This is a genomic window from Algoriphagus pacificus (assembly GCF_017254845.1).
Taxonomy (GTDB): Bacteria; Bacteroidota; Bacteroidia; order Cytophagales; family Cyclobacteriaceae; genus Algoriphagus; species Algoriphagus pacificus.
Window position 1 is genome coordinate 1,159,298 of sequence record NZ_JAFKCU010000002.1, and the last position, 57,671, is coordinate 1,216,968.

A 57,671-nucleotide genomic window follows, 5' to 3' on the forward strand; every position below is an offset into this window, starting at 1 on the left:
ACCAAGTGAAGTACGGAATTGCTACTTGGGTCTACGGAGAAGAATTGGGACAAAACACAGCTATGTGGTGGTCTCCAGATAGCAAGAAGATTGCTTTCTACAGATTTGTAGAGAAGGACGTGAAGAAATACTACGTTTTGCTTGATCAACTTTCATTGTATGACTCATTGGAAATCGAAGCTTATCCTAAAGTTGGTGAGCCAAATCTACCTGTTGATTTGATGGTTTATGATTTGGAAACTAAAGAGATGAAAGAGCTGGATATTCGTGATGGCAAAGCCTATGATGACGGAGATCTTGGAACTTACATCTATGACATTTCTTGGACACCTGATGGAAAAGAATTGCTTTTTCACAGCACAAATAGAAGGCAGAACATCCTGGAGCTTCGAGCTGCAAATCCTGAAACAGGTAAAAGCAGAATTGTGATCAGAGAAGAATGGCTTCCAAGTTTCGTAGAGAACTCTCCTGAAATGGAAGTCTTGGCAGATGGCGAGCATTTTATCTGGGCCTCTGAAAGATCAGGGTTCAATAATTATTACCTGTACAATTTTGATGGCACTTTGGTTAATGCAATCACTAGCCATCCTTTTGAAGTGGCAAACATTGTCAAGGTGGATGAAAAAGCAAAGGAATTGTACTACATGGCTCGATCTGGTGAAAACCACATGTTGATGCAATTGCACCGTGTGAAACTGGATGGTACGAAGGACATTAGATTAACTGATCCTGCATTCAACCATTCAGTAGCTATTTCACCTGATGGAAAATATTTTGTAGATGTAGCTCAAAAACATGATGTTGCCCCATTTACTAATTTGATTGATTCCAAAGGTAAAGTGGTTGCTGAATTGGCAAAAAGCGACATGAGTAAGTTTGAAGAGCTGGGATTGAAGAAGGTGGAGGTATTTACTTTTACTTCCAAAGATGGCGTGACTGAGCTACATGGCATGATTCATTTTCCATCAGACTTTGATCCATCCAAAAAGTATCCTGTGATTCTAAGTAATTACGGTGGGCCGGCAACAAATGCATTTCGTGAGAATTTTACTTATCCAGATCCTTTGACAGAATATGGGTTTTTGGTATTGAATATTGATGGCCGAAACGTAAAAGGAAGAGGAAAGAAATTGTTGGATCAACTTTATGGAAATCTTGGTTTAGTCGAAATGGATGATTTCGCAGAAGGAATCAAGTCACTGCACAGCAGACCCTATTTTGACAAAGAGCGAGTTGGAGTTTATGGTACTTCCTACGGAGGAACCACAGCTGCTTCCATGCTTTTAAGATTCCCTGATTTGGTTCATGCTGCTGTTGCTAACTCCTCTGTGACTGATTGGAGATTATATGACAACATTTACACTGAGCGATTTATGAGCACTCTTGACAACAATGAAGAGGGATACAACAGATTTAGTTTGATGAATAAAGCCGATCAATTGCAAGGGGAATTGTTGATTTTCTTTGGAACAGCCGACAATAATGTGCATCCTTCCAATTCACTTCAGTTGATCAAAGCATTTCAGGATGCTGGAAAAAGCATAGAAGTTCAGATTGCTCCAGATGGAGGTCATACTGCGCTAAACCGCGATCGAATGATGGAGTTTTTCATCGAGCACTTGGTGACGGATTATCAAAAAGAAGTGAGGTAACCTCAAAGAAATAATTTAAAAGCCAGGTTAGGTAATTCTGATCTGGCTTTTATTTTTTCAGGCCTTCTATATTCTTACAGAAATTCAGTAAGAGTGAAATCTGACCTAAATGATAAATATCATGGTGTAAAACACCCAAGATGAGTTCGTAGTGATTGTATATTTTTTTACTGAATGGTTTTTGGAGTAGGGTTTTATCTGTTTCATTCAAAAAATCAAGCCAGTCTTCTTGTGAATCTTTCAATCGAACAAGAGTATGTTCCCATTCCAAATCGGTAGGTGATTCTATTGGGCAAATGAAATTGTGTTCGGGCGAAATATAGCCGTTTTGAGGGATGCCTTGAAGGACTGCTTCTCGCCAGCCAATAATATGATTCAGGATTTCCCAGATAGAATTGGTTTCTGGAGAAAATTTATATGCCGCTATTTCAGGGGTAATTTGGGAAAGTTTTGAAATGAAATTTACCCCAAGCCAGGGGTCACCATCGTACTGTTTTTCAAAAAGACTCCGGATTCTTAAGGTTTCTTTCATAAAGACATTGTATTCCTTTAAAATACTAAATGTCAATGGTTTTCCCATAGACTTTTGGGATAAAACCCTTCTAGTCGAAAATGGTTTTTGAAATGAAATTAATTCCCTCCGATTCTTTTAGGACTTCAATCTTGATGAATAACTAAAAAAAATCTACATCCAGCCTATTTGAAAGGCTTGATCAAAAGCGTGTAGTTTTTATCATTATCAAATTGGACAAACGGCATGTTGCTATAACCTTCCAGTTTTGCCATTGGCATAGGATCCATGAAACTTTGCTCTTGTGGATTAATGAAATGGATTTCTCTATTTAATGGAATCACTCGCCCATTTTTATCCTCCAGCGATCTTAATTGTGCGTAAGGTTTTAGATCTTCAATTGGGTTTATGGGATGGACTTTTAGGGAATCAGATAAAAATGGACTGATTTTTAAATCGAATTTTGGATCAATTTTTTCAAGCACTTCAGCTTCTTGTGCTGATACTTTGAAAGTGAAGGCTGCGAACAAAAGAACTGTAGCGTATAAAAATTTCATATGGAGGATTTGTTTAATACTTTCTTTTTGTACGGAATAAGTTAGGTTTAGTTAGTTGATTTTCAAGGTTAAAAAGACTTAAATGCTCTTTTTTAACAAAAAAAGCGTTGCCGATAGACAACGCTTTCAAAGTGAGGTATTTGATTTCTTATAAATCAACGGTTTTGAAAACCGATTCTATAAACCTTTCTGAGTTGATGAAACCCTTACCGAATTCTTCATCCCATTCCTTAGAAAGCCCCATTTTTTGAACTTCCTCTAGACTTTTTCCGGAAGACTTGGCGCTTTTCACTCGCTCTCTGACAGTATCAATCATATCTCTGTAAGATTTGAGAGTAGCTCGATCTGAAACTTTTCCATGGCCCGGGATAATTTTGGTTTGATCATTCACCAGGAAAAGAGCCCTGTTTAGGTTTGTGATTAAACCTTCTATATCTCCGTTGGAATTTATATCAATAAAGGGATAGCCACCATTTGGAAAATTATCTCCTAGATGAATCACATTCTTCTCAGGGAAATAAATGAATGAATCCCCATCAGTATGAGCGCTTTCCATATGGAAAATCATCATCGTATTATTTGGGTCCAAATGAATTGTCATTTCATCAGTAAAGGTGATTTCAGGCAAGGCTAAGTAAGGTGTTGTAGATGCAGTTTCACCATTACGGGGCATGCTCATTCTTTTTCTCACCGCATCATTTGCGACAAGGATCGCACCTTGTTTGGCCATGTTTTCGTTTCCTCCTGTGTGGTCACCATGCCAGTGAGTATTTACAACATACTTGAGTGGTTTGTCTGTGATTTTCCTTACCGCAGCCAATATTTTTTCTGAGAGTTGTCCAAATTGATCATCGATCATATATGCGTAATTCTCGCCTACAGCAAGACCGATATTACCTCCTGACCCAAAAAGCACATAAATATTGGGGGCTAGTTGTTCTGAGGTAATGGTGACATTCTCCATTCCAGATTGGGCTTTTGAAATGCCTGCGAATAGCAAGCATGACAAAAAAATAAAGGTTAATTTTTTCATAGGTTGGTTATTTGTGCCAAAATTTAAATTGAATTCTTTCTTGATACGGGTTGATTCTTCTGAAATTACTAAATAAAACCCAATAGATCTCTAGGGTTTTATTTTAGGAAAACTCCAATAAAATATAATTGTTCTGACTTATCTCTTCCAGTTCTAATTTGAAATTTATTGGAGAGCATTTTTTAGCCAAGTGTCATAAAAAAAGCGAAGTATCAAACTTCGCTTTTCCTTATTCTTTATTGAAATAACATTGGAGCAAAAATGCTCAAGTAATCTCTCCAGTTTGCCCAAGTATGGCCTCCGGCGCTTTCATAATATTCGTGTTCAAATCCGGTCTTATCTAAAACGCTTAATAGCCTTTTATTGGAATCCATGACGAAATCATCAACACCACAGCCTACCCAATATTTTTCTACACCAGAGTTTTCCAAAGCTGTGAACTTCTTTTCCATTTCAGCCATGTCAGCATTGGCATCAAAAATACCACTACTAAAAACGCCGATATATCCGAAAGTTCCAGGGTTTTCTATAGAAGCAGTAATGGTATGACCGCCACCCATTGATAAACCGGCAAGTGCTCTTCCGTCTTTGTTTTTGATGACTCTGTAATGCTTTTCGATGTAGGGTACTACGTCTTTTACTAAGCTTTCTTCAAATTTTCCCTGAAACTGAGCATAAGTCTCACGGGTTACAGCTTCTACACCTGGTCTGTTTCTCAGGGTGCTGGCTTGCCATGCATTTCCATTTGTCATTACGATCAACATTGGCTTTGCCTTTCCTTCAGCAATCAAGTTATCCAAAATATGATTTGCTCTACCTAAAGCTGTCCATGCATCTTCATCACCACCCGCTCCGTGAAGCAAGTATAAAACCGGATAGGTTTCATTCCCTGAGTCATAACCCGGAGGAGTATAGACATACATTCTTCTATTGCTTTCCAAAGTAGGAGAGGAATACCATACTTTAGATACATTTCCATGAGGCGTATCATTTAATTCGAAGACATCAGCTTCTTCTCCAGGAACCATCAATAAACTTGCATAACGTGTTCCGTCTCGTAAAGCATGTGGGTTTGTAGGATCAATCGCAGATACACCGTCGATGAAAAAGTTGTAATGGTACATGGAAGATGGAAGTGGATCTACAGTTACAGACCAAACGCCAGTTTCGTCTTTTTGTAATGGTAGAGTTTCCCGAAATCCCATCCAGCTCCCATTTAAGGTCACTGCATTTGCATTTGCAGAATATACTCGGAAAGTGACAGAATTATTGGCAGCAACCTCCGGAGAGACTACTCTTGGGGCTTGCATTGCAGAGATTTCCTGCGCAGCTACCTCGTTTCCTATTGTGATCAAAGCAGTTGCAATGATCAAATGATATAGTTTTTTTAGGTTCATTTTGGTAATTGATTAGTTGAATAATTGAGGAACAAACTGAGTCAAGTAAACTCTCCAGTTTCTCCAGATATGACCGCCTTCTGATTCTACGTATTCATAAGGCATCCCCATAGCATCCAGTTTATCACGGAATTCTTTATTGGCTGCATAAAGGAAATCGGTATTCCCGATAGCTATCCAATATAACTCATAGCCATTGTCCATCTGAGTTTTTAATGTCTCATCAAAATTGGAATAGACTTTTCCAGTAGCATCTTCTCTAGGCATGATTGCGGCTGAGAATAAGCCCATGTAATCAAAGGTGTTTTGGTAATGTCTGGAGATGTGTAAGGTATGGAATCCACCCATTGATAGACCAGCAATTGCCCGGTTAGCTTTATCCGCTTTTACTTGATAATTAGCTTCTACGAATTTGATGATATCCATAAAATTGGCTTCGTAGGTTCCATCCATAGTTTTTGGAACCATAAACTGTGGTTTATAAAAACCTTCACTGCCTTCACCTGGAGCTCCGTCTTGGATAACATTTCCATTTGGCATCACTACGATCATCGGTTTTGCTTTCCCCTCGGCAATTAAATTATCCATGATTTGTGCCGTACGTCCTAGAGAAATCCAAGCCTCTTCATCTCCACCTGCGCCATGTAAAAGGTATAAAACTGGATACTTTTCATTTGATTTTTCATATCCTGGAGGAGTATAAATAGTGATTCTCCTGTCCATTCCAAGTCCCGGAGAGTCGTACCATCTTTTGGAAACTGTACCATGCGGTACGTCATTGGTTCTGTAAAGAGCAGCTTGACCATCACCAACGATAAAAATATTGGTTATCGAAGCCACATCTCTGATTAGGAAAGGGTTGTTTGGATCAATTGATCTTAATCCATCCACCAAAAAAGAATAATTGTATAATTCTGGTGACAGAGAACTTGAGGTAAATGACCAAACTCCTTTATCATCTTTTACTAAATCTGCCTTTCCGGGAGCGTCCATCATACCTCGAGGTGTTTCCACTTTTACGGTTGGAAGAAAATCCCCTGTTACTTGAACCGATTCCGCAGTTGGAGCAAAGAATCGAAAGGTGACAGAACTGTCATCGTGGATTTCAGGGGAAGTGATTTGTTGAGCTCCAAAAAGGGCTTCCTGTGCATGGGATTTAGTTCCAATTAGAAAAGTAATTAGAACTGCTATCCATAAATTTTTTTTCATGGCTATAGATTATTTCTGGTTTTGTTAATAGGGTTGAAGCAAAAACTAATTCAACTTTTAAATCTATTGTTTCATAATGACAAATACTAAAAAAGGGTGATAATTTTACAGCAATGAACGCTTTATAATCAGTTGGGAGAGTGGTGACTTCAATCAATTTCACTTCTCTTGTCTTCTAAAAAACAAAATCGATCTTTTTAGGATCGATTTTTAATGAGCTTCGAGTTGAATTGGGAAATCAGGCTTGAATGACTTTTTTGGTTTTTTGTTCTCTTTTTGAAATAATCCAATAAGCTACCAACATGTTTGGAACCCAGCACAACCAAGCCACCACTCTATAAGCTGGAATAAATCCTCCCAAGACATTCTCTAAAATCGGTAGGTAGATTCGTAAAGTCACAGCAGCGAAACAAGCTGCGTAACTATAGGTCATCCAGTTTTCATGAGAATCAAAGTCTTTGTTTTTTGCAGTTTTCCAGCCCATACCAGTGGTGAAAAGCCAAACTAAACCTAAGAGGAAAAATCCTAAAGAACTGACAATTCCTCCGACTGTATAAATCGACACATACACTCCTGCAATTCCTGAGAAGAAAACAGCTGTGACATATGCCATTCCAATTCGCTTATGCAGCTTCCTATTCTTATCCCTTAGTTTTTGATGAAATTGAATCCAGCCTATAAGCAGGGAAAAACCTCCCAGAACGATATGTGTATAGAAAAAGCTGTTCCAGATCAAACTATTCAACTCTTCGGGACCATGCGAATTCAGAACCCCAAACTGACGGCCAAAGACAAAATAAAGGATCGGGTAGAGGCCTATAACTGTACCAAAGAATCCAAATAAAACCCAAGAGATTTTGTTCGATAAAGCGCTCATTGCTTCAATTCCAGTTTAGATTTACTCCTCAAGGTACTTTTCCAATTGACCAAAAGTTGCCGAAAAACCTTCTTCCATTTGCGAAATGCTATTTGAGAAAACGGCTTTCGATTCATCGCTAGCATTATGGGGAAAAGAGACCATGTCGATTCTGGTCTTTCCATCTTCCTCATAAAACTCCAGATCCAAAATCATTTCCAATGGCCAATCCGGACCAAAAGGGATTTCTGGAGCTTTTACTGTTTCACCAGCTTCATTCGAAAAACAATTGATTACCTGGATTTTATGAGGTTCTCTGATATTCTGGAAAACCCATTTTGCCCACATTTCAAAAGCATCATTTTTCAAAACAAAGTGGAAAATACCATCCGTATGAAACTCAAACTTTTTCGTTTCCATGGCAAAACCTGCCGGTCCCCACCACTTTTCAAGACTTTCTGAAGTAGTAAAAGCATTGAAAACAGTTTCAAGTGGAGACTGAAAATAGCGGATTATCTGAAGTTGCTTATACATTAGGAAAGTGTTGAAATTAATTTAGGCTGAATATCCTTCTGCATGGTCCACTACTTTTCCGTCAATTGTCAAATAGGATCCCATAGCATCTGCTGTCATACAAGAATGCACAGGAAGGATTCCCAGTAAATCCCCAACTTTCACCCTAGCCATTAATTCCTTTGAAGCTTTAATGATACCATGCTCTTGGGAGATGCTTTTTAAGTGCGAACGATCTTCTGGAATTTCCCAGCCATTTTCATCCAAATACACCACTTCACCGAAGTTTTTGTTGCCATCTGAATCAATAAGAACATCTTTCGCCAAATGGACTCCTCCACCATGAACAAGAATTTCATTTCTGTCTTTTTTGATGTCCACAACTGGTACTGCCAAGCAAACAGCAATATCTGATTTGTAACATCCTCCCAATTCGGCTTGCATCAGATCATAGAAGACAAAATTACCTGGACCCATTTCATCAATATCTCCAAAATCTTCCATCACAGCGCATCCTGGGGTGTCCCCAACTCGAGTCGCTAATTTTGGATATTCTGTGCTATACTTATTTTTCAGCATGCTGAGTGCATTTCTTGATTGTTCATAGATAGCAGGAATGTCAGACATATAATAAGTATGTCCCGGATGTAGATAGAATCCTTTGAAATTGAGCTTGTCTGATTTTTTAGCAATGAATAAGATGTCTTCAATCAATCCAAAATCGGTTACTTCCACACCTGTTCTACCGTATCCTGCATCTATTTCAATAAAAAAACCAACAGGAAATTCTAATTGGTCAACAAGCATTTGGGTAGTCGTGGTATTGATCAGCTGAACGGAAATAGACTGTTTTTCTGCTATTTGATTCAGTTTTGGGATTTCCAATGGATTGAAAGGAAAAGCGATATGTATGTTTACCCAACCTTCTCCACTTAGGTATTCAGCCATTTTAATGGAGGAAGCAGTTACTTCCGTGATTCCGTATTCTTTGGCCCAGTCACCGATTTCATGGGACTGTGCAGTTTTGAAATGGGGAACCAATTTCATGTTGTGGCGAGCAGCCTTGTCAGCCATGCGTTTGATGTTTGCGCGGCAGATATTTTCATCAAGAAGTAAAGTAGGAGAGGTAATGTGATCTAAATAGCTCATTATGATTTTTGAGTTTTAAAAGTTTATTGAAAGTAAGAAAGATTTATGAAGTTGGAAACTGGATTGGAATCAAAGGAAGTTCAAAATAGAAATTCCGTAAACAATGCAGGTAACACCATCAATTCTATTAATTTTGTCACCCGATAAAATTGGCTGGAGTTCAGCTGAAAAGAGTTAATAATTGCCTCAAAACCTTTCATGGAAGCAAAAGAAATCAGGAGCACCTTCATTGAGTTTTTCCAATCCAAAGAACATTATTACGTTCCGTCCTCACCAATTGTAGTCAAAAATGATCCCACGTTGATGTTTACCAATGCAGGGATGAATCAGTTCAAAGACGCTTTTTTGGGAAATGAAGTCGCCAAATATGCTCGTGTAGCCAACTCTCAAAAATGTCTTCGTGTCAGCGGCAAGCACAACGACTTGGAAGAAGTGGGCGTGGACACCTACCATCATACCATGTTTGAGATGCTTGGCAACTGGTCTTTTGGAGATTATTTCAAAGCAGAGGCAATCGAATGGGCATGGGAGCTATTGACTGAGGTTTATAAACTTCCAAAAGACAGACTTTACGTTTCGGTTTTTGAAGGCGATACAGGAGATAATCTTGCGATGGATTCCGAAGCTTTTGATTTTTGGAAAAAAATCGTTCCTGAGGACCGAATTATCATGGGTTCCAAGAAAGATAATTTCTGGGAAATGGGAGATACAGGACCTTGCGGACCTTGCTCTGAAATCCACATAGATTTAAGGCCAGATTCTGAAAGAGCAAATGTTGCTGGAAGAGATTTGGTCAATAATGACCATGAACAGGTTATCGAAATCTGGAATTTGGTTTTCATGCAATTCAACAGACTTGCTGATGGAAGCCTGAAAGAATTGCCAGCCAAACATGTGGATACAGGAATGGGATTCGAGCGATTAGTTCGTGCTATCCAGCAAAAATCCTCCAATTACGATACGGATTTGTTTGCACCTTTTTTAGCTGCTTTGGCAAAGAAATCAGGCAAAACCTATGGAAAAGACGAACAAACTGATATTGCATTCAGAGTAATTGTAGACCATATTAGAGCTATTTCATTTACGATTGCAGATGGACAGCTACCTTCCAATAATAAAGCGGGTTACGTAATCCGTAGAATTTTGAGAAGAGCGGTTCGTTATGGATATACCTTTTTGGGCTTTCATGAGCCGTTTTTGTATGAACTGACTTCTTTGATTGCTGAAAATTTTGGAGATGTTTTTCCAGAAGTAAGACAGCAGCAGGAGTTCATTTCCAAAGTCATATATGAAGAAGAAGCATCGTTCTTGCGTACTTTGGACAATGGCTTGAAAATATTAGACCAAATCAAAGCTGAGCTGAAGGAAAAAAATGAAACGGTAATTCCTGGCAAAACTGCTTTTGAATTATACGACACTTTCGGTTTCCCTTTGGATTTGACTTCTTTGATTGCCAGAGAAAATGGGCTTTCACTTGATGAGAAAGGCTTTGCCATTGAAATGGAAAAGCAAAAGACTAGATCTAGAGCTGCCTCTGAATCAGAAACCGGAGATTGGGTATTGGTTCATGAAGATTCTGGAGTGGAATTCATTGGATACGATTTTCTGGAATCTCATTCCCATATCATCAAATACAGAGTTATCACTGATAAAAAAGGAGACAAATACCAGATTGTATTAGATAAGACTCCATTTTATGCTGAAAGTGGAGGTCAAGTAGGAGACACAGGATGGTTGGTTTCTGACACGGAGAAAATCCGAGTGATCGATACCAAAAAAGAAAATGACCTGATCGTTCATTTTGTTGAAAAGCTGCCAAAAACTCCTGGTGTGAGGTTTTCTGCCGAGGTGGATCGTGAGAAAAGGAAATTAAGTATGAATAATCATACTGCTACCCATTTGCTTCAGTCTGCTTTGAAACAAGTTTTGGGAGATCACATCCAGCAAAGAGGTTCTTTGGTCAATGAGGAATTGCTTCGTTTCGATTTTTCTCATTTTGGAAAAGTAACAGACGAAGAGATTGCGCAAGTGGAGGAAATCGTCAATGCTAAAATCAGAGAAAATATTCCTTTAGTCGAACAACGAAATGTGCCGATTGAGGAAGCGAAAAAGATGGGTGCAACAGCGCTTTTCGGAGAAAAATATGGGGACTTTGTTCGCGTTATCACATTTGACCCGAATTATTCTGTAGAACTTTGCGGTGGAACTCACGTCCCTTCTACAAGCCAAATAGGACTGTTTAAGATTGTTTCTGAAGGATCAAGTGCTTCTGGAGTCCGAAGAATTGAAGCGATCACTGCAAAAGCGGCTGAAAGCTATTTAAGAGAACATGACATTTTGGTGAAAGAGATTCAAGAGCTTTTGAAAAATCCAAAGGATATAAAAAAGGCAGTTGAAGCTTTGATTCAGGAGCGAAATGAGCTCAAAAAAGAAATCGAAAGTCTGCATCAGGAAAAGGCTGGAGCTGTAAAAGGTCAGTTATTAAATCAATTCGTAGAAGCAGATGGCATCAACACTTTGATTGCCCAGGTAAGTCTCCCGAATGCTGATTCTCTGAAAAAATTGGCTTATGAATTAAAAAATGAAGTCGAGAATGCATTCGTGATTTTGGCAGCTGCCATCGATGGCAAGCCACAGATTGCGGTAATTATCGAAGATGCTTTGGTACAAAGTAAAAATCTGAATGCCGGTCAAATCGTAAGGGATTTGGCAAAAGAGATTCAAGGCGGCGGCGGAGGTCAACCGTTTTTTGCCACTGCTGGCGGAAAAGATCTTGCTGGTCTAGAAAGAGTAGTGGCAAAGGCCAGAGAATTGTACCTTTAAAAAATTGAAAAAACGCTGTAATGGTTAGCGAAGAAATAAAAGACAAGTATCAACTGGTCATTGGACTTGAAGTTCATGCCCAGTTGCATACGAAGAGTAAAATTTTTGCTTCAGACTCAACAGAATACGGTAATTCTCCAAATACCCAGATTTCTGTCATTACCCTTGGCCATCCTGGTACTTTACCGAAGGTGAATAAAAAGGCGATTGAATACGCAGTGAAAATGGGTTTGGCTTGTAATTCAGAAATCACAAGACATAATATTTTTTCAAGAAAGAATTATTTCTACCCTGACCTTCCAAAAGGCTATCAGATTACACAAGACAAAGGACCTGTGTGTGTCGGAGGTACTGTTCCTATTAAGTTAGAAGACGGGACCACGAAAGAGGTTCTACTCAACCGTGTGCATATGGAAGAAGATGCCGGTAAATCCATTCACCTAGCAGGAGAGCCGGATACCTTGGTAGATTTTAACAGAGCAGGTACACCTTTGATCGAAATCGTATCTGAACCGGATATGAAGTCTCCAGAAGAAGCCTATGCTTTTTTGGCGGAGATTAAAAAACTGGTGAAATACCTGGATATCTGTGATGGAAACATGGAGGAAGGATCACTGAGATGTGATGCCAACGTTTCTGTGATGTTGAAAGGAGCCAAAGAATTAGGAAAGAAAGTGGAAGTGAAGAACATGAACTCTTTCCGAAACGTTTTCCGGGCAATTGAACATGAGCACAATCGCATCATAGAATTATTGGAAGCAGGGAAAGAAGTGATTTCTGAAACGAGGACTTTTGATGCTGCTACTGGAACAACAGCTAGTATGCGAACCAAAGAGGACTTAAACGATTACAGGTATTTTCCTGAGCCCGATTTGAGTCCTGTAGTCATTTCAGAGGAGTGGTTGCATTCGATTCGCGAAACTATGCCGATTCTCCCAAGGGAGCTTCAGAAGAAATTTGTCGAAGAGTTCGGTTTACCAGAGTACGATGCTTCATTTTTGACTGAATCAAAGGAAATGGCTTTATGGTTCAATGAGCTTTGTACCAAAACAGGAAATTATAAAGCAGCATCCAATTGGATGATGGGACCTGTTAAATCGACTTTGAATGAATCAGGGGTGACAATTACGGATTTTCCAGTGAGTACCGATTCGTTGTCTGATTTGATCGCTTTGGTAGATGAGGGAAAAGTGAGCTTTTCAATTGCTTCTCAAAAGATATATCCAGAAATGGTTCAAGGTTCAAAAGCCTCGCCACTGGATATTGCTCATCAATTCAACCTGATACAGGAATCAGACGAATATTCCTTGAAGCCAATCATTGAATCTGTTTTAGAGGAAAATAAAACAAAAGTGGCTGAATATAAGTCTGGTAAAAAAGGTCTGATTGGCATGTTTATGGGACAGGTAATGAAAAAATCCCAAGGAAAGGCAGATCCAAAAGTTGCCACAAAACTATTAACTGAATTATTAGAAAAATAAACTTATGAAGTATTCATTGCTTTCATTCATCTTTCTACTTAGCCTATCGGTTTTTTCCTGCACCAGCGGGGAATCTGAAAATGATGGAGTGGTCAGTGTTTCTGGTCAAATAGAAAATGCGCCAGAAGGATTGGTTATCCTATCCAGATTTACGGAGAGCCGCCCTGTTGTTGTGGATACGCTTGAGTTGAAATCGGATGGCAAATTTGATTACAACCTTGATGTTGACGTTCCGACTTTCTACGAGCTCAATTTATTTGGTCAAAGATCCGTACGCTTGGCACTTTTCAAGGAAGATGTACAAATAGCCTATGATTTTTCTGATCCAGAGAGTTTGGCAATCACCGGTTCTAAAGACAGCCAGGAGATGCAAAAAATAGACGGTTTGATTTCCAGATACCAAGAGAAGGTTAACAATTTGAATGAGGCGTACTATGAAGCAATGAGTAGCAATGATACAGAAGCTATCAAGAAAATTCAGGCGGATGCACTTCTTTTGGAAGATGATCAGGCAAAGCAAGTGAAAGATGTGATCAATAGCATGGGAGATAGTTTTGCTTCCCTAGCAGCAATTGGTCTTTTGAATTCGAAGAATGAATTTCAGTTTTTGGATAGTTTGGTAACTGAATTGAATGAAAAATATCCTGAGACGAAGATGATCATTCAGCTGAAACAACAACTGGATGAGATGAGAGCTTTGTCAATGGGACAGGTTGCACCTGAAATTGAATTGCCAAATCCAGAAGGACAAATGGTAAAGCTTTCTGATTTTAGAGGAAAATACGTTATGATTGATTTTTGGGCTGGCTGGTGCAAGCCTTGCAGAGAAGAGAATCCAAACGTGGTAAGACTTTATAATCAATACAAAGATCAGGGTTTTGAAGTGTTTGGAGTGTCTTTAGACCGGACCCGTGAAGCTTGGGTAGATGCAATTTTCGAAGATGGATTGACTTGGACTCAAGTTTCAGATCTAAAATATTTCAATTCCGTGGCAGCAGAAACGTATCAGGTCAATGCAATTCCAGCAACTTATTTGATTGATCCGGATGGAAAAATCATCGGAAAGGATTTGAGAGGTCCTAGTCTTGAAAGTAAACTGAAAGAGATTTTTGAATAATTTTTAGAGTAGCCATATCAATTAAAAAAGCCTTCTGGATTTATTCAGAAGGCTTTTTTATGAGCAGTTTGGATTTAAAACAAAAGGAAGGAGGAAAAAATTACCAAACAGTCCTTCCTTGAAAAATCGAGTCTTTTAAAAAGGAATAGCAAAAGTTGTTTATCACCCGAGACAAAACTAGTAAAAAGATTCAAAAGAAAAACAAAAGTTAAATTATTCTTTTTTGAACAAATATAATTTTAGAGTGATATTAAATAACTATTCCTTGATTTTTAGATAATTTAGTTTCTGAACCTTATTTTTTTTCGATCTTTTCAAAACTGGCTATTACACCTCTTACCATTGCGGAACTAAATCCTTGGTGTTCCATCTCATTCAATCCTACAATCGTGCAACCTTTTGGAGTTGTCACTTTGTCAATGGCTTCTTCTGGATGTATGTTTTGCTGGATCATTAATTCCGCCGCGCCTTTGACTGTCTGGTTTACAATTCTACTTGCGGTTTTGGAATCAAATCCAATTTGAATTCCGCCTTGGATCATAGCACGCATAAATCTCAGTACATATGCGATTCCGCAAGCACCTAAAACTGTCGAAGCCTCCATCAAGGATTCATCGATATCAATGGTAATCCCAATCGAATTAAACAGCTCTTTAGCCAAAGCAATTTGTTCCAGATTTGCTCCACTTTGGCAGATACAGGTGATTGATTCTTGAATATCTGCAGCAATGTTTGGCATGGCTCTGAATGCAACTGTCTTTGGGTCAATGACAGCATACATTTCTTTGAGAGTGATACCTGTAGCCAAGGAAATGATCAATTGCTTCTTAGGATCCAATGCTGGTTTGATCTCTTCCAAAATAGGAGCAACATTGTAGGGCTTTACACCTAATAAAATGATGTCAGCATATTTGGCAGCAATTAAATTATCGGAATGAACATGAGCTCCTCTTGCCTCAAAACCAGAAAGACTTAATGTGTTTCTTTTTGTAAGGGTAAGGTTTTTAGGGTCAAAGCTGTCTTTTTCTAATAGGCCATTGGCTATTGAGGAACCAAGGTTGCCACAGCCAATAATTGCAATTTTTTGAGTTGAAAGCATGGGATTTCAAATAATTGAATGGAATTAATGCTTAAAGGTAAATAAAAGCCTTGTTTTATTGCGGAAAAGAGAATTTTCTACTTGAATCTGTTACTTCTTTTCTATTTCCAATTAAAAAATTGTGTAAGAATATCTTGACAATAAGTAAAGTTTGTTTTACATTTGGTAAAAATTACTTGACTTATGAAAGAGAAATCAATACTTCACGTTCCTTTACTTTCTCCTGTATGGAAGAAAGTGGCATTTCTATTTTTCCCTTTACCAGTTCTTTTGGTGATCGGGATGGCATTTTCAAGACTAGATATCAGCCCGGATGATTCGGCTCAGATCATCTATGGTTTTTGGGCTATTGGTTTTGGATTGCTGAATTTATCCAGAGAAAAGGAAGAAGATGAGATGATTAAATCATTTCGTTTACAGGCGTTTCAAACAGGATTTTATTGGTTGATCTGGGGATTAGCCGCAATTATGCTGATTAATTATGTGAGATATGGGAGTATCGTCTCTGAAATATTTTCAGCTTACCTGGTATTGTTTTTATTGAACGCCTACATCTATGGAGCTTTTCAGTATCAGAAGTATATCGCTTCAAAAGACTAACTCTAAAATTTGACCGATATGCTTACAAAAATCTTACTTCCGCATAGGTTTCAAAACCTGAGGTTGGATTCAATACTTTTTGCCTGTTATGGATATTTCACTCTTAATATCGTGGGAACTATTCTAATTGATGGTTCAAAAAAACTTTCATTTTTATTTTTCAACATGCTCTCAATTCCGGTTTTATTTATCCTTAAGTACAGTTGGATCATGTATTGTCAAAGCAAAAAACCTAGTATGGCTTTATGAAAAATACCATCAAAGTGGAAAGGGCGAGAAAAAACATGACTCAACAGGATCTAGCCGAAAAAGTGAATGTTTCCAGACAGACCATTAATAGCATCGAAGCGGGGAAATATGTTCCCTCAACGGTATTGGCATTAAAAATCGCCAGAGTTTTTGGGGTAGCGATGGAAGCTATTTTTGAATTGGAAGAAGGGGATTAAGTGAGAATTCATTTATTGGAATACCATTTGCACTTTTAGAGGCATAAAAGACGATAAAATCTTACCTTTGCGCCATATTCAAGCTTTTTCATGCCCAAATTAATTCGAATCACCACCGTTCCCATTTCTCTTAAACTTTTGCTTGCTGGGCAAATGAATTTTATGAAAAAAAATGGCTTTGAGGTAATCATGGTCAGTGCAGATGGGAGAGAAGTTTCGCAAGTAGTGAAATCAGAAGGGGTGAGGCATGAAGTAATTCCTTTTACAAGACAGATTACTCCAATAGAGGATATTAAGTGCCTTTATCAGCTCTATCAACTTTTCAAGCGAGAGCAACCCGATATAGTACATTCTCATACGCCCAAAGCTGGGATTTTGAGTATGATTGCTGCGAAATTGGCTGGGGTAAAAGTCAGAATCCATACTTTGGCAGGAATTCCTTACATGGCAGCAGAAGGAGGAAAGAAGGGACTTTTGGAGAAGGTTGAGAAATACACCTACCAGAATGCAACTGAAGTTTGGCCTAATTCGATGGGACTCAAAAAGTTTGTGCTCAAAGAAAATCTTTGTCCCGAGGATAAATTACACATCATAGGTAAAGGCTCCTCAAATGGGGTTGATCTAAGCAAATTCAATCGAAATGCACTCAAGGAAAATCATTTGGTAGCTGCAACTATGCGGATTCTTCCTGGAGAAGATGAATTTGTTTTGCTTTCTGTTGGCCGGTTAGTAAAAGATAAAGGAATTGAAGAGTTGGTGTCAGCTTTTGTCAATTCAAAAATTGTCAATAAATCCAAGTTGGTTTTGCTGGGAAGTTTTGAACAGGATTTGAATCCTTTATCCCCAGAAACAATCCAAACGATCACAGATCATCCTCGGATCATTCAAATCGATTGGTCTGATCATGTGGCTCATTACATGGCTTTGGCAGATGTATTGGTTCATCCATCCCATCGGGAAGGTTTTCCAAATGTGCTTTTGGAAGCTGGAGCGATGCAACTCCCAGTGATTTGCTCAGATATAATCGGGAATGTAGATATCATTACCCAACAAAAAACAGGATTGATTTTTCCGGTAAAAGATGCAGCAGTATTGAAAGAAGCAATTGAGTTTGCCTATGTGAAAAGAGATAGCATGGCAAAAATGGCAGCGGCTCTATTTCAGGAAGTTGTCGAGAATTATAGCCGTCCAGCTATCCATTCAGAAATTTTTGAACGATACCAACAGCTTTTGAAGGAGGTCAGTCCATCAGAATGACTTATATTTAGGGCCTGATCACGTAATACACTTTTATATGAAGTATCTGGTTACCGGAACCGCTGGATTTATTGGTTTTCATGTCGCCCGCAAATTGTTGGGAAGAGGAGAAGAGGTAGTTGGCTTAGATATTATCAATGATTATTACGATATCAATTTAAAATATGCCCGCTTGGCGTCCATGGGGATAGCCAAAGAAGAAATTTCCAAAAACCAACTTGTTCAATCCACTCAGCTTCCAGGGTATAGGTTCGTCCAAATGGAGCTTGCCGAAAAGGAAAGTTTACTGGATTTGTTTAAGGAGGAGAAATTTGATGTGGTCATCCATTTAGCTGCTCAAGCTGGGGTAAGATATTCATTAACACATCCAGAGGTTTATATTCAGAGTAATATTGTTGCCTTTTTGAATATTTTGGAGTGTTGCAGATTTCATCCTGTAAAGCATTTGGTTTATGCTTCTTCTAGCTCAGTTTATGGAGCAAATGAAAAACTTCCTTTTTCGACTTCAGATTCTGTAGATCATCCGATCAGTTTGTATGCAGCCTCAAAAAAATCCAATGAGTTGATGGCTCATACATACAGCCACTTGTTTGGAATACCTACAACAGGTTTGAGGTTCTTTACTGTTTATGGCCCATGGGGCAGACCTGACATGGCATTATTCCTTTTCACAGAAGCGATTTTAAAAGGAGAGCCAATTAAGGTTTTCAACTATGGTAAAATGAAGAGGGATTTTACATACATAGATGACATTGTGGAAGGAGTAATCCGAGTAGCAGATAGACCAGCTTCGGCAAACAAAGATTTTGATCCGCAAAACCCTGATCCAGGAAGTGGAAGAGCACCTTTCAAAGTTTATAATATCGGAAATTCCTCACCAGTCCTTTTGATGGATTACATCAAAGCAGTAGAAAAGGGACTTGGCAAAGAGGCTAAAATGGAACTGCTACCATTGCAGCCAGGTGATGTTCCCGCTTCGCATGCGGATGTGACTGATTTGGTAAGAGACACGGGATACAAGCCAGCTACTCATATCGAAGATGGAGTAGGAGCCTTTACCAAATGGTACTTGGATTACTATAAAAAATAGAACTGTAAACATGATAAAATCAATTTTGATCACTGGCGGAGCTGGATTCATTGGCAGCCATGTGGTGAAACTTTTTGTAGAGAAATACCCAGACTATCAGATTGTCAATTTGGACGCATTGACTTATGCAGGAAACCTGGAAAATCTGAAGGAAATTGAGGGAGCCTCCAACTATAGCTTCGAAAAAGCAGACATTCAGGATGCGGATAAGTTAAATGAGATTTTTGCGAAGCATCAGATTACAGATGTTATCCATTTGGCAGCAGAGTCACATGTGGATAGATCAATTTCAGACCCTTTGGCTTTTGTGAAAACCAATGTATTTGGAACAGTTAATTTGTTGAACGCAGCCAAAGAATATTGGAAAGAGGACCTTTCAAAGCATTTGTTTTATCATGTCTCTACAGATGAGGTTTACGGTTCTTTACATGACGGTGGATTCTTTTTAGAAACTACTCCATACGATCCTCAGTCTCCTTATTCTGCATCTAAGGCTTCTTCTGATCATTTTGTAAGAGCTTACGCAAATACTTATAAAATAAGAACAGTTGTTTCCAATTGTTCTAATAATTATGGACCGAATCACTTTCCTGAAAAGTTAATTCCACTTTGTATCCATAATATCAGAAACAATAAACCGCTTCCGGTTTATGGAAAAGGCGAGAATATTAGAGATTGGTTGTTTGTAAAGGATCATGCCAGAGCTATTGATACGGTTTTTCATAAAGGGAAAGCAGGAGAAACCTACAATATTGGTGGTTTCAATGAGTGGAAGAACATCGATATCGTAAGGCTGCTTTGTCAGAAAATGGATGAGAAATTAGGTCGTGAAAAAGGGACTTCTGAGAAGTTGATCACTTTTGTAACGGATCGGGCTGGCCATGATATGCGCTATGCGATTGATGCTACTAAAATCAAAGAAGAACTCGGATGGGAGCCAAGCTTGCAGTTCGAAGAAGGAATAGAAATCACAATTGATTGGTATTTGAATAACCAAGAATGGCTGGACCACGTGACTTCTGGAGCTTATCAGGATTACTATTCTGACCTCTATGGAAATAGATAAGCTGTAAATTTTGAAAAATTTAAGGCCTGTATTTGCAGGCCTTTTTTCGTAAAAGTTTAAATCAATATCTTAATGTATGAAACAAAAAAAGCACCTAAAGAATCTCTAGGTGCTTTTTGTTTTTATCCTGTTTGATTAGTTCTTCACATTTTCGAACAGGTCAATTTTAGTGTTTTTCACTTTTTCTTCGAATTCTTTCCAATCACCATTCATAAACTCATCCACTTTGGCAATGGCCTGATCTGCGGCTTGTTTTCCTTGATCATATAGCCTTTGCTCTGTTTCACCAGGGGCAGAATAAGAAGAGTTAACATAGCTTCTTGGGGCAAATACCTTGCTCATCGTAGTTGGATACAGGTTTCTTACGATTCCTTGACCTTCCATAGTTGGTCCAGAGAAAGCTTCGCGAGTAGTATCCAATTTTTTCTTGATGTCTTTTGCTGCCTTGGCCAATTCTTTGGCTTCATCTGTCTCTACATCTTTGGTCAAAGTCATCACTTTATCAATCACTTTTTGAGCTTCATCCAATTTCTTGGTAGACTCAGAAACCTCGCTGGAAAGAGCTTCTAATTTCTTCAGGAACTCATCTTTCGCTTTCAGATCCGCCATGTTTACCTGGATTCTTGGGTCAGAATAAACTTTAATGCTTGTTTCAGATTCTTCTTCTCCATAAGCAAATACTACTTTATAGGTTCCAGGTAAAGCATCACCTCCTGAAGGCTCGAAAAATCCTGATCTTCTTCCTCCGCCACCACGGCCACCAAATCCACCAGTTGATTCTACAGTGGATTTTCTATCAAGGTTCCAGCTTATTCTGTTTACTCCTTTAGAAGGAACAGTTTTCAAAGTTCTGATTTGCTCTCCAGCTTTATTGAAGATTTTAACTGTTACGGTATCCAATTTCTCTTTATCATCATTGATAATAAAGCTTAATCTTCCTCCTGTATCTCTGTTTTCTCCAGCGAAAATTCCATCTGCTGGGAATCTTTCACCTACTGGTTGCTGAATTTCTGCTTGGTAAGCATCTGGTGCTGGAACAGCAGTGATTTTTGCACTCGGTTTTGCTCCACCATTTGCTGCAAAAACGCGCAAAGGTCTGATATCATCTAATACATAGAATGCTCTTCCGAAAGTTCCGATTACCAAATCAGCTTCTCTTTCCTGAATAGTCATGTCATAAGTTGAAACAGCCTTTGGATAACCATGCTCCCATTTGTTCCATGTTTTAGCCTTATCAAAGCTGACATAGAGCCCGTATTCTGTTCCTAGAAATACCAAATTTGGCTCAACTGGATCTTGCTTAATAGATAAAGTATATCCCCAAACTTGAGAATCATTTACAATTCTTGTAAAACTAGAACCACCATTGGATGTATGATAAGCATAGGCAGTGAAGTCATTATTTCTGTAATTGTTAGCGATTATCCAAGCCTCGTTTGCATCATAGGTAGATGCTTGAATCTGAGGAATCCAAGAAGCCTTCGGTAAACCAGTCAATTTACCAACTACATTAGTCCAGGATTTTCCTCCATCTTTTGTTACCTGTACATTTCCATCATCTGTTCCTACCCAAATCACATTTGGATTAACTGGGCTAGGAGCGATAGCGATGATAGTTGTGTGGTTTTCAGCACCCGTAATATCATATGTCAAACCACCGGTTTTTTGCTGTCTCTGCTTAGTAGAGTCATTGGTAGTAAGATCCGGAGAAATGATCTCCCAGGTGTCACCGCTATCAGTGGATTTGTGAAGGAACTGTGATCCATAATAAAGCGTGTTTTCATCATGTGGATCTTGGGCTATAGCCGCGTTCCAGTTAAATCTCAAAAAGACATCACTATCAGGATGCGTAGGACGGATAGTTTTATTGTGACCAGTTGCCTTATCAAATCGGGAAACATTCCCAGCCTGAGACATGGTATAACCGAATCTTGAGTTTGCAGGATGTGAAACTACATCGAAGCCATCACCAAAAGAAACTTCTTGCCAATAGCTATTTCTAATTCCATCTCTTCTCCAAACGTATGCAGGTCCAGTCCAAGAACCATTGTCTTGCATTCCTCCATAGATATTATAAGGAATTTCATTGTCTACATTCACATGATAAAACTGTCCTACAGGCAAATTATCGGCAAAGAACCATGTTTTACCGCCATCTCGAGAGATGTTCAATCCACCGTCATTTCCATCAATCAGGATTTTTGGATCGTTAGGGTTGATGTACCAAGCATGATGATCTGGGTGGACACCTTGGTATTGTAGCAATTGGGTGAATGTATTTCCTCCATCTTCGGTAATTCCTACTCTTGAATAAAGTGTGTAAAGCCTGTTTTCATTTTTAGGGTCAGCGTGGATATCAAAATAATAAAAAGGTCGGTCTCCGATAGAACCATCAGAATTGATCATCTTAAAGTTATTTCCTCCATCTTCAGATACATACAATGCATTTTTAGAAGATTCGATCAATGCATAGATTTTATCGCTGTTAGCCGCTGAAATAGCCAATCCCATTCTTCCCAAATCACCTTTAGGAAGTCCGTTCTTTTCATCTAGTTCCTTCCAGGTATCTCCGCCATCATAGGTAACATACAAGCCAGAAGAAGGTCCTCCAGATTCGAAAAAGTATGGATATCTTCTATGCTGCCACATGTTGACGAAGATCTTGTTTGGATTATTCGGATCCATGATCATTTCACCAACACCCGTTTTGGTATCTATGTAAAGGATTTTTTCCCATGTTTTACCACCATCTGTAGTTCTGTATAATCCTCTGTCTTCTTGCTCTCCCCAAGGAGAACCGATTGCACCTACATAAACAGTGTTTGGATCATCAGGATGAACGATAATTCGATGGATAGCTCTTGTTTTTTCTAATCCCATCAATTCCCAGGTTTCTCCGGCATCTAAGGATCTATAAACCCCGTATCCCAAATTCAAGGAGTTTCTTGGGTTTCCTTCTCCAGTACCTACCCAAATGATGTTAGGGTTTTTTTGATAAATGGAAATTGAACCGATAGAATGTACTTTTTGCTCATCAAAAATTGGCTTCCAAGTAATCCCACCAGAAGTTGATTTCCATAAGCCTCCTGAAGCGGATCCGGCATAGATGATGGATGGATTATCATCTACCGCATCTATGGCAGTAATTCTTCCACTCATTGCAGCAGGTCCTATACTTCGAGCTTTCATAGATTTGAATAAATCCATGTCCACCTCTTGAGCATACGAACTCAAACTTAGCAACAAGGCAAAGGTTAGGATGTAAAGTTTTCTCATGCGTATTTAAGGTTGTTTTTTTTCTAAAATAAGACAATTCAACGAGCTTGCGGATGAATTTTTTTGAATGGCCATTGACCCACGTCAAAATCAATTTGATTTTTTATAGGTGGTTTGGGCTCGGCATGCATTTTGGTTTTATTTACAGTAAAAAAAATATTCCTATGTTTTATAATCTGAATAAGCCTCTCTTAGGGCTTTTTCTTTTTGTGGTTTCAGGAACTGCTGTTTTTTCCCAAACTGGAAGATTTCAGCAAGCTGCAGATTACAAAATGGAAGTAGATATGAATGTTACTTCCAATCAATACACTGGGACGCAGGTTCTAAAGTATACTAACAATTCACCAGACACCCTTTACAAAGTATTCTATCACCTTTATTTCAATGCTTTCCAGCCGGGAAGCATGATGGATGAGAGATCAAGATCAATTTCAGATCCAGATAGACGGGTAGGAGATCGAATCAACGCTCTGAAGCCGGATGAGATTGGATACCTTCATGTCAATGAGTTGACAATGGATGGGATGAAAGTTGACTATGAAGAAGTAGAAACCATTTTGGAAGTGACTCTTCCAAAGCCGATTTTGCCAAATTCTCAAGCAGAGTTCAAAATGTCTTTTGTAGGTCAGGTTCCAATACAAATCCGTCGTTCAGGTAGAGATAGCTCAGAAGGAGTTCGATACTCTATGTCTCAGTGGTATCCGAAAATGGCTGAATATGACGAGCAAGGCTGGCATTCCAACCCTTACATAGGACGTGAGTTTTATGGAATTTGGGGAGATTTTGATGTGAAAATCACTATAGATAAAACCTACACCCTCGGAGGAACTGGCTACCTGCAAAACCCTAACGAAATTGGTCATGGGTATGAAGATGCAGGTGTTAAGGTGCCCAAAGTGGATGGAAATACACTGACTTGGCATTTCAAAGCTCCAATGGTTCATGACTTTATGTGGGCTGCAGATCCTAAGTATCGTCATGAAAAGGTAGAAATGGAAAATGGAATTACTGTTCACCATTTATTCATCCCTGATCCAGAGACTACTGAAAACTGGGAAAAACTAAAGGAATATACTCCAAAAGCTATCCAGTTTATGTCTGAGCACTTTGGTCAGTACCCTTACAAACAATTCTCTGTTATTCAGGGTGGAGACGGTGGAATGGAATATCCGATGTCTACTTTGGTTACTGGAGGTAGAAACTTAAGAGGTTTAGTAGGCGTGATGGCTCATGAGTTGGCACATAGCTGGTACCAAGGAGTACTAGGTACAAATGAAGCTTTGTATCCTTGGATGGATGAAGGTTTTACTTCCTATGCTTCTAACTTGACAATGTCGGCGATTTATCAGCCTTCTGATAATCCTATGAGAGGTTCTTACATGGGTTATTACAGATTGGCGAAAAGTGGTTTGGAAGAGCCGATGAGTACTCATTCTGATCATTACCATACAAATTCTGCCTACAGCTCGGCTGCATATAGCAAAGGAGCTGTTTTCATGGCCCAGATGGGTTATATCATTGGAGAGGAAGCAAGGGATCGAGGACTTCATCGTTATTGGAACACTTGGAAATTCAAGCATCCAAACGCGAATGACGTGATCCGTGTGATGGAAAAAGAAGGCGGTCTGGAATTAGACTGGTACAAAGAATACTTTGTTTACACCACCAAAACCATTGATTATGGTATCAAGGCTGTTAACCAACAAGGAAACCAAACTGAAATCATCCTAGAAAGAATTGGCTTGATGCCAATGCCTATTGATTTGGTGATTACTTATAAGGATGGAACCCAAGAGATGGTGTATTTGCCACTTGCGATTATGAGAGGGGAGAAAGCTCCAGAAGAAGGTGCTCCAACAAGAATAATCAGCGAAGACTGGCCTTGGACTAATTTGACCAAATCAATCAGAATTGATAAAAATAAAGATATGATCAAGTCTATCGAAATCGATCCGAGTAAGAGATTGGCTGATGTAGAACAAGAAAATAATAAAGTGGAGTTTTAAGCTCCACTTTTATAAAATTCTTTAAATAAAAAAGGTGATCATTTGATCACCTTTTTTATTACTTACCTCATCCGGCGTTTTTCTTGTCTTGAACTTCTTTTCGAATGTCCTGTGCCAGATTCTTTAGGTCTTGCATTCCTTTTCTAACTCGGGTACCAGCAGCTTGGTTACCTTTATCATAGAATTTTTCAAAATCGGCTTCTAGGCCCATTACTAGATCTTTAACTTCACTAAATCTGCTCATAGTAAAAGTGATTATTTATTAGGTTGATGATAAGTTTATAGTGTTCAATATAGCCTAAATACTTGCTAAATCAATCAGGAGGCCGTTTTTTTTGAATTTTTTTTTATTCTCCGAAAGAAATAGCCAACTCAGAATTCTTATAAACTCCACTTGTCAGTTTTTCTTTGATTGCTGCAAAGGCCTGAATTGTTTCCTCTACATCTGCCAAGGTGTGAACCGCTGTTGGGATTAATCTCAAGATAATCATTCCTTTAGGTACAACAGGATAAATCACTACAGAACAGAAGATTCCGTAATTCTCTCTTAGGTCTTTTGAAAGGGCTGCAGCCTCTCCAACTGTACCATTCAAAACCACAGGAGTTACCGGTGAATTTGATTTCCCAGTGCTGAATCCATTCTTATGCAAGCCATCACGAAGAGCATGTACAATCTTCCATAGATTATCCTTCAATTCTGGCTGTGTTTTCAATAATTCCAATCTTTTCAATGCGCCTTCTACCAATAACATTGGAAGAGACTTTGCGAAAATCTGAGAACGCATGTTATATCGAAGGTAAAGGATCACCTCTGCGTCACCTGCAATGAATGCTCCAATACTTGCCATAGATTTGGCAAAAGTGGAGAAATATAAATCTACCTGATCTTGTACGCCTTGCTCTTCATCTGTTCCAGCTCCAGTTTTTCCCATGGTGCCAAAACCGTGCGCATCATCGATCAATAGTCTGAAATCAAATTTTTGCTTCAAAGCAACGATTTCCTTCAGCTTGCCTTGATCTCCTGTCATACCGAATACTCCTTCAGTGATTACAAGAATACCTCCGCCAGTTTCTTTTGCTAGCTTGGTAGCTCTTTCCAGTTGCTTTTCGCAGTTTTCAATGTCATTGTGAGGGAACACATATCGTTTGCCCATGTGCATTCTCAATGCATCAATAATACAAGCGTGGCATTCGGAATCATATACTACAACATCTTTTCTATCCAAAAGAGAATCGATCACAGACATGATGCCCTGATAGCCGTAGTTCAATAAGTATGCTTTTTCTTTTTTAACGAAACTTGCCAATTCATCTTCCAACTTCTCATGCATAGTAGTCTGACCTGACATCATACGTGCACCCATCGGATATGCAGCACCCCACTTTGCAGCGCTATCTGCATCTGCTTTGCGTACTTCAGGATGATTGGCCAAACCCAAATAGTTATTCAAACTCCAGGTAAGAACTTCTTTTCCTTGAAACATCATACGAGGTGCAATTTCACCTTCGAGTTTAGGAAATGAGAAGTAGCCGTCTGCAAACTCAGAGTGTTTGCCCAACGGGCCCATATTCGTTTTTAATTTTGCAAATAGATCCAAAGCGTTTTTTTATTTTAGGTGAGTTCTGTTACGATTAAGTTTAGGTGATCTTTTCATCAAAAATCCGTCAAAAATAAAACTTTAATGCCGTCTAAGCAAAAAACGATTTTCGAAACCACGCTTTCTTTACAATACTCAGATAATTTTCCTTAATTCGTCCCTGACCCAAATAAAACTTAGAAAATAAATAAGCATGCCCAAAATCAAGAAAATACTGGTTGCCAATCGAGGTGAAATAAGTCTTCGAATCATGCGCACAGCAAAAGAAATGGGAATAAAGACTGTAGCTGTTTACAGTGAAGCAGATAGGCTTTCGCCACATGTCAAGTTTGCTGATGAGGCAGTTTGCCTAGGGCCACCACCTTCCAATCAATCCTATCTTTTAGGAGAAAAAATCATAGAAGTTTGTAAGGAATTAAATGTTGATGCCATCCATCCTGGCTACGGATTTCTATCAGAAAATACTGATTTCGCCAGAAAAGTGAAAGATGCGGGATTAATTTTTATCGGTCCTTCACCAGAGTCTATTGAGGTGATGGGAAGTAAATTGGCTGCTAAACAGGCTGTTTCAGCTTATGACATTCCCTTGGTTCCTGGTACGGAAGAGGCTATTTCAGATATCTCTGAAGCTAAAAAAGTAGCAGCAGAAATAGGTTACCCAATCCTTATTAAAGCAAGTGCCGGAGGAGGAGGAAAGGGTATGAGGATAGTTGAAAATGAAGCTGAGTTTGAAGAGCAAATGGATCGTGCAATCAGTGAAGCAGTTTCTGCTTTTGGAGATGGAGCAGTATTTATTGAAAAATACATTACCTCTCCTCGACATATTGAAATTCAAGTCTTGGGAGACCAATTTGGTAATACAGTTTATTTATTCGAAAGAGAGTGCTCCGTTCAGCGGAGACATCAAAAAGTAATTGAGGAAGCTCCCTCAGCTGTGGTAACACCTGAAATGAGGAAGGCTATGGGAGAAGCGGCAGTAGGCGTTGCAAAAGCTTGTAATTATTACGGTGCAGGTACTGTCGAATTTATCGTGGATGACTCTTTGAATTTCTACTTTCTAGAAATGAATACCCGTTTGCAAGTGGAACATCCAGTGACGGAGATGATCACCGGAAAAGATCTGGTAAGGGAGCAAATTTGGGTTGCTGAAGGAAAAAAACTTTCATATAATCAGGAAGATCTAACCATTAATGGCCATGCAGTGGAAGTTAGAGTTTATGCTGAAGATCCCTGCAATAACTTCTTACCGGATATAGGGACTTTGGAAACCTATAAACGCCCCCAAGGACCAGGAATCAGGGTAGATGATGGTTTTGAGGAGGGAATGAAAATCCCGATTTATTACGATCCTATGATTGCCAAATTGATCACGCATTCAGAAAATAGAACTGCTGCGATTGAAAAAATGATCCGAGCTATTGAGGATTATAAGATTACAGGAATTCAGACCACTTTAGGTTTTTGCAAATTCACATTGGAGCATGAAGCATTCACCTCTGGGAATTTTGACACCAAATTTGTGGAGCGATATTTTAAACCTGAGGTTTTGGACCCGGTATTTTCAGTGGAAGAGAAGGAGCTACTAAGTGCATTGGCAGTGGAGTTTTTCGCAGCATCTAAAGGGAAAGCAAACAAAAAAGATGAGACAGTTGATGCGCCGAAAGTATCAGCTTGGAGAAAACGACTGGATCACTAATGGCTGAAATTTTACCCATCAAAGCCTGGAGATATAATCCCAACTATATTTCCCAGATTGAACAGTTGACCGCTCCTTTATTTGATGTAGTCTCATTAAAGCAAAGGCAGTTATTGTATGAAAATCCTCTGAATTCCATCCATTTGTCTGTGCCAAAAGGCCCAGATCCTGCAGAAAGTGCCAAGGAACTTTTAAATAAATGGAAGCAGGAACAGGTGATCTGCCAAGATGAAATACCAGGGATTTATGTTTACTACCAATATTTTCGATTGCCTGGAGAGCATGAAGAACGATGCAGAAAAGGATTTATCGCACAGATTAAAGCCTATGACTGGTCTGAGAAAATAATTCTGAGGCATGAAAATACCATCGTACATGCTGTAAATGATCGGATTGATTTGTTGAAAGCAACGGAGATTCAGGCTAGTCCGACTCATGGATTGTATGAAGATTCTGAAAATCAACTCGATGAATACATGGATGAGGCAATCTCAAATCCTTTGTATGAATTGGAAGATTATCAAGGAGTAAGGGAGGTATTGGGAGTCATCCAAAATCCGGAAATTATTCAAAAATTCCTTGCAGTCATGCAGGATAAACAAGTGATTTTAGCAGATGGTCATCATCGATTGGAAGGTGCTATAGCTTATCGTAAGATGTGCCAAGGCCAATTTCCTGAATCTAAATGGAAGGGATTTGAATATCATATGATGTACTTGACAAACACATCCGGAAACCATCTCAAAATACTACCTACCCATCGTTTATTCTCTGGTTTGAACCTAGGTCAATCAGAGTTTTTGGAGTTATTGAAAGAGTGGTTTGAAGTGAAGAAATTTCACGATCAAGAGGAATTAGGGGCTTATGCATTTCATAAACCATGGTCTTATGGTTTGGTAATTGGCGATGAGAGCTACTTGCTTCAATTAAAAAGTGAGAAGTTTTCAGCAATCGATTCTCATTTTCCGGAGGTCATCAAAAAGCTGGATTTGGCTGTTCTCCATGAGGTGGTTTTTGAGAAAATTCTGGGAATCCCACTGGAGCAGCAGCGGCATTCGGAGCAAATAAATTATGAAAGAAATTTTTCCAGATGTATTCATGAAGTCCAACAGGGAAAGGCTAGCTTTGCAATCATTACTCGCGAGTTGGAGATGAAACAAGTGCTTGAAGTATGTAGATCAGGACATGTGATGCCTCAAAAGTCTACCTACTTTTATCCAAAAGCCTTGGGAGGATTGCTTTTTGCGAGTATCAATCAAAAGGAATTTGAATTCGATTATGGGGCCTTTTTTAAGTAATCTTAAGGACAAAAAAATCATCCTGGCATCAAACTCTCCGAGGAGACAAGAGTTGCTGAAAGGGCTTGAAGTAGCATTTGAAGTAAGAGTAAACGAAGTAGATGAACGGATTCCGGCAGATATGAAACCGGAATTTGTGGCAGCGTATCTCAGTAAGTTGAAGGCAGATTCTTATCCAGAGTCCTTAAATGACGGTGAGATATTGATTACTTCTGATACTGTCGTAATCGAAAATGGGCATGTGCTTGGAAAACCAGAAACTGAGCAGGAGGCATTTGATATGCTGAAGAGCTTATCAGGTGCTACGCATAGTGTAATGACTGCAGTGACCTTTAAAAACAAGCAGAGACAGCTGACGGTAGAGGACGAGACGAAAGTCACTTTTCGCTTTTTGGAAGAAGATGAAATCTGGCATTATATAAAAACCTACAAACCGTTTGATAAAGCAGGAGCTTATGGCATCCAGGAATGGATAGGTTTTATTGGGGTGACAAAGATGGAAGGGTCTTATTTCAATGTGATGGGATTTCCACTGCACCTTATCTACGAGCAACTCAAAAAATGGTAAAAAAAAGACCTTCAGCGAATAAACACTGAAGGTCTTTTTTTGAATTATTTCTTATTAATTGGACGCTCCAGGAGCAGCAGGTTTAACGGATTCCATTTTTTTCACTAGATCACCTTCTTTCAATTGTTTGCTGACAACGAAGTAAGGACCTGAAATAATTTCTTCTCCTTCTGCAATTCCTTCTAGTACTTCGATATTTTCAAAATCGGAGATACCAGTTTTGATTTCTTTGATTTTAGCCACACCATTGTCGCTGATGAAAACCAATTCCTTAGACTTTGTTGTTCCACCGGCAAGGGTATCCAATTTGTTTTCTCTGGTAGTTACAGCAGAAAGTGGAATAGCCAAAGCATTGTTTTTAGAGGTGGTCAAAATTTCAACAGAAGCTGTCATACCAGGTCTGAAAGGATATTTTGTCCCTGCAGCTACCAAGTCTTGATAAGAACTGTTCAAAATTCTGATTTTCACTTTGAATTCAGTTACTGCATCAGCAGATGCTTTGGTATTTGCCGTGTTTGCAATGCTGGTTACAACTCCTTTGAATTTTTTACCTGTAGTAGAGTAAGAGTCTACATCGATGATGGTAGTATCTCCCATGCTTAGACGAATGATGTCGTTTTCGTTCACATCCACTCTAACTTCCATTTTGGATAGATCTGCAATGGTCAACATATCAGTTCCCGCCATTTGTTGAGTACCTACCACACGTTCGCCTTTTTCTACCAATAGGTTTGAAACAATACCGTCCACTGGAGAATAAACATTTGTCAAACGTAAATTTTCTGAAGCTTCATTTACAGTTGCCTGAGAACTTTTTACTACGTATTCAGAAGCAATCACGCTTTGTTTTGCAGCTTCTAAGTCTTTTTGAGCTGTGATGTAATTTGCTTGTGCAGTTTCAAAATCAGCCTGAGAGATAGCTTTTTGCTCATACAAAGTTTTCTGTCTGTTGAAGTTCAACTCAGCTTGCGTGAACTGCGCTTCAGATCTTTGAAGACTTGCTTTGGCTTGAGAAAGGTTTGCCATTTGCTGATTCAAATTCGCTTTAGACCTATCCAAAGCAGAAATGAAGTTGTCAGGACGGATTTTCACAAGTAATTTTCCTTCAGCTACTGAGTCACCTTCTACCACGTTCAATTCGATGATTTCACCTGCAACATCAGGAGAAAGCTTTACTTCTACTTCAGGCTGTATTTCACCGGAAGCACTTACCTTCTCAATAATTTGAGTTCTTTTTGCAGTTGCGAATTCTACCTCGATTTCCTTTGCACCTCCAACCCATCCCGCTGCGCGGCCGATGATCGCAAAAACAATAATTAATCCTACTGCCCCGAGTAGGTAATACAATAGCTTGTTCGACTTTTTATTAGCCATGATTTAGTTTAAGTTAATTGGATTGCCCAAGTAAAAATCAAGAACTTTTACTCTGAAAATGTATGTGTATTTAGCATTCAACAAGTCCGCTTGTGCATTGAACAAGTTGTTTTGTGCTACTTGGAAGTCAACAGAATTGATGGCTCCTAGATCAAATCGCTGTTGTGCAATTCTGAAGGATTCCTCTAGACTTTTTACTTGAATAAGGGAAGCTTCATAGGACTGCTCTGCTGCCAAAGCACTGTTGTATGCAGATTCGATGTCATTTCTCAATTGGTTTTCTGCTTCCAAGGCAGCTACTTCACTGATTTGTTTCTGCACACGTGCGCGTTGCACACTGGCTTTATTATTCAGTCTTGAGAAAATTGGAATGCTTAATTGCAAATTTAAAGATTGCGAAAGGTTGTTTTCAATCTGTTGACCAAATGAAGGTCTTTCTGTATTGAAAGCCTGATCAACATAGTTGGAGAAAATATTTGCTCCTAACCCTAAAGTTGGATAGTAACCTGCTTTAGCCAATTTCACACCATATTCCGCGCTTTCAATATTTGCCTGGGCAGCTTTGATTTCAGGCATAATGTCAAGAGCTGCATTGTAGATATCTCTTGGCGTTTCAGTAGCCATCAATGCCTCATTGATTTCAAATTCAGGTTCGATCACCGAAAATTCAGGAGTATAAGGGATTTGCAGTGCTTGAGCCAAGTTCAGTTTTGCAATGTTGTAATTGTTCTTTGCATTAATCAAGTTCACCTCATTCGTAGCATTTTGAGCCTGCACATCCAATTGATCTGAAAAAGGCAAAGATCCTGCATCGACCAATTTGGTTGTTCTCTCTAATTGATCCTTGGTTGTCGCCAATTGGTTTTCTGCAACATTGACTTGCTCTCTGTTAAAAACCACATTAATGAATAAGTTGATGATGTTTAGAGTAATGTCATTTTTGGTTGCTTCGATATTATACATCCCTGCTTCCAAGTTTACTTTCGCTTGCTTGATCGAATTGTTGATCTGATTCCCTGCGAAAATTGTGGCATTGGAAGAAGCCGAAACGTTGATATTACCGATTCTGGCAGTTTCAAAGAGGTTGGTTACCGGGTTAATTGATCTACCCCAACGATAACCACTACTTGCACCAGTCGAAAGGTTAGGCAATCGTTGTCCCTGATTTTGAAGCAAAGTCGCTTCATTTGATATTTGGTTCAGTTCGCTTCTCTTTAATGTCAGGTTATTTTCCAAAGCGATTGAAACAGCGGTTTCTAGGTCAAGAGGACCTGAGGGAATTGCTGTTTCTTGCGCAAAAGTGGAAAAATTTAAACCCGCTAATAAAGCGAATCCTAAAAAGCATTTTCTCATGTAGTTGTGTGTAGTTATAGGTCAATATCAGGTATATAAATTAATTCTTTAATCCAAGGCAAAGATTGGAGGTATTGTCTGGTGATTTCCTGAATTCCAGAGTCCATTTCTATGACGTGGCAAGCCTTGTCATTTTTTCCTTTTCTGGATACAGACATCGTGGCGATATTTGTTTTCTCCTGTGCAATAACACTGGATATAAACGCAATAGCACCAGAAACATCATCTGCCTTGATTATTAGGGTGTGGTCCTTAGCCGAGAAATTTGCCACAAATCCATCTACTTCAGCAATGTTGATCACACCACCTCCTAAGCTTTCACCGACCACCTCTACTGATCTATCACCTTTTGTGAGATTCAGCTTAATGGTATTTGGATGGTGTATGGATGAATTTCCAATAGATTTGAATTGATATTCAAATCCAATTTCCTCTGCAATTTCCAAAGCATTTTTTATGCGGGCATCGTCAGTTTTGAAATCCATTAATCCACCTATGATCGCACGGTCACTTCCATGTCCTTCATAGGTTCTGGCAAATGAATTATAGAAGGTAATCAAAGCTTTATCGGGCTTTCCCCCTAAAACGCGTATTGCAGCTCTCGCTATTCTAACTACTCCAGCTGTATGTGATGATGAAGGTCCAATCATGACAGGTCCGATCATATCAAAAACGCTACTCTTATTTGCCATGGCAATTTTTAACCAATATTGATGCTAAGCTATTTAATGCTTCGTTATTAAACTCAAAAATGTGATTTATCACTCAGAATTCCTCATAGAGGGCGATTTCTTTACTACTTTTAACGAGTTCAATGGAAGACACTTTTACAAACTGAACGATTTCGAACAGGTTTATGAGCGATTTTGAAACAAATTTCATTTTTAACCCCAAATCAAACGACTGGGGAGCTGAAGATTACATAAAATATCCCAACCGAGCAATGAATTTTGGAGATGGGGTTTTTGAATCTATGGTATTTTCCGATGGAAAGATTAGATTTTTAGAGAAGCATGACGCCAGATTAAGAGCAGGGTTAAAAGTATTAGGATTGTTGGAAGACAGGATCAATATCCAAAAATTGGAAGCATTTCTCCTTGAAAAGTATGGCTCCAAAAAATGTCGGGTACGATGGAATGTCTTTCGGGCGAAATCCGGAACATACACACCTCAAACTCAAGAAACTCTTCAAACAATCCATATTAAAGAGTATGCTACTCCTGTTGGAGTTAAAGAGCAGGCCTATATTTCCACAAGAATCAAATTGTTTCCAAATGCTTGGAGTCATGCCAAAACTTTGAATGCCTTACCTTATGTATTGGCCAATCAAGAAAGATTGGAAAAGGATATGGATGAAGTTATTTTAATGGATCATCGGGGATTTATTGCAGAGGCTGGTTCATCCAATATTTTTTGGAAAATCGGAGCAGACATTTTTACACCTTCTTTAAAGTGCTCCTGTATTGCTGGAGTAGGGAGGGCAGTTATTCTTGAATCTTTAAATACCATGGGGATAGAAATTCAACAAGGCTCTTTTTTACCTGAACATTTGGCAAAAGCCAGCACAGTTTGGGTGTCTAATGCAATGGGAATAAGCTATTTAAAAAAAATAGGTGAGGTAGAATATGCCATTGAACCACTTCCATTTTTAGAAAAGCTATTTAAATAGCATCAGAATCAGAATAATTTATTTTTAGACCTTTGAATGAAAGTCTTATATTTATCGCCTTGTCTTTTATTAAGGCAAGATGAAATAAATATTAAGCCCAAACATCAACCTATTCCCTTATGCTCTTAGAACCCTTAGACCTGATTGTTTTTGTAGGCTACTGTCTGCTCATCATCGGGATGGGCCTTTTTGTATCCCGTGAAAAGAAAGGCCACGTTAAAAACTCCTCAGATTATTTCTTGGCATCCAAAGCGCTCCCTTGGTGGGCAGTAGGTGCATCCTTAATTGCTTCCAATATTTCTGCGGAACAGTTCATCGGAATGTCTGGATCTGGCTTTGCCATGGGATTAGCGATCTCAACATATGAATGGATGGCTGCTGCTACTTTGCTGGTTGTAGCGATCTTTTTCTTGCCAGTTTATATCAAAAAAGGCATTTATACCATGCCAGGATTTTTGCTGGATAGATATGACACCCGTGTCAGAACTACCATGGCGATCTTCTGGCTTCTATTATATGTATTTGTGAACTTGACCTCAGTCCTTTATTTAGGAGCATTGAGTTTGAATACCATTCTGGATGTACCCATGGGTTATGGGATAGCTGGTTTGGCCATGTTTGCAATGATTTATTCCATCTATGGAGGTTTGAAAGCGGTAGCTTGGACAGATGTTGTTCAGGTTGTTTTCTTGGTCGCAGGTGGATTGGCCACAACTTACATTGCTCTTCAAATGGTAGGGTCTGGAAATGCTTGGGATGGATTAAGTCTACTAAGACAAGAAGTTCCTGGTCACTTTTCCATGATTTTCTCTAAAGGAGAGATGATGATTCCAGATGGAGCAGGTGGAGAAAGAGATGCCTATTTAGATCTTCCTGGTATTTCTGTGCTGGTAGGTGGTATGTGGATTACAAACTTGAGTTATTGGGGTTTCAACCAATACATCACGCAGAGAGCTTTAGCTGCCAAAAACCTTGACGAAGCTCAAAAAGGGATGATTTTCGCAGGCTTTTTAAAGTTATTGATGCCTTTGATCGTGGTGATTCCAGGTATTGCTGCATGGGTTATTGTGAAAAATGGTATTGATGTGAGTTTTATGGAGTCTATGAAAGACCCTGCAACTTCCTTGATCAAATCAGATAGAGCATATCCTACCTTACTTCAATTGTTGCCAGTAGGTCTGAAAGGTTTGGCTTTCGCAGCTTTGACCGCAGCCATTGTATCTTCTTTGGCATCTATGGCGAATAGTACTTCTACTATCTTTACCATGGATATTTATCAGAAATATTTCAGCAAAGGAGCTTCTGAAACAAAACAGGTGAGAGTTGGTAGAATCACAGCGATGGTCGCCTTTGTGGTGGCAGCAATCGTAGCACCAGCCTTGGGTCAATTAGATCAGGCATTCCAGTTTATTCAGGAATATACTGGCTTTATCAGTCCAGGGGTATTTGCAATTTTCTTCTTTGGTGTATTCTGGAAAAAAACTACCTCCAATGCAGCCCTTACAGCTGCGGCATTAAGTATTCCATTATCTGTGGTACTTAAAATCGGATTGCCAGACCTTCCATTTATTGATAGAATGGGTGTGGTATTCCTGATTTTGGCTGCATTGATGATTATCATCAGTTTGGTTGAAGGAAAAGGTAAAGACCATCCAAATAGTATTGAGATCAACAAAGATCTATTTAAGACCAGTACCGCATTTAAGATTGGTGCATTTTTGATTGCTGGAATCACAGCTGCACTTTACATCGTATTCTGGTAAAAAAACAGCGTAATGAGAAGATTATTATTAGGATTAGATATAGGAAGTTCTTCTATCAAAGCGTCTCTTTTGGATGCAGACACTGGAAAAGCCATAGTAGCCAAGGCATTTCCAGAAGAAGAGATGGAAATAAAATCTCCCCAGACTGGTTGGGCCGAGCAGGATCCGGAAACCTGGTGGAAATACATTAAACAAGCCAGTAAATTTGTACTTGGCAAGGCTGATGTAAAGAAGGGCGAACTCAAAGGAATCGGCATAGCCTATCAAATGCACGGTTTGGTTTTGGTCGATAAGGATCAAAATGTGTTGAGGCCATCAATTATCTGGTGTGATAGCCGGGCAGTTGGTATTGGTGAAAAAGCTTTTAAAGATCTTGGTCAAGATTATTGCTTGCCACATCTTCTTAACTCACCTGGAAATTTTACAGCCTCTAAGCTTCGATGGGTGATCGAAAATGAACCTGAAGTTGCTTCCAAGATTCACAAAATTATGCTTCCTGGGGATTTCATAGCAATGAAATTAACAGGAGAAATCTTGACATCTGAAACAGGACTTTCAGAAGGGATTTTCTGGGATTTCAAAGAAAATGGAGTCAGCAAAAAAGTGCTGGATAACTATAATATTCCTTTGGAATGGCTTCCAGAAGCAGTTCCTTCTTATTCTATCCAAGGAAAAGTAACTTCTCAATCTTCTGAAGTGACGGGAATAGAAGCTGGTGTACCTGTTTCATATCGAGCTGGTGATCAGCCAAATAATGCATTTTCACTTCAAGTATTGAAGCCAGGAGAATTGGCTACTACTGCTGGTACATCAGGAACTGTTTATGGTGTATGTGATACCCCATTGTATGATCCTCAATCCAGAGTCAATACCTTTGTGCACGTAAACCATACCAAAGAAAACCCATCTTATGGGGTTTTACTTTGCGTGAATGGAACCGGAATTCTCAATAGCTGGATTAAGAAAGTGATGGGAGCCGGTAAAATTGATTACGATGAAATGAATAACCTGGGAAGTGCTGCTCCTATTGGTTCGGATGGGTTGACATTTATCCCATTTGGAAACGGAGCAGAACGAATCATGCAAAATAAACCAGTTGGAGCGCATTTACTTGGCTTGGACTTATTGAAGCATGATAAAAAGCATATGATTCGTGCAGCCCAAGAAGGAATCGTTTCAGCGCTTACATTCGGTTTTAGAATCATGCAGGACATGGGAATGGATCTCAAGACTGTAAAAGCCGGAAAAGCAAATATGTTCTTAAGTCCAATCTTCAGAAAAACCTTTGTTCATATGAACAAGGTGGTTTTGGAACTCTATGATACCGATGGAGCACAAGGTGCTGCCAGAGGAGCTGGTATCGGTGTGGGTTTGTTTAAAACTGAAGGTGAGGCTTTCGAAGGTCTGGAATTATTGGAGACCCTAGAGCCAAACCAACATTTTTATGAACCTTACGAAGAAGTCTATTCCCATTGGAAAAACCAATTGGAGCAGATTCAAAAATTAAGAGTATAATCGCGGCATTAAACCTATTGTATTAACCTAAAATAAATTACCATGTCAAAATTATTTTTCCCTTCGATAGACAAAATTCCTTTTGAGGGAAAGGATAGCGATAATCCGATGGCATTCCGCTATTACGATGAAAACCGCATTATCGCGGGGAAGACTATGAAGGAACACTTCAAGTTTTCTATCGCTTACTGGCACTCTTTCTGTGGAACCGGTGGAGATCCGTTCGGTCCTGGAACGATCGTTCATCCTTGGGATGCATCTCCTGATCCAATCCAAAGAGCAAAAGATAAAATGGATGCTGCTTTCGAGTTTATCACTAAAATCGGAGCGCCGTACTATTGTTTCCACGATGTCGATTTGATCGACGAAGGAAAAGATATCGCAGAATACGAAGAGAGAATGAAAATCATCGTGGAGTATGCTAAGCAAAAGCAGGCAGAAACAGGTGTAAAATTACTTTGGGGTACTGCCAATGTCTTCAGTAATCCTCGCTACATGAATGGTGCATCTACCAACCCTGATTTTGATGTTTTGGCTTATGCTGCAACACAAGTGAAGAATTCAATTGATGCAACGATCGCTTTGGGCGGTGAAAATTATGTGTTCTGGGGAGGAAGAGAAGGTTACATGTCTTTGTTAAATACTGACATGAAGCGTGAGACAGAACACTTGGCCAAGTTCCTTACTATGGCTAGAGATTACGCTAGAAAAAATGGTTTCAAAGGTACTTTCTTCATCGAACCAAAACCAATGGAGCCAACCAAGCATCAATATGATTACGATGCAGCTACAGTAATCGGCTTCTTGAGACATTATGGTTTGGATAAGGATTTCAAATTGAACTTGGAAGTTAACCATGCAACCTTAGCGGGTCACACATTCCAGCATGAACTTCAAGTGGCTGCAGATGCAGGAATGCTTGGAAGTATTGATGCAAATAGAGGTGACTACCAAAACGGTTGGGATACTGACCAGTTTGCTATGAACCTTCAGGAAATGACAGAAGCAATGTTGGTTATTCTAAATTCTGACGGTCTGCAAGGTGGTGGAGTAAACTTCGATGCAAAAATCAGAAGAAACTCAACCGATCCTGAAGATTTGTTCTTGGCACATATCGGAAGTATGGATGCTTTTGCAAGAGGTATGCTGATAGCTCAGGATATTTTGGACAAATCTGATTACTTGGAAAGAAGAAAGAACAGATATGCAAGCTATGATTCCGGAAAAGGTAAAGCTTTTGAAGAAGGTTCTTTGACTTTAGAAGATCTTCGTAATTACGCTGCTGAAAATGGCGAGCCTGCAAAAACTAGCGGTAAGCAAGAATATTTCGAAAATCTATTGAATAGATTTATTTAATATCAACCGTATTTTAATGATTAACAGCCTGGTGAATTATTTCATCAGGCTGTTTTGTTATGGACATGTCATTATTTTTCAGCAATTTTCTGACAAATACCCAAAGCCTATGAAACGATACTTAATCCTAATTATCCTCCTGGCAACCTTTGCCTGCGATTCAGATAAGTTTGAATCAGAAGTAATTCTCCCTAAAATTTTTGAAGAGGGCATGGTGATCCAAAGAGATCAGAAAATCCACGTCTGGGGAAAGGGAATTCCATCTGAAAAAGTGAGAGTCTCCATCGATGGACTGATGGGAAGTACAGAGGTGGAACCAGATAGTACTTGGTCAATTATGTTGCCTAAATCGTCTGCTGGAGGGCCTTATACCTTGGAAGTCAATCAAAAGAAAATTGCAGATGTTTATGTCGGTGATGTTTGGCTGGCTGGTGGTCAATCCAACATGGAATGGGCATTAAAGTCTGCAGTTATTGGAGCTGAAAAAGAATTTGTGGAAGGTGGATTTCCTGAAATAAGATTCTTTAAAGTTCCGCAATCCTATAGTGCAGAACCACTTGATGATGTCGTAGGTGGAGAGTGGAAAGTGGCTAATCCAGAAAATATGCCCAATTTTTCTGCCGTAGCCTGGTTCTTCGCTAAAAGAAATCATATTGAAAAAGATGTCCCTGTTGGCATAATTGAATCTAACTGGGGAGGAACTCCAGCTGAAGGCTGGACTGAAGCTTCTGTACTTGCGGGAATGAAAGCGTCTTATTCCGAAGAGGCAAAGGATATCATGGAAAACGCAGCTAAATGGCAAAATGAAGTTGAGGAAAATGAAAAAAGAAAGGAGTTACGAAATAAACTAGTAACAGGTCCTGATTCCTTAACCGCGATCGAAGTGGCTGGAATAGAGTATAATGATTCGAATTGGAGGACTATTAACCTTCCTGAATCAAATCCATTACAACATATTGCTTGGTTGCGTAAAGAATTTACTGCTTCTGGAAATGAAGGAGCCATGCTTCATTTACCCAATATCGATCAAATGGCTTACTTATACTTGAATGGAAAGCCATTGTATTATAAAGATTGGGGTAAACCAATGGTCGACCTTGAAATTCCAGCATCAGCCTTAAATGAGGGTATGAATGTTTTGACTGTTCGTGTGATAAATACATGGAACAATCAACCAGTTTTAGGAGCAAAAGGCGAAATGTATTTGACTCAAGGAGCGAAAAAAATCTCCCTAGAAGGAACATGGAAGTATTCTAATGATATTATAGAACCCATGTTGCCAAATGTTGAAAGGTTAAATTGGAAGCCGGGGATGATGTTTAATGCCATGATCCAACCCATTACAGGATACCCGATCAAAGGAGCAATCTGGTATCAAGGAGAAAGTAATGCGGGAAGAGCAAATGAATATCAGGAGTTATTTTCTGCTATGATTACTAATTGGCGACAGCATTGGAATATTGGTGAGTTCCCATTCCTCTTTGTTCAGTTGGCCAATTTTATGGAAAGGAAATCTCCGCATCCTGATAGTGATTGGGCGTTTTTAAGAGACGCACAAACCCAGACCTTGACTGTTCCAAACACAGGGATGGCGGTAATTATTGATATTGGGGAGGCTGGAGATATCCATCCGAAAAACAAAAAAGATGTCGGAGAAAGACTTTGGCTACAAGCTAGAAAAGTAGCTTACCAAGAAGATCTTGTTGCCTCAGGGCCAGTAATTGAAAGTGCTAGTGCAGAAGAAGGAAAGATTGTAGTCACGTTTGGGTCTGTAGGAGAGGGGCTTGAATTATCCGATGGTGCGGGAGTTGTCAAGGGTTTCATTATTGCTGATTCCAGAGGAAATTTCCTGGACGTAGAAGGTAAAATTTCAGGAAAGAATGAAGTGGTTTTCGAAACTTCAATAAACAATCCGAGCGAAATACGGTATGCTTGGGCAGATAATCCAGAAGTGAATTTGATCAACAGTATTAAGCTTCCGGCAGCACCTTTTCGTTATAGTTTTGAAAATGAATAATAAAAAAGGCCTCTGATTCAGAAGCCTTTTTTATTTAGTTTCCATTTATAGAATTGAGCTCTTCTTCCATTTCGTTCAATTCATTCACTTTTTGTTGAAAGTCTGCCCTGGACGGTACTTTGGCCACATTTTCTAGAAAATCGATCGTTTTAAAAAGAACTCCTTCCCAATCTTTCGAAGTAATAGAACTCCCAATCACATGATCTCCGGCTTCTGGAAAAGCCTCTTTTCTCTTCAAGGCATCAGGTGTTCCTAATTCCTCATACATATTTAGCATTTCTGGAACGGACACTACAAAGTCTTGTTCTTCTTCACTTTTATAATAGTAGCCTAAAAATAAGGGTTGGTGGATTTTGGAATAAGTTTGCTTATTCATCATGCTATACATAAGCACTGCCAAACTTTCGTATCCGTTGATATGATAGTCTTCAGACCAATACAAAGCCTTTTCCCCGGTTCTATTTTGGTGAATTACCTTGTCATCCATCATAGTCCAAATCATAAGTTGCTGGGCCCAAGGAGTAAAGAATGCTTCCAGTTTATTTCCATTATCCCGTATCGCTGGAGAGTATACTACCACAGCTTTGATGGTAGGTTGCTGGCTGGCAAGAAGCAGCGTTAGAGCGCCTCCCATTGAAGTTCCTACAACGATAACTGAATCACCTAAACTTTGGCCCATTTGAAAAGCTTCTCCAGCTGCGTCGGCTAAAGCCTGAGCAGATAAATATTCCATTCCATTGGCTCTTTTAATCCCATGTTCTGGAAGCCTTGTTACAAATAAATTGGCCCCAAAATGTGCTGCCAGGAACCTGTGAACAGGATCTCCTTCCATTGGACTTGCCCCAAATCCATGAATGTATACTATCGAATAAGGCGTTTTTCTTTTGTTTGTACTGTCAGCCCAAACAATATAAGCTTCGTTATCAGGCTTCAAACCTACAACAGTGTCTTCCCTTTCATTCACATAGCTTTGGATTTCCTGAACTCTGGTTGGTACTTCCGGAAAATTGATAGTCAATTGTTTTTTTTTGACATTTGGTCCAAGCATATACAGAATCGCCAGAACCATGGCTCCAGTAAAGATTCCAAGAAATATTTTACGCAACATGTGGTTTAGTTAGTTTTTAAGTAGGGTGAACTTGAATCAACAGAAACATTGGTTCCATCTTTTAAGAAAAGAAAGGTTCGGGTTTTTAGCTGTTGGTAATTTTCAGGTACAATGTTAAGCGTTGCTCCTAAATAAATGGATAAGTTATCAAACTGCCTAAATCTGTTTAAAGTTGTCTCGGAGTTGACTTTTAGCAAATAGGAAATATCTGTTCCAACCGGCAAACCATTGAAAGGAGCCAATAGTGTGACAGCGATGTTGGAAATGTTTTTAAAATTATATGATTGAATACAGGTCAGTGCCATTGCGCGACCCGGAAGGTTTCCGATAAAGCCTTCGGTATTCAATTGAGGAACAAGCTCAAAATTGAAAGAAAAATCTTTCAGAGCAACGGTGTCCTGATCTGTAGCAAAGCTGGACCCTTTGTAAGGACTGTAAGTGATTTTGATATCAGTGGCGTTCACTGTTTTGGCTGCGGGACAGGAGTTGAAAGGGTCTGAATCCAGTTGATCCACACAGGAGCCAAAGACCAAAACCAACAAATAAATATGGGATAGGAATAAAGTTGCCAAAACTCCTTTTTTCATACCAGATAACTTATTTTTCATCTTTTCCACAAATAAAAATAGCAATCTTAATTTAAGTTCTAATTAAAATCAGATTTGATATTATTTTGAAAGACTTTATGTAGCATTGCACTTGATTGCTACGTAATTGTAATAACACAAGAAATTTAATGACCATGAAAAAAATCATTTTTATCGGCCTTCTGTTTTTTAGCCTTGGAACTCTATTCGCCCAGGAAAAACTGCCTACTAAATCTGTTTATTTAGAGCTCGGAGGTCCTGGATTGCCGTATAGTTTTAATTATGATTTTAGATTTAATCAGGAAAAAGTTGATTCTTGGGGAATGAGACTTGGCTTTGGAGGCTTTGCGATGGATGGAGAGTCATTTTTCTCTCTCCCAGTAATGGCAAACAGGCTTATGGGAAAAGGCCCTCATTATTTTGAAATCGGCTTAGGGGCTACCTTTTTTGCATTCAAGCAGAGACAATATGATTATGGATATTGTACCAATTGCGTGACTGATTATGATTACAATTTTATTTTAGATGTGGATGGCTCACCAAGTGTGATGGGAACTATGAATTTTGGATATAGAAAAGTTCCTGTCGATGGCGGGTTTATGTGGAAGATAAACATCAATCCAATCTTTAATAACAATGGTTTTTGGCCATTGTATGCAGGAGTAGGTTTTGGATATGCTTTTTAAACTTTCCCCTCTATAGTTCAAATCCATAATCCCTCTCCACAAGGCAGATCCTAGTTTTATAGGCAGAATACCATTTTTCCCTTCCTTTTTTTTGAGCAAGTAAGTGGTCAGATTGTTTTTTCCAGTTTTTAATGGATTCGAGATCTTTCCAATAGCTCACAGTAATCCCAATGCTTTCTCGGGCAGATTCATGCCCTAAATACCCGGGTTGGAGCTCTGCCAAACGCACCATTTCAGCCGCAGTTTCCTGGTATTTTTCTTCGATTTCTGTCCTTAAGCTGGTGAAAATAACTGCGTAATAAGGGGTTTGTGGAGTTGAAGCGATCATTTTTACAAATTTTAACTAGGGGTAAAACCGGTTTGAGTTGTCTAGATAGAAACGATGTAAAACTAAACCAAAAAACTGTTCTAAATGACTCCAAAGCAAGATTTTGTGTTTGAAATAATGATTTCAAAGCAAAGAGGGGATCTATCCCCACCCGCACTAAAGGTCTCAGATTCAATCAATAAGAATTGACCTAAATCAAGAAAATTTAATTTCTAAAACAGGCGCTGGAAAAACACCGTACATTTGTATGCATGCAGCGCTTTCTAAATTTATTATTAAAATAAAATTTTAAAATCTGCATAAAATGAAGTTCAAAAGGAATTTATTAAAAGTATTTGCTGTATTAGCAGTAGTATCTATTCAGGGCTTGTTTAGCTCATGTGATACTGAGTTGGAGGTAGTCCAAACAATTAATGAGGAATTCGCTGGAATAAACCAGATTGAAATTGAATCAGGTTTCTTGGATGTAATCTATCGAGGTGATGCTTCCATGACGACTGTTCAATTGGATGCTTTATTGGAATCGAATAGATCAGGAAGATATCAGATAGACTACCGAGAGGAACCAGGAAAACTCATTATTGAATTGGATCAAAGAAATCTAGGCGTTACAGGTAGAACGAGAGGTTACATTTATTTGACTGGACCTTTAGAAATGGAAATGGATGTCGAAGTTGGTTCTGGAAAAGGAACCGTTTCAAATGTATCCGGAGATCAAATGGATTTTTCTGCAGGTTCAGGAAGATTAGTCGTTCAAGATGTTTCAGGGAATTCTATTAAGATAAATGCTGGTTCAGGAGACTTGGATCTAGTAAACTTAGAGGGAAATACTACTATTGAAATTGGGTCTGGAAGAGTTTCTTTAAACAATTTATTAGGTGATATTTCAATAAATGGATCTTCAGGTAGCTATAAAATCCGAGGTGTAGAAGGAATGTTACATGCGAAGTTGAGCTCAGGAAATATGGATTTGTCAGAAATCGATCAACTGGGAAAACTTGAAGTTTCATCTGGTAGAATCAATGCAGTTAATTCTGGCCTTAGTGGATTATCTAAGTTTAATGCATCTTCCGGAAATATCAGAATTCAAACATTTTCATCACTTAATGGATTTAACTATAACCTTCAGGCCGGAAGTGGAAAAGTAAGCGTGGGAGACAGTTCTTCCAGCGGGAATTTAAAGATAGATAATGGTTCTCCTTATACCGTGTCTGGTGTTGTCTCTAGTGGCAACATTGAAATAAGGAATTAGTGAAAAGTTGTTCACAATCACCTTAGCCCCGATAGTTTCGGGGCTTTTTTTATGGTTGCCTACCGAAAGTCTACTTAATTTAAAAATGAAATAATCATATTTAATAATAGTTTTATATTATTCATTTATTTTTTGATTAGATATTTTCTTAAATATGTTTTTTAATGAACACAAATGCCTTATTTTTAAGGTCATAACTGTTTTGATATTTTACTTTACATATACCTAATTTTTAAACTTAAACTTTTATTATCATGGGAAGTCTTACCGTAACCCAATTAAAGTCCATCCAAAATGGCAACAGCTTAAAATCAAAAGTAACTGCGATGCAAGCCGCAAGGTTTGATCGAAAAAACATCGCACAAGTTCTAAAAGCTTCTGAAGAAACGAGTGAATCAGATCTGGTTTTAACTTCAAAAGCTATTCTTTTGAGAAGTCAAAATGGTGACTTTGAAGAAGGATTTGAACTAGCAACTTGGTCTGTCAAAGCAAAACCGGCCTCCAGAAAAGTAGTGGTAAAGAGTTTTTTGCAAAACAAACAAGCTCCTTTGTTAGTGCATCACATGGCTCGGATGAAGCGAGCGGATGCAAAGAATTTGATGAAAGATTATTTTTCTGAAGGAGGTAACATCAAGGATATTGCAGAATGGCTTAGTGTGGCGGGAAATATATTGAAAACAGGAGTTGTGCCCGATGAAACAGACGGATTATGGGGTTGGGTCAAAGATGCAGTGGGTACTGTGGTCGATGCGGTTGTTGGTGCAATTAATACTGTGGCGGATGCGATAAAAGAAGCTGGAAAGAATCTAGCAGAGGCAATTTCAGCTGTGGTTTCTTGGACCCAAAGTAAAATCAATGATTTTGTAGAGGCGATAATTCGGGCGGGCAAATCCGTCATTCAAATTATGAATGAAGCAGTGAAAAAGGGAACTGCGGCAATTCAAAAATTTATTCAGGCAGTCATAGAAGCTGGCAAAAAGGGAATTGAAATCCTTAATTGGGCCATTTCTCAAGCTGAAGCCATTTTAAAAACTGCTTTGACAAAATTAGAGCAATTGTTAGGCTCATTTACTTCTTTATTGTTTGAGATAGCTAAAATGGCTACTTCTAGAATTTTTGCAGTTGTAAAAGCTCTTTTGAGTGCAGGAAAGTCTGTTCTTGATTTCGTTTCAAGGCTGGATAGAATTTCTTACAGTATTGCAAAGCAAATTGTTCAGGAAATAAAGAGAGTGGGAAGATCGATTCGTGAAATCATGAATGCAGTCATTAACCGATCAAGATACATTGCTAGAGTGGTTTTGGATGCTTTGAAATCTTTGGGTAATTCTATCAGGACAATTTTGGCCGAAGTAGTTAATAAGACGATCAATCAGCTTTCTGTTATAATTGGCGCTTTAAAAGATCTAGCAATTTCACTTGCCCAGATTTTAGATGAGATAGCCAAGTTTACTTTGGCACAAGCTAAAAAGCTAATGATGGCATTAAGAATTATCTGGACTCAGGTAAAAGAGATTTTGGAGTTTATAGCAAGAAAGACTGAGTCTGTGATCAGAACATTAATGGCTGCATTTATTGGCACATTGATTCACATCAAAGAAGTGGTCAGAACAATTGTTGAAGATGTCAGAGCTGCATTTAGAGAAGGCCTGATCAAAGGTCTAATTCAAATTGGGAAATCAGCAGTAACCTTGATGGTAGAAGCTTTAAAAATAAGCGCTTCTGTAGCCGCTGTTTTATTTGCGATTTTGATGGATGTTTTTGGTTCTCATAGAGGCCTGAATGCCAAAGAGAGAGCAGAAGCAGAAAAAGTCTTCGGAATTTCAATTGATTTGGATCAGGTTCAACTGACTACTGCAAGTTTTCCTGCAGACTTTATCATGTGGCTAAATAAAAACCGTCCATTTACCACGATGTATGTGATCAATTATAAGTCAGGTACAACGCTGCCAATGGATACCTTGATCCATGAACTTGTTCATGTTTGGCAGGCTGTGAATTCTGGAGGAGTATATATGTTAGAAGCCTTGCATTCACAATTCTTTGGTAAAGGATATAATCTTTCGGAAGCAGATATCAGAAATGCCAATGGAAAGCTTTTGAATTTGGAAAGAGAACAACAGGCAGTTTTGGTGGAAGATTATTGGAAAGCTAAATTCAATGGCGAAAGAATTCCAATTGCTTTGGACCTAATTGAACCTCTTGCAAAACAAGTTTATAAGGCTAAGTTTAAGTTTGGAACGTTTACCTTGAAAGATTTGGAATTTGTCACAAGACCGACATTGGTATTAAGTAATTAATAAGTCTATATGAACTATGCGATCATCATCCCTGAATCATGGCTTGATGACTTAATGAAAAGTAAAGCTGGATGGATCAATTTTCCATCCAGCTGTTTTTTTATCTATCATCAAGAATTAGATCTTACTAGGCTTAAAGCGAACCCTTCCATCAAACTGCAGCTTTCAGAAAATAATATAGCAGCAGTTTTATGGATCTTGCCTAGAAAATTTTCTGACAAAAAACATCAAAAAAAGTGGCCTAAATTGATTCAGAAAAGTAAATCCCAGGTCTTTGTCAATTCTTTAATTTTTGCTGATTCATGGAATGATTGCTCTATACTATTTGAACAATATTTTAATTCAGTTGATAAATACTATAACCGGACCTCAGTAAGTTGCCAGTATGAACCAGCATATACTACGTTGCTAGGCGACTGGGATAAATCTGGAGCTTTATCCTTTCATCCGGGGGACTTTTTTAAAGAAGAGTTTTTAGAAGAAATAAAGAGAATGTCAGGTAACTGGGTTTATTTTGGTCATGGAGAAGGTGATCGCTTAAGGGGGTATGGACATTTGGAAAAACTTGAATTATTACAGAATGGACCATCGAAACCGCTTAACTCCACTCTGTGGTTTACCTGCTCAACCCTCCAAGAAAAAAAAGGATCTAGTCTTGCTTTTAGTTGGTTCAGCGAAAACAACACTTTTTGCTTATTAGCCAGTGCCCATAAAGTTAAAACTGTTGAAAATCAGGCAATTTCTAGTTCCTGGTTAGATGTGATTCTAAATGAGAAGGAATTGACAATTGCCGATATTCTTTTGAAAATTTACTCGAAAGCCCCAGACTTTTTCAGTCCAATTTTAAACCAATACCAACTATTGGGATTTCCATGGGTGAAAATGGGAATCTAAATTTTATTATCTAATCTCTATCACGGGCTCTGCTTTCAGATATCCTAAGGACTGTAAAAACTCATCTGATGCTTGAAGTGTCTTTTTATAATTTTCAAAATTGGAGTAATTAAAAAATCCATGTGGTTGATCTTCGTATAATTTTAGATCACATCTACTTCCCACTTTTTCCATTACCATTTGATAATATTCAGCAGTAATCACCGGGATAAGTCGATCCTTTGTTCCCAGCATAAAAAGAGTAGGAGGAGCTCCTACTCTGATGTTGTGTATAGGAGAAAATTTAGCGTATGCTTCACCGATTCTTTCAAAGCCATAGCCACCGGGACCGTTATCTATTACTGGGTTAAACAATATCAAAGCATTGGGAACAGCACTTACATCCAATGCATCGGTGCCTTCGTCAAAACCTTGACTCAAAGCAGTAGCTGCTGCCAAATGGCCTCCAGCAGAACCTCCAGCAGCAATAATTTTATGTGGGTCTATTTGAAAATCCGAGGCGTGGGTTCTTACATATCGAATGGCAGATTTAGCATCTTTAAGTGACTCAAAAGGAGATGTTTGGTGTATGTTTTTGACCCTATAATCAACCAAAAAACAGACAATTCCACGTTTAGCAAAATAAGCTGCCTGAGGAGCAAACTGTTGTCTACTTCCTCCAACCCATCCACCACCAAAGAAAAATACCAAAGCTGGATATTCTTTGTTATCCTCCAAGTTCTCAGGATAAATCACCTCCATAAACAATTGGGTGGTATCCACATCTTTATATAGAATCAACTCCTGAGCAAGACCAATTTTAAAAGCAGAACAAAAGCAGCAAAGAATCAGAAAAGTTTTGGAATTCATAAAGGGGCTTAATTATTAATGATGGTCTGAATTTGCATAATGCTCTTTGATCAGGTCTTTTCCAAAATCTCCATCAAAATCTCTCCAAACCGTATGGATGTGGTTTGAATTAGACTGGGTATTATCAAACTCAATCAAAAATGATTTTCCTTGAACCCTATAATAATGCCCTTGTCCTAATTGAGTTGCACCTGCCCAGCCAAAACGGATTTCCCCTAATTCTTCTTCTTGAATGTTTTTCATCCTTGCTTTTGCAAGCTCATCAGGCATGGTTGCTAAATATTCATCAATCAGGCTTAAGAATACCTCTTGTTGCGTTGCGTTCAATTCACTGTATTTGATTCCAACCGGTGCTAAAGGATCTACATCGATCGAGTTTCTTGTCACAATTTCATTGATCGAATTTTCCTGAAAAACCGCCAAGGCTTTCTGATCCTGATTTAATGAATTGATTAATTGAAATCCCAAATCTTCTTCTCTATCCAATGTTCTTTCTCCTTTTCTTGGACCTGATGGGATCATAGCAGGGTTGGCACCCAGAAACCTTGGAGCAATGGATTGGACACCATTCAATACAGTGAAATTTAATGAAATATGATGCCCTTCAAATGACCAAGACCAAAGACTATCGCTTTCAGGGTTGCCATAGAAAGCGACAGAATATTTTTCAGGGTCTCGCATGACCGAATCACCTGAAATTTCACGAAGTACATTTTCCAGATCAATGATTCTTTTTGCCTTTGAATAGCCGGTTTCGGAAAGGGAAGATTCGATCAACTCATGCAAGAGCTTTTGCTGATTCATATCCAATTCTGCCAAAGAAATACCCGCTCGGGGAAACATACTGCTTGGTACATAGTGCCATCGAGTTTTAGTCGAATCATTAAATGAAAACATTGCTTTTTCCTTCTGATCCTGTCGCAATGAATCCAAAAATTTAGTAGCTGGATTAGACTGGAAGAAAATAAATGCAAGAAAAATGCAGGAAAAAATCAGTAGACCTAGTAAAACAATTTTTTTCATGATGATCTATTTAAGTTTAGAAAAATGAATATTTCTGAAACAAAATAGGACTTTTTGAAATAGAAATTAGAATTATTACTAGGTAAGGTTCAGTTTATTTCTCAGAAATGATTAATAGAAGTGCTTGATTTCAAGGATATAATAATCGAATTGATTTATGAAGCGTTTCCTCTATTCAGATTAATTGTGATTAAAAAGTGAGCCTTTTAGAAATAAGTAAGGATTTCGGTAGCAATCAATTGATGACCTTTTTCATTAGGATGGTTGCCTTGAGACATGTAATCCTTAACACAATCACAGGTTTCCTGTATGTTTTGAAAAATTCTGTAGCTATCAACCAAGCCTACTTCATATTTTTTGGCTAATGCAATAATCTGGTGTCTATGAAGGTCAAGTTCATTCCCAGTCTCAGTAAGATTAACCTTCAAATCAGGGGATGGCGTCAGCAAAATCACTTTTATATTTTTCTTCAAAGCTTTAATAATCATCTTTTCCCAGGCCTTTTTTGAGGCTGCTAATCCAATTCTTCGATCATTCAATGCATAATCGATAAATAAGATATCTGGTTGATGGGAAAGCACTTCTTTTTTGAATCGTTTCTGCCCAGATTCTGAATCCTCACCTCCAATGGAAGTATTGATACTATTCACTACCGCAAATGGATAAATTTCTTTTAGGCCTTTTAAAACCAAAAGAGAGTAGGAGTCAAACGAATTGACAATAGGGGTTTTGAAATATCCGGCAGGAACACTGTGACCGTGATATGCCAAGTTTATGGTTCTGTTTTCGGGCCACTTGATTTGTAACTCCCTTTTAATGCCTTCCAGATAGGTTTCCTTATTGGAAATGTCTGTGGATTGAGAGAAAGAAAAGCTGGAAAGTAAAATAAAGAAGCAGACAAATAAGATAGGTTTCATTTATGGAGGCATTAATTGCTGTTATGATTTCGCGATTAGATTTCGAGAGTTTTCTACACGGGAAAATAAGTTTTGTCTGATGCTACAGTTTGATTACAATTTTTCCCTGATGCTTCCCTTCTCCAAAATACTGAATCAATCGAGGAACTTCCTCCAAAGAATAAGGTCCATCAATTTGGGTTTTCAATTGACCTGAAATAACCATTTCAGCCAACTCATCCAATCCTTCATTCGGTTTGAGAGCCAAGATCTGCAGTTTTTTACTTGTAAAAACCGAGAGTATTTTACCCCAGAAAAGCAAACTGATTAGTTTATTTACATGACCCCCAATTGAAATATAATTCCCGTTTTCTTTCAAAGCTTTTAAATAGGAAAATGCACTCGAGGAGGTTTTGCAATCCAGAATCAAATCGTAGGTTTCTCCTGTGCGCGTAAAATCTGTTTTTTTATAATCCAACACTTGATCATAACCTAATGCATGCATCATTTGTAATTTCGGACCGGAATCCACGCCGGTTACATGGCATTGATAAGTTTTGGCGATTTGCAATCCCAAAGTTCCAACTCCTCCGCCACCTCCATTGATCAGGATTTTTTGACCTTTTTGAATACCGCCGATTTTCTTTATTGCTTGATAGGCAAGTGTTGCTGCATGTGGGATGGCTGCAGCATCTTCAAAACCCAGCTTATCAGGTTTTGAGAGAAGTTCATTTTCAGGAACTGCGATATATTCTGCTAAAGTGCCAAAGCCAAAATTTGATATATCTCCAAAAACAGCCTCTCCAACTCTCTTTTGGGTTACTTTAGGGCCGATTTCTTCCACAATTCCTGACAATTCCATGCCGGGAATCCTGGATTTGGGTTTTGACAGTCCAAATAAAAAACGATATAAAAGAGGCTTACCTCTGACCATACTCCAATCATAATCATTAATTGCAGTTGCCACGATTTTGACTAGAACTTCATTATCCTTTGGAATAGGCTTTTCTTGTTCCACAAGGTGGAGAACTTGTTCAGGGTTGCCATATTTTTCAAAAACTTGGGCTTTCATAGAAAAAATAATGATTTAGAGTCTATAGTTATTTAAATCAGATTTGTCTCCTTTGGAATTTATTTCAACCGATATTTAACTTTTTTAAGCTCAAGAATTGAATTTCTATTTTCATTTAAGACTTTCTAAGACCAACCGAACCAATTCATTTTTATCTCCATTTGGAATCCATCTTGCAACGATGACCAGTTCATTTTCCTGATCCACATAGATCATGTTGGTGCCTGCACCTATATGAGCAAAAGCAGTTTTAGGAGCTGCAGGGATAAATTCCTGATCGTTATTTAGAAAATAATTCATAAAACCATAGCCCGGATTTGCAGGGGTTGGAGTTTTCGATTTTTCAATCCAAGACTTTGGAATCAGCTGCTCCCCATTCCAATTCCCATCATTTAATGTCAAATAACCGAACCTGGCCTGATCCCAGGCAGATAGCATCATGCCGCCTCCCCAATGTGAACCTCCGGATACAGATTGCACAATCTGCCCATCAATGATCACAAAGGAATTCTCATAGCCTGTCCATCTCCAAGTATCACTTGCTCCGATTGGATCCATGATTTTAGATTTTAAAACAACAGGCAGCGGTTTTCTCCAAACATTCATCAAAGCCAAAGCGAGCACATTCACTCGAGTATCATTGTATTCGTAAACAGAACCTGGAGCATTTTGAGGTCTGGCTCTTTTCTCTTTGGCACCTTCTCTTGGCCTGTCAGCCCAATCTGGCTTTCCCCATAGAGAACCTTCCCAGTCAGAAGTCTGTCTCAAGAGATGATTCCAAGTGATCGTGCGATTATGCTCTGTATCAAAAAGCTCAAAAGTATCCTCGTCTTCAAAATGATCAGCTTTGTTGATTATTAATTTTGCTGGCTCATAAGGATAAATAGGAGCCATGTATGGATAAACCAAATCCTTTTCTGAGTTGATTAAGCCTTCTTGAACAGCTAATCCCGCAGTGGTGGAAAGAAAACTTTTGGCTACAGAAAAAGTCAAATCAACCCGATTAGGATCTCCCCATTGTCCGACCACATATCCTTTGTAGATAATTAATCCTGTGGCGGCACCTCTGATTTTCATTGGGCCTATAGGGTATCCAAAGGGCTCTCTTCCAAAACCACCTTCGTAATGCGCAATTTTCAGGTTAGGATCCTCTTGACTTTCATGTGAGATAGCATAATCAATTGCTTCCTGGATTTTTGCTTGATTTAGTCCAAGAGACTCAGGGCTTTTGCTTTCCCATTTGTTCTTTTCAGGGAAATAAGTTTGCGCAGAGATTCCTTGAATTCCTGCCATTAGAAGGCAAAGACCTAGGTATATTTTTTTCATTTATTAGCTGTTTATTGCGAGTTTACTTAATTTTATTTTGCTCTTTTGACCGTCTATCAATTCAATTTGTGAAAATTTTCAAAAACACTTTACAAGGTAATAAGTTAAGACCCTAAGCAAGGTGATTTTTACAAGGAAGAGGCTGAAGAAATTGCTTTTTAAGAAGCCAAATATTTATGAATGATCAAAAAATATACATTATAGGGGCAGGATTAGCGGGATTAGTTGCTGCAATCGAATTGGAAAAGGCTGGATTTGCCCCCATAATATTAGAAAGTACCGGTGAGATAGGAGGAAGAGTTAAGACTGATGAGATAGATGGCTTTTTGATGGATCATGGATTTCAGGTTTTATTGACGGCTTATCCAGAGGTTAAACATTACTTGGATCTGTCTGCCCTCCATTTGAAAACATTTGAGCCTGGAGCAGTAATTTTTGGAGAGAAGGATTCTTATATTATTTCTGATCCGTTGAGAAATCCCTTGAAAGTAGTTGGAATGGCATTTTCCAGAGTTGGAACATTTCTGGATAAGGTGAAAATGTTCTCTTTGACGCAGGAATTAAAGAAAAAGCCTGTTGAGGAAATCTTTTCATCACCTTCGGTTCCTACTTTACAATACTTAAAGTCTTACGGATTTTCTAACCAGATTATCGATAATTTCTTTCGACCTTTTTTCAGGGGGATTTTCCTTGAAAAGCATCTGAATACCTCATCCCGCATGTTTGAATTTGTTTTCAAGATGTTTAGTCTGGGACATGCAGCAGTACCTGAAAAAGGAATGGGAGAGATCCCGAAAATGCTGCGGAATCAATTGAGTAATACCCAGATTTATTTTAATTCACCGGTCAAGAAAGTGGAGGGAAAAACTATTTTCATGAAAAATGGAGATGAATTGGAAGCAGATCGAATCATCATTTGTACCCAGCCAGATCGTATCATGGAACAGCTTCAGGGACAATTTCCTGCTGCAAAACCTGTCATTACGCTTTATTTTTCACTTCAGAAATCCTTTATGGCCAGGCCAATGCTTGGCTTAGTTCCTGGTGAGAGCCACCTGATCAATAACATGGTTTTTATGGATGATGTGTCTCCAGCATATTCCAAAAATGATCGATCAATTCTAACTGTAACTGTTTTAGAATCAGATTTAAATGAGAAAGATTTGGTTCAGGCAGTGCAGGGAGAGTTAGAGCATCTTTCAGGCATCAAAGCGGAATATTTTAAGTTCCATAAATCCTATTATATCACTCATGCTTTGCCAACGGTGGTGGATTTGAAGGCAAGTATTCCTGTCACTGAATGCAAAATCATGGACCATGTTTATCTGGGAGGTGACTATATGTTGAATGGATCTATCAATGCTGCCATGACCTCAGGTAGATTAGCTGCCGAGGCTGTGATGTTGAGTTATACTCCCACGCACTAAAATTCCAAGCATTAATTTTTTTACAAATAGGAAAAAAGAGCTGTTAACTTTGCGGCATGGAAAATATACCCCCTTGCCCTTCTTGCAAATCTCCCTATGCGTATGAAATGGATGACAAACTTGTTTGCCCGGAATGTGGCTTCGAGTGGATTGCTGAAGAGGAGAAAGTAGAAGTAGGTTTGATCGTCAAAGATGCAAATGGAAACATATTGTCTGACGGCGATTCCGTAGTCATAGTAAAAGACCTCCCTGTCAAAGGTGCTCCCAAACCCATTAAAGCAGGAACGAAAGTAAAAAGCATCAGATTAGTAGAAGGCGATCACAACATCGATTGTAAAATTGATGGTTTTGGCTCAATGGCTTTGAAAAGTGAGTTTGTCAAAAAAGCTTAGTGAAAGTGGAAACACGAAGTACAAATGATTTTATTTCGTACTTCGTACTTCCTACTTCTTATTTCTTACATCTTATTTCCCAATAGGAGTTTCATCGACTTTTACATCTCCCACTAGGTATTGCATTCCATCTAGGTAGAACTGAAGCAAATCAGGATTTTCGAAACTTTGGGCATTGTGAGAAGGCGCGCTATACAAAACTCTTCCTTTTCCGTCTTTTCTGATCCATGCAACATAAGTTACTCCTTCAGTCAATTCTTGACCTTTCTTTTGAGCTTCGATCTCCGCATTGTTGAAATAGAGTAGTGGTTTAAAATCTAATTCTGCATAGGCATTTTTGTAAAAATAGGGTTCGTCTGTATGAACAAATCCATCGGCAGGAAATGCCTGAACCAGAGGATGTTTTGGATCCGCTAAGCGAACATGAATGGGTTGCTGCTTCGGATGATAATCAAAGGATCCTCCCAACAATCTGGAAAATTCCATGGAATTATTCAATGTTGTGTTTCCACCGTGAATGACAAATAATCCGCCTCCTTTTTTAACATAGTCAATCACATTCTTTTCAAGCTCTGCGGCCTTTTTCCAAACAGCGACACTATCCATCCCTCCATTTTCGCTCAACTTATCTACAAACAGATTTCTATAATTCGGCTTTGAGTTTGTGTTGTTGAAAACAATCATATCATACTCTTTCAACTGATCTTTTTCCATCATTGCCAAATCAGTACTTGAGCTTACATCGAATGCTCCACTTTTCTCTCCCAAAATTTTAAACATCGCTTCGGTATGAGGATTCACCCAATGCCAGAAGCCAGTATGGAGTGAAAAGACCAATACTTTCTTTTTCTTTTTGAATGGGAAAGTAGCTTTTTCGGGAGCCAGACTTTCAATTTTTGCTTTCCATTCTTGAGTCAATTCCACTTCTGGCATGCTCTGCGCGCAGGCAGAACCTAGGATCGATATGAAAACGATTGCGTAGATAATACTCTTCTTCATGTTTTATTGGGGGTGTAGGTTTTAGGGTTTAGTTTAGATTTGAATATCTTTAAAAAACAGACCCAATAACCAGATTTTTCTATGATTATCAAAAGAGTATTATCCGGACTGATGCTGGCTATCTTAATTCCGATTGCTGGATTTTCTCAAAAAGTCACCCTCAAAGAAACTGCAACAGGAATTGATTTTATGCTTGGTAATCAGCGAGTTTTGACTTACCAAACTGCAGTAGAGCCGGTTCCGGAAGGAGTAAAATCGGACTATGCAAAATCAGGATTTATACACCCATTAACTTCTCCTTCTGGTCAGGTTTTAACCAGAATTCAACCAAAAGACCACTACCATCACTATGGAATCTGGGGGCCTTGGACTCGTGCTACTATTGGTGGCAGAGAAGTAGATTTTTGGAATCTGGCTGATCAAAAAGGAAGAGTGGACTTTGATCGAGTGATTGCTGAAAAGGAAGCTGGGGGAGTGGCTGAATTGACCGTGAGGCAAAAACACATTGATTTAAAAGCGCCAGAAAATGAAAAATTGGCCATTTCAGAAGACTTGACCATCAAGGTCATGCCAGTGGATAAGGGAAGATTTTTGGTTGATTATACTTCTAATTTTTCTACCAAGCTGAAAGATGGAATCCTTTTAGATGCCTATCGCTATGGTGGTGGTTTGGGTTTCCGAGCTACTGAGGTTTGGGGCTCTGATAATAGTACAGTTCTCACCTCTGAAGGAAAAGATAGAAAAGCCGCTGATGGAACAGAAGCCAAATGGGTGATCATTCAAGGGGAATCAGGTGCTCCAGAAGGAAAAAGTGGGCTTTTGATCATGAGCCATAATACCAACAAAGCTTTCCCCGAACCACTCAGAGTTTGGCCAGAAGAAAATTATGAAAGAAAAGGAAATGTCTTTGTGGAGTTTACCCCAATCAGACATGAATCCTGGGAAATACTTCCCAATAAACGCTACACCCTTAAGTACAGAATGATAGTTTTTGATGGCGAAATGACAGCTGAGGAGGCTGAAAGCTATTGGAGAGCCTTCGTTAAATAAGATTCAAAACCTTTTATTCTGAGTTAAATTATAGACCCTAACTTTAACCCAAACAACCGTGAAAAGAAGAACTTTTATAAAAAACGCAGGAATGGCAACCGCGGCCTTTGGAATCCCAACCATTGTTCCTGCTTCAGTAT

50 protein-coding genes (2 of these 50 running past the window's edge) are annotated in these 57,671 nt (G+C 38.8%); 26 read left to right on the forward strand and 24 right to left on the reverse strand.

Annotated elements, in window-relative coordinates:
• On the forward strand, positions 1 to 1,652 hold the 3' portion of the coding sequence (locus tag J0A69_RS11760; RefSeq protein WP_206586745.1) for a S9 family peptidase. 424 nt of this gene lie to the left of the window's left edge; the window shows 1,652 of its 2,076 coding nt (coding positions 425–2,076); its start codon lies beyond the left edge, outside the window; the stop codon is at positions 1,650 to 1,652.
• Between the two features lie 49 nt (positions 1,653 to 1,701).
• Here the strand turns inward: J0A69_RS11760 and J0A69_RS11765 are convergent, their stop codons facing one another.
• The 8 genes from J0A69_RS11765 to J0A69_RS11800 all read right to left on the reverse strand — a co-directional run bounded on the left by J0A69_RS11765 (position 1,702) and on the right by J0A69_RS11800 (position 8,877).
• Positions 1,702 to 2,232 (reverse strand): DinB family protein, encoded by a 531-nt coding sequence (locus tag J0A69_RS11765; RefSeq protein ID WP_206586746.1) that lies wholly within the window; start codon positions 2,230 to 2,232, stop codon positions 1,702 to 1,704.
• 116 nt (positions 2,233 to 2,348) lie between these two features.
• Complete coding sequence (locus J0A69_RS11770) at positions 2,349 to 2,720, reverse strand: hypothetical protein (RefSeq protein ID WP_206586747.1); 372 nt, start codon at positions 2,718 to 2,720, stop codon at positions 2,349 to 2,351.
• Between the two features lie 148 nt (positions 2,721 to 2,868).
• On the reverse strand, positions 2,869 to 3,753 hold the full coding sequence (locus J0A69_RS11775; protein WP_206586748.1) for an MBL fold metallo-hydrolase: 885 nt from the start codon (positions 3,751 to 3,753) through the stop codon (positions 2,869 to 2,871).
• Between the two features lie 236 nt (positions 3,754 to 3,989).
• Positions 3,990 to 5,150 carry an esterase gene (locus J0A69_RS11780; RefSeq protein ID WP_206586749.1) on the reverse strand — a complete coding sequence of 387 codons (1,161 nt, stop codon included), beginning with the start codon at positions 5,148 to 5,150 and terminating at the stop codon, positions 3,990 to 3,992.
• A gap of 12 nt (positions 5,151 to 5,162) precedes the next feature.
• Entirely contained in the window at positions 5,163 to 6,359 is a 1,197-nt protein-coding gene (locus tag J0A69_RS11785) for an esterase (RefSeq protein WP_206586750.1), read from the reverse strand.
• Positions 6,360 to 6,597: 238 nt separating this feature from the next.
• The gene (locus tag J0A69_RS11790; protein WP_206586751.1) at positions 6,598 to 7,236 is read right to left on the reverse strand and encodes a DUF2306 domain-containing protein; all 639 of its coding nucleotides are present in this window, start codon (positions 7,234 to 7,236) and stop codon (positions 6,598 to 6,600) included.
• Between the two features lie 21 nt (positions 7,237 to 7,257).
• Positions 7,258 to 7,749, reverse strand: coding sequence for an SRPBCC family protein (locus J0A69_RS11795; protein WP_206586752.1), 492 nt, complete (start codon positions 7,747 to 7,749; stop codon positions 7,258 to 7,260).
• Positions 7,750 to 7,770: 21 nt separating this feature from the next.
• On the reverse strand, positions 7,771 to 8,877 hold the full coding sequence (locus J0A69_RS11800) for an alanine racemase (RefSeq protein ID WP_206586753.1): 1,107 nt from the start codon (positions 8,875 to 8,877) through the stop codon (positions 7,771 to 7,773).
• A 198-nt stretch (positions 8,878 to 9,075) separates the two neighbouring features.
• Between J0A69_RS11800 and alaS the strand changes: the two genes are divergently transcribed.
• The 3 genes from alaS to J0A69_RS11815 are packed head-to-tail and all read left to right on the forward strand — an operon-like array spanning position 9,076 to position 14,298.
• Complete coding sequence (alaS, locus tag J0A69_RS11805) at positions 9,076 to 11,700, forward strand: alanine--tRNA ligase (protein WP_206586754.1); 2,625 nt, start codon at positions 9,076 to 9,078, stop codon at positions 11,698 to 11,700.
• A 20-nt stretch (positions 11,701 to 11,720) separates the two neighbouring features.
• A complete protein-coding gene (gene gatB, locus J0A69_RS11810; protein WP_206586755.1) occupies positions 11,721 to 13,181 on the forward strand; it encodes an Asp-tRNA(Asn)/Glu-tRNA(Gln) amidotransferase subunit GatB in 1,461 nt (486 codons plus the stop codon).
• Positions 13,182 to 13,185: 4 nt separating this feature from the next.
• The gene (locus J0A69_RS11815; protein WP_206586756.1) at positions 13,186 to 14,298 is read left to right on the forward strand and encodes a TlpA disulfide reductase family protein; all 1,113 of its coding nucleotides are present in this window, start codon (positions 13,186 to 13,188) and stop codon (positions 14,296 to 14,298) included.
• 295 nt (positions 14,299 to 14,593) lie between these two features.
• Here the strand turns inward: J0A69_RS11815 and proC are convergent, their stop codons facing one another.
• A complete protein-coding gene (gene proC / locus J0A69_RS11820; protein WP_206586757.1) occupies positions 14,594 to 15,397 on the reverse strand; it encodes a pyrroline-5-carboxylate reductase in 804 nt (267 codons plus the stop codon).
• Positions 15,398 to 15,580: 183 nt separating this feature from the next.
• On the opposite strand from proC, the gene J0A69_RS11825 reads away from it, so the two are divergent.
• The 5 genes from J0A69_RS11825 to rfbB all read left to right on the forward strand — a co-directional run bounded on the left by J0A69_RS11825 (position 15,581) and on the right by rfbB (position 19,856).
• The gene (locus J0A69_RS11825; RefSeq protein ID WP_206586758.1) at positions 15,581 to 15,997 is read left to right on the forward strand and encodes a hypothetical protein; all 417 of its coding nucleotides are present in this window, start codon (positions 15,581 to 15,583) and stop codon (positions 15,995 to 15,997) included.
• A gap of 245 nt (positions 15,998 to 16,242) precedes the next feature.
• Entirely contained in the window at positions 16,243 to 16,443 is a 201-nt protein-coding gene (locus tag J0A69_RS11830) for a helix-turn-helix transcriptional regulator (RefSeq protein ID WP_206586759.1), read from the forward strand.
• Positions 16,444 to 16,533: 90 nt separating this feature from the next.
• The gene (locus tag J0A69_RS11835) at positions 16,534 to 17,700 is read left to right on the forward strand and encodes a glycosyltransferase family 4 protein (protein ID WP_206586760.1); all 1,167 of its coding nucleotides are present in this window, start codon (positions 16,534 to 16,536) and stop codon (positions 17,698 to 17,700) included.
• Positions 17,701 to 17,737: 37 nt separating this feature from the next.
• Complete coding sequence (locus J0A69_RS11840; RefSeq protein ID WP_206586761.1) at positions 17,738 to 18,790, forward strand: NAD-dependent epimerase; 1,053 nt, start codon at positions 17,738 to 17,740, stop codon at positions 18,788 to 18,790.
• 10 nt (positions 18,791 to 18,800) lie between these two features.
• On the forward strand, positions 18,801 to 19,856 hold the full coding sequence (rfbB, locus tag J0A69_RS11845; RefSeq protein WP_206586762.1) for a dTDP-glucose 4,6-dehydratase: 1,056 nt from the start codon (positions 18,801 to 18,803) through the stop codon (positions 19,854 to 19,856).
• Between the two features lie 135 nt (positions 19,857 to 19,991).
• Here the strand turns inward: rfbB and J0A69_RS11850 are convergent, their stop codons facing one another.
• Positions 19,992 to 23,132, reverse strand: coding sequence for a WD40/YVTN/BNR-like repeat-containing protein (locus J0A69_RS11850; RefSeq protein ID WP_206586763.1), 3,141 nt, complete (start codon positions 23,130 to 23,132; stop codon positions 19,992 to 19,994).
• Positions 23,133 to 23,296: 164 nt separating this feature from the next.
• On the opposite strand from J0A69_RS11850, the gene J0A69_RS11855 reads away from it, so the two are divergent.
• Positions 23,297 to 25,138, forward strand: coding sequence for a M1 family metallopeptidase (locus J0A69_RS11855; RefSeq protein ID WP_206586764.1), 1,842 nt, complete (start codon positions 23,297 to 23,299; stop codon positions 25,136 to 25,138).
• Between the two features lie 67 nt (positions 25,139 to 25,205).
• Here the strand turns inward: J0A69_RS11855 and J0A69_RS11860 are convergent, their stop codons facing one another.
• Both J0A69_RS11860 and J0A69_RS11865 read right to left on the reverse strand, forming a co-directional pair.
• The gene (locus J0A69_RS11860; RefSeq protein ID WP_206586765.1) at positions 25,206 to 25,382 is read right to left on the reverse strand and encodes a histone H1; all 177 of its coding nucleotides are present in this window, start codon (positions 25,380 to 25,382) and stop codon (positions 25,206 to 25,208) included.
• Between the two features lie 103 nt (positions 25,383 to 25,485).
• Positions 25,486 to 26,736 (reverse strand): aminotransferase class I/II-fold pyridoxal phosphate-dependent enzyme, encoded by a 1,251-nt coding sequence (locus J0A69_RS11865; RefSeq protein ID WP_206586766.1) that lies wholly within the window; start codon positions 26,734 to 26,736, stop codon positions 25,486 to 25,488.
• A 193-nt stretch (positions 26,737 to 26,929) separates the two neighbouring features.
• On the opposite strand from J0A69_RS11865, the gene accC reads away from it, so the two are divergent.
• The 3 genes from accC to J0A69_RS11880 are packed head-to-tail and all read left to right on the forward strand — an operon-like array spanning position 26,930 to position 30,298.
• The gene (accC, locus tag J0A69_RS11870; protein ID WP_206586767.1) at positions 26,930 to 28,432 is read left to right on the forward strand and encodes an acetyl-CoA carboxylase biotin carboxylase subunit; all 1,503 of its coding nucleotides are present in this window, start codon (positions 26,930 to 26,932) and stop codon (positions 28,430 to 28,432) included.
• On the forward strand, positions 28,432 to 29,730 hold the full coding sequence (locus tag J0A69_RS11875) for a DUF1015 domain-containing protein (protein WP_206586768.1): 1,299 nt from the start codon (positions 28,432 to 28,434) through the stop codon (positions 29,728 to 29,730). Before accC ends, J0A69_RS11875 begins: the two co-directional genes overlap by 1 nt.
• A complete protein-coding gene (locus tag J0A69_RS11880; RefSeq protein WP_206586769.1) occupies positions 29,711 to 30,298 on the forward strand; it encodes a Maf family nucleotide pyrophosphatase in 588 nt (195 codons plus the stop codon). Before J0A69_RS11875 ends, J0A69_RS11880 begins: the two co-directional genes overlap by 20 nt.
• A 54-nt stretch (positions 30,299 to 30,352) precedes the next feature.
• Here the strand turns inward: J0A69_RS11880 and J0A69_RS11885 are convergent, their stop codons facing one another.
• The 3 genes from J0A69_RS11885 to sdaAB are packed head-to-tail and all read right to left on the reverse strand — an operon-like array spanning position 30,353 to position 33,717.
• Complete coding sequence (locus J0A69_RS11885; RefSeq protein WP_206586770.1) at positions 30,353 to 31,672, reverse strand: efflux RND transporter periplasmic adaptor subunit; 1,320 nt, start codon at positions 31,670 to 31,672, stop codon at positions 30,353 to 30,355.
• Between the two features lie 3 nt (positions 31,673 to 31,675).
• Positions 31,676 to 33,025, reverse strand: coding sequence for a TolC family protein (locus tag J0A69_RS11890; protein ID WP_206586771.1), 1,350 nt, complete (start codon positions 33,023 to 33,025; stop codon positions 31,676 to 31,678).
• A gap of 14 nt (positions 33,026 to 33,039) precedes the next feature.
• Entirely contained in the window at positions 33,040 to 33,717 is a 678-nt protein-coding gene (gene sdaAB, locus J0A69_RS11895) for an L-serine ammonia-lyase, iron-sulfur-dependent subunit beta (RefSeq protein WP_206586772.1), read from the reverse strand.
• A 164-nt stretch (positions 33,718 to 33,881) separates the two neighbouring features.
• Here sdaAB and J0A69_RS11900 point away from each other — a divergent pair, with 164 nt between their 5' ends.
• The 5 genes from J0A69_RS11900 (at position 33,882) to J0A69_RS11920 (ending at position 41,345) form a co-directional block, all read left to right on the forward strand.
• Positions 33,882 to 34,694 carry an aminotransferase class IV gene (locus tag J0A69_RS11900; RefSeq protein WP_206586773.1) on the forward strand — a complete coding sequence of 271 codons (813 nt, stop codon included), beginning with the start codon at positions 33,882 to 33,884 and terminating at the stop codon, positions 34,692 to 34,694.
• A 119-nt stretch (positions 34,695 to 34,813) separates the two neighbouring features.
• Positions 34,814 to 36,457, forward strand: coding sequence for a sodium/sugar symporter (locus J0A69_RS11905; protein WP_206586774.1), 1,644 nt, complete (start codon positions 34,814 to 34,816; stop codon positions 36,455 to 36,457).
• A gap of 12 nt (positions 36,458 to 36,469) precedes the next feature.
• Complete coding sequence (locus J0A69_RS11910; protein ID WP_206586775.1) at positions 36,470 to 37,972, forward strand: xylulokinase; 1,503 nt, start codon at positions 36,470 to 36,472, stop codon at positions 37,970 to 37,972.
• A 42-nt stretch (positions 37,973 to 38,014) separates the two neighbouring features.
• A complete protein-coding gene (gene xylA, locus J0A69_RS11915; protein ID WP_206586776.1) occupies positions 38,015 to 39,328 on the forward strand; it encodes a xylose isomerase in 1,314 nt (437 codons plus the stop codon).
• 109 nt (positions 39,329 to 39,437) lie between these two features.
• Entirely contained in the window at positions 39,438 to 41,345 is a 1,908-nt protein-coding gene (locus J0A69_RS11920) for a sialate O-acetylesterase (protein WP_206586777.1), read from the forward strand.
• A 34-nt stretch (positions 41,346 to 41,379) separates the two neighbouring features.
• Here the strand turns inward: J0A69_RS11920 and J0A69_RS11925 are convergent, their stop codons facing one another.
• Both J0A69_RS11925 and J0A69_RS11930 read right to left on the reverse strand, forming a co-directional pair.
• Positions 41,380 to 42,453: an alpha/beta hydrolase gene (locus J0A69_RS11925; RefSeq protein ID WP_206586778.1), complete on the reverse strand. Its 1,074-nt coding sequence runs from the start codon at positions 42,451 to 42,453 to the stop codon at positions 41,380 to 41,382.
• 5 nt (positions 42,454 to 42,458) lie between these two features.
• Positions 42,459 to 43,061: a hypothetical protein gene (locus J0A69_RS11930; RefSeq protein ID WP_206586779.1), complete on the reverse strand. Its 603-nt coding sequence runs from the start codon at positions 43,059 to 43,061 to the stop codon at positions 42,459 to 42,461.
• 134 nt (positions 43,062 to 43,195) lie between these two features.
• On the opposite strand from J0A69_RS11930, the gene J0A69_RS11935 reads away from it, so the two are divergent.
• Positions 43,196 to 43,726, forward strand: a complete 531-nt coding sequence (locus J0A69_RS11935) for a hypothetical protein (protein WP_206586780.1) — start codon at positions 43,196 to 43,198, stop codon at positions 43,724 to 43,726.
• Between the two features lie 10 nt (positions 43,727 to 43,736).
• On the opposite strand, the gene J0A69_RS11940 is transcribed toward J0A69_RS11935, so the two are convergent.
• Complete coding sequence (locus J0A69_RS11940) at positions 43,737 to 44,054, reverse strand: antibiotic biosynthesis monooxygenase family protein (protein WP_206586781.1); 318 nt, start codon at positions 44,052 to 44,054, stop codon at positions 43,737 to 43,739.
• A 304-nt stretch (positions 44,055 to 44,358) separates the two neighbouring features.
• Between J0A69_RS11940 and J0A69_RS11945 the strand changes: the two genes are divergently transcribed.
• The 3 genes from J0A69_RS11945 (at position 44,359) to J0A69_RS11955 (ending at position 48,497) form a co-directional block, all read left to right on the forward strand.
• Positions 44,359 to 45,306: a DUF4097 family beta strand repeat-containing protein gene (locus J0A69_RS11945; RefSeq protein WP_206586782.1), complete on the forward strand. Its 948-nt coding sequence runs from the start codon at positions 44,359 to 44,361 to the stop codon at positions 45,304 to 45,306.
• A 254-nt stretch (positions 45,307 to 45,560) separates the two neighbouring features.
• Positions 45,561 to 47,603: a hypothetical protein gene (locus J0A69_RS11950; RefSeq protein ID WP_206586783.1), complete on the forward strand. Its 2,043-nt coding sequence runs from the start codon at positions 45,561 to 45,563 to the stop codon at positions 47,601 to 47,603.
• A 9-nt stretch (positions 47,604 to 47,612) separates the two neighbouring features.
• The gene (locus tag J0A69_RS11955) at positions 47,613 to 48,497 is read left to right on the forward strand and encodes a hypothetical protein (RefSeq protein WP_206586784.1); all 885 of its coding nucleotides are present in this window, start codon (positions 47,613 to 47,615) and stop codon (positions 48,495 to 48,497) included.
• 6 nt (positions 48,498 to 48,503) lie between these two features.
• On the opposite strand, the gene J0A69_RS11960 is transcribed toward J0A69_RS11955, so the two are convergent.
• From J0A69_RS11960 to J0A69_RS11980, 5 genes are all read right to left on the reverse strand, one after another.
• Positions 48,504 to 49,346 (reverse strand): alpha/beta hydrolase, encoded by an 843-nt coding sequence (locus J0A69_RS11960; RefSeq protein ID WP_206586785.1) that lies wholly within the window; start codon positions 49,344 to 49,346, stop codon positions 48,504 to 48,506.
• A gap of 15 nt (positions 49,347 to 49,361) precedes the next feature.
• Positions 49,362 to 50,369, reverse strand: a complete 1,008-nt coding sequence (locus J0A69_RS11965) for a DUF3500 domain-containing protein (RefSeq protein ID WP_206586786.1) — start codon at positions 50,367 to 50,369, stop codon at positions 49,362 to 49,364.
• A 206-nt stretch (positions 50,370 to 50,575) separates the two neighbouring features.
• Entirely contained in the window at positions 50,576 to 51,286 is a 711-nt protein-coding gene (locus J0A69_RS11970; protein ID WP_206586787.1) for an SGNH/GDSL hydrolase family protein, read from the reverse strand.
• Positions 51,287 to 51,368: 82 nt separating this feature from the next.
• Complete coding sequence (locus J0A69_RS11975; protein WP_206586788.1) at positions 51,369 to 52,337, reverse strand: NAD(P)-dependent alcohol dehydrogenase; 969 nt, start codon at positions 52,335 to 52,337, stop codon at positions 51,369 to 51,371.
• 111 nt (positions 52,338 to 52,448) lie between these two features.
• On the reverse strand, positions 52,449 to 53,663 hold the full coding sequence (locus tag J0A69_RS11980) for a serine hydrolase domain-containing protein (protein WP_206586789.1): 1,215 nt from the start codon (positions 53,661 to 53,663) through the stop codon (positions 52,449 to 52,451).
• A 176-nt stretch (positions 53,664 to 53,839) separates the two neighbouring features.
• On the opposite strand from J0A69_RS11980, the gene J0A69_RS11985 reads away from it, so the two are divergent.
• The gene (locus tag J0A69_RS11985; protein ID WP_206586790.1) at positions 53,840 to 55,090 is read left to right on the forward strand and encodes an NAD(P)/FAD-dependent oxidoreductase; all 1,251 of its coding nucleotides are present in this window, start codon (positions 53,840 to 53,842) and stop codon (positions 55,088 to 55,090) included.
• A 56-nt stretch (positions 55,091 to 55,146) separates the two neighbouring features.
• Positions 55,147 to 55,482, forward strand: a complete 336-nt coding sequence (locus J0A69_RS11990) for a zinc ribbon domain-containing protein YjdM (protein ID WP_206586791.1) — start codon at positions 55,147 to 55,149, stop codon at positions 55,480 to 55,482.
• A gap of 72 nt (positions 55,483 to 55,554) precedes the next feature.
• Here J0A69_RS11990 and J0A69_RS11995 read toward each other — a convergent pair whose 3' ends face one another.
• On the reverse strand, positions 55,555 to 56,481 hold the full coding sequence (locus J0A69_RS11995; protein WP_206586792.1) for a ThuA domain-containing protein: 927 nt from the start codon (positions 56,479 to 56,481) through the stop codon (positions 55,555 to 55,557).
• A gap of 81 nt (positions 56,482 to 56,562) precedes the next feature.
• Between J0A69_RS11995 and J0A69_RS12000 the strand changes: the two genes are divergently transcribed.
• Positions 56,563 to 57,531 (forward strand): DUF6807 domain-containing protein, encoded by a 969-nt coding sequence (locus tag J0A69_RS12000; RefSeq protein WP_206586793.1) that lies wholly within the window; start codon positions 56,563 to 56,565, stop codon positions 57,529 to 57,531.
• Positions 57,532 to 57,589: 58 nt separating this feature from the next.
• Positions 57,590 to 57,671: the 5' end (the start) of a Gfo/Idh/MocA family protein gene (locus J0A69_RS12005; protein ID WP_206586794.1), read on the forward strand. The gene runs 1,289 nt beyond the window's last position; 82 of the gene's 1,371 nt are visible here — the first part of the coding sequence; its start codon is at positions 57,590 to 57,592; its stop codon lies off the right edge, out of view.

Bases quoted from the DNA above. Each gene is read 5' to 3' on its own strand.
- J0A69_RS11780 (WP_206586749.1), bottom strand. From the start codon at position 5,150: ATGAACCTAAAAAAACTATATCATTTGATCATTGCAACTGCTTTGATC.
- J0A69_RS11825 (WP_206586758.1), top strand. From the start codon at position 15,581: ATGAAAGAGAAATCAATACTTCACGTTCCTTTACTTTCTCCTGTATGG.
- J0A69_RS11875 (WP_206586768.1), top strand. From the start codon at position 28,432: ATGGCTGAAATTTTACCCATCAAAGCCTGGAGATATAATCCCAACTAT.
- J0A69_RS11850 (WP_206586763.1), bottom strand. From the start codon at position 23,132: ATGAGAAAACTTTACATCCTAACCTTTGCCTTGTTGCTAAGTTTGAGT.
- J0A69_RS11840 (WP_206586761.1), top strand. From the start codon at position 17,738: ATGAAGTATCTGGTTACCGGAACCGCTGGATTTATTGGTTTTCATGTC.
- J0A69_RS11830 (WP_206586759.1), top strand. From the start codon at position 16,243: ATGAAAAATACCATCAAAGTGGAAAGGGCGAGAAAAAACATGACTCAA.
- J0A69_RS11965 (WP_206586786.1), bottom strand. From the start codon at position 50,369: ATGAAAAAAATTGTTTTACTAGGTCTACTGATTTTTTCCTGCATTTTT.
- gatB (WP_206586755.1), top strand. From the start codon at position 11,721: ATGGTTAGCGAAGAAATAAAAGACAAGTATCAACTGGTCATTGGACTT.
- J0A69_RS11935 (WP_206586780.1), top strand. From the start codon at position 43,196: ATGAAAAAAATCATTTTTATCGGCCTTCTGTTTTTTAGCCTTGGAACT.
- J0A69_RS11770 (WP_206586747.1), bottom strand. From the start codon at position 2,720: ATGAAATTTTTATACGCTACAGTTCTTTTGTTCGCAGCCTTCACTTTC.
- J0A69_RS11995 (WP_206586792.1), bottom strand. From the start codon at position 56,481: ATGAAGAAGAGTATTATCTACGCAATCGTTTTCATATCGATCCTAGGT.
- J0A69_RS11885 (WP_206586770.1), bottom strand. From the start codon at position 31,672: ATGGCTAATAAAAAGTCGAACAAGCTATTGTATTACCTACTCGGGGCA.
- J0A69_RS11815 (WP_206586756.1), top strand. From the start codon at position 13,186: ATGAAGTATTCATTGCTTTCATTCATCTTTCTACTTAGCCTATCGGTT.
- J0A69_RS11940 (WP_206586781.1), bottom strand. From the start codon at position 44,054: ATGATCGCTTCAACTCCACAAACCCCTTATTACGCAGTTATTTTCACC.
- J0A69_RS11960 (WP_206586785.1), bottom strand. From the start codon at position 49,346: ATGAATTCCAAAACTTTTCTGATTCTTTGCTGCTTTTGTTCTGCTTTT.
- J0A69_RS11980 (WP_206586789.1), bottom strand. From the start codon at position 53,663: ATGAAAAAAATATACCTAGGTCTTTGCCTTCTAATGGCAGGAATTCAA.
- J0A69_RS11795 (WP_206586752.1), bottom strand. From the start codon at position 7,749: ATGTATAAGCAACTTCAGATAATCCGCTATTTTCAGTCTCCACTTGAA.
- J0A69_RS11905 (WP_206586774.1), top strand. From the start codon at position 34,814: ATGCTCTTAGAACCCTTAGACCTGATTGTTTTTGTAGGCTACTGTCTG.
- J0A69_RS11790 (WP_206586751.1), bottom strand. From the start codon at position 7,236: ATGAGCGCTTTATCGAACAAAATCTCTTGGGTTTTATTTGGATTCTTT.
- xylA (WP_206586776.1), top strand. From the start codon at position 38,015: ATGTCAAAATTATTTTTCCCTTCGATAGACAAAATTCCTTTTGAGGGA.
- J0A69_RS11975 (WP_206586788.1), bottom strand. From the start codon at position 52,337: ATGAAAGCCCAAGTTTTTGAAAAATATGGCAACCCTGAACAAGTTCTC.
- J0A69_RS11880 (WP_206586769.1), top strand. From the start codon at position 29,711: ATGGGGCCTTTTTTAAGTAATCTTAAGGACAAAAAAATCATCCTGGCA.
- rfbB (WP_206586762.1), top strand. From the start codon at position 18,801: ATGATAAAATCAATTTTGATCACTGGCGGAGCTGGATTCATTGGCAGC.
- J0A69_RS11930 (WP_206586779.1), bottom strand. From the start codon at position 43,061: ATGAAAAATAAGTTATCTGGTATGAAAAAAGGAGTTTTGGCAACTTTA.
- J0A69_RS11855 (WP_206586764.1), top strand. From the start codon at position 23,297: ATGTTTTATAATCTGAATAAGCCTCTCTTAGGGCTTTTTCTTTTTGTG.
- J0A69_RS11955 (WP_206586784.1), top strand. From the start codon at position 47,613: ATGAACTATGCGATCATCATCCCTGAATCATGGCTTGATGACTTAATG.
- J0A69_RS11775 (WP_206586748.1), bottom strand. From the start codon at position 3,753: ATGAAAAAATTAACCTTTATTTTTTTGTCATGCTTGCTATTCGCAGGC.
- J0A69_RS11910 (WP_206586775.1), top strand. From the start codon at position 36,470: ATGAGAAGATTATTATTAGGATTAGATATAGGAAGTTCTTCTATCAAA.
- J0A69_RS11990 (WP_206586791.1), top strand. From the start codon at position 55,147: ATGGAAAATATACCCCCTTGCCCTTCTTGCAAATCTCCCTATGCGTAT.
- J0A69_RS11835 (WP_206586760.1), top strand. From the start codon at position 16,534: ATGCCCAAATTAATTCGAATCACCACCGTTCCCATTTCTCTTAAACTT.
- J0A69_RS11890 (WP_206586771.1), bottom strand. From the start codon at position 33,025: ATGAGAAAATGCTTTTTAGGATTCGCTTTATTAGCGGGTTTAAATTTT.
- J0A69_RS12000 (WP_206586793.1), top strand. From the start codon at position 56,563: ATGATTATCAAAAGAGTATTATCCGGACTGATGCTGGCTATCTTAATT.
- J0A69_RS11860 (WP_206586765.1), bottom strand. From the start codon at position 25,382: ATGAGCAGATTTAGTGAAGTTAAAGATCTAGTAATGGGCCTAGAAGCC.
- J0A69_RS11950 (WP_206586783.1), top strand. From the start codon at position 45,561: ATGGGAAGTCTTACCGTAACCCAATTAAAGTCCATCCAAAATGGCAAC.
- alaS (WP_206586754.1), top strand. From the start codon at position 9,076: ATGGAAGCAAAAGAAATCAGGAGCACCTTCATTGAGTTTTTCCAATCC.
- J0A69_RS11970 (WP_206586787.1), bottom strand. From the start codon at position 51,286: ATGAAACCTATCTTATTTGTCTGCTTCTTTATTTTACTTTCCAGCTTT.
- J0A69_RS11800 (WP_206586753.1), bottom strand. From the start codon at position 8,877: ATGAGCTATTTAGATCACATTACCTCTCCTACTTTACTTCTTGATGAA.
- J0A69_RS11945 (WP_206586782.1), top strand. From the start codon at position 44,359: ATGAAGTTCAAAAGGAATTTATTAAAAGTATTTGCTGTATTAGCAGTA.
- proC (WP_206586757.1), bottom strand. From the start codon at position 15,397: ATGCTTTCAACTCAAAAAATTGCAATTATTGGCTGTGGCAACCTTGGT.
- J0A69_RS11985 (WP_206586790.1), top strand. From the start codon at position 53,840: ATGAATGATCAAAAAATATACATTATAGGGGCAGGATTAGCGGGATTA.
- J0A69_RS11920 (WP_206586777.1), top strand. From the start codon at position 39,438: ATGAAACGATACTTAATCCTAATTATCCTCCTGGCAACCTTTGCCTGC.
- J0A69_RS11925 (WP_206586778.1), bottom strand. From the start codon at position 42,453: ATGTTGCGTAAAATATTTCTTGGAATCTTTACTGGAGCCATGGTTCTG.
- J0A69_RS11785 (WP_206586750.1), bottom strand. From the start codon at position 6,359: ATGAAAAAAAATTTATGGATAGCAGTTCTAATTACTTTTCTAATTGGA.
- J0A69_RS11765 (WP_206586746.1), bottom strand. From the start codon at position 2,232: ATGGGAAAACCATTGACATTTAGTATTTTAAAGGAATACAATGTCTTT.
- J0A69_RS11900 (WP_206586773.1), top strand. From the start codon at position 33,882: ATGAGCGATTTTGAAACAAATTTCATTTTTAACCCCAAATCAAACGAC.
- accC (WP_206586767.1), top strand. From the start codon at position 26,930: ATGCCCAAAATCAAGAAAATACTGGTTGCCAATCGAGGTGAAATAAGT.
- sdaAB (WP_206586772.1), bottom strand. From the start codon at position 33,717: ATGGCAAATAAGAGTAGCGTTTTTGATATGATCGGACCTGTCATGATT.